The organism is Mesorhizobium sp. B3-2-1, assembly GCF_006439515.1.
In the GTDB taxonomy this organism is placed as follows: domain Bacteria; phylum Pseudomonadota; class Alphaproteobacteria; order Rhizobiales; family Rhizobiaceae; genus Mesorhizobium.
In genome coordinates this window covers 54,657-110,984 of record NZ_VFTI01000015.1, presented here as the reverse complement: position 1 = coordinate 110,984, position 56,328 = coordinate 54,657, and the positions used below count along the sequence as shown (strand labels likewise).

General features: G+C 63.4%; 56 protein-coding genes and 1 pseudogene (2 of these 57 running past the window's edge). 32 read left to right on the top strand and 25 right to left on the bottom strand.

What is annotated here, in order from left to right; translation table 11 throughout:
* Positions 1-170 carry the 3' portion of a sugar phosphate isomerase/epimerase gene (locus FJW08_RS17255; protein ID WP_140811609.1) on the top strand. 682 nt of this gene lie to the left of the window's left edge, so 170 of the gene's 852 nt are visible here — the last part of the coding sequence; its start codon lies off the left edge, out of view; it ends in the stop codon at positions 168-170.
* Between the two features lie 105 nt (positions 171-275).
* On the opposite strand, the gene phnE (FJW08_RS17250) is transcribed toward FJW08_RS17255, so the two are convergent.
* The 13 genes from phnE (FJW08_RS17250) to phnG all read right to left on the bottom strand — a co-directional run bounded on the left by phnE (FJW08_RS17250) (position 276) and on the right by phnG (position 11,183).
* Positions 276-1,643 carry a phosphonate ABC transporter, permease protein PhnE gene (phnE, locus tag FJW08_RS17250; protein ID WP_140811608.1) on the bottom strand — a complete coding sequence of 456 codons (1,368 nt, stop codon included), beginning with the start codon at positions 1,641-1,643 and terminating at the stop codon, positions 276-278.
* Between the two features lie 3 nt (positions 1,644-1,646).
* Positions 1,647-2,603 carry a phosphonate ABC transporter, permease protein PhnE gene (phnE, locus tag FJW08_RS17245; RefSeq protein WP_140811607.1) on the bottom strand — a complete coding sequence of 319 codons (957 nt, stop codon included), beginning with the start codon at positions 2,601-2,603 and terminating at the stop codon, positions 1,647-1,649.
* A 58-nt stretch (positions 2,604-2,661) separates the two neighbouring features.
* Positions 2,662-3,570, bottom strand: coding sequence for a phosphonate ABC transporter substrate-binding protein (gene phnD, locus FJW08_RS17240; protein WP_140756396.1), 909 nt, complete (start codon positions 3,568-3,570; stop codon positions 2,662-2,664).
* Between the two features lie 109 nt (positions 3,571-3,679).
* Positions 3,680-4,537: a phosphonate ABC transporter ATP-binding protein gene (phnC, locus tag FJW08_RS17235; RefSeq protein WP_140811605.1), complete on the bottom strand. Its 858-nt coding sequence runs from the start codon at positions 4,535-4,537 to the stop codon at positions 3,680-3,682.
* A gap of 130 nt (positions 4,538-4,667) precedes the next feature.
* Positions 4,668-5,378 carry a DUF1868 domain-containing protein gene (locus tag FJW08_RS17230; RefSeq protein WP_140811604.1) on the bottom strand — a complete coding sequence of 237 codons (711 nt, stop codon included), beginning with the start codon at positions 5,376-5,378 and terminating at the stop codon, positions 4,668-4,670.
* A gap of 134 nt (positions 5,379-5,512) precedes the next feature.
* The gene (locus FJW08_RS17225; RefSeq protein ID WP_140811603.1) at positions 5,513-6,130 is read right to left on the bottom strand and encodes a DapH/DapD/GlmU-related protein; all 618 of its coding nucleotides are present in this window, start codon (positions 6,128-6,130) and stop codon (positions 5,513-5,515) included.
* Positions 6,127-6,834, bottom strand: a complete 708-nt coding sequence (gene phnL / locus FJW08_RS17220) for a phosphonate C-P lyase system protein PhnL (protein WP_140811602.1) — start codon at positions 6,832-6,834, stop codon at positions 6,127-6,129. Before phnL ends, FJW08_RS17225 begins: the two co-directional genes overlap by 4 nt.
* A gap of 208 nt (positions 6,835-7,042) precedes the next feature.
* Positions 7,043-7,819, bottom strand: a complete 777-nt coding sequence (gene phnK / locus FJW08_RS17210) for a phosphonate C-P lyase system protein PhnK (RefSeq protein ID WP_015315654.1) — start codon at positions 7,817-7,819, stop codon at positions 7,043-7,045.
* Positions 7,816-8,715, bottom strand: a complete 900-nt coding sequence (locus FJW08_RS17205) for an alpha-D-ribose 1-methylphosphonate 5-phosphate C-P-lyase PhnJ (protein WP_140811600.1) — start codon at positions 8,713-8,715, stop codon at positions 7,816-7,818. Before FJW08_RS17205 ends, phnK begins: the two co-directional genes overlap by 4 nt.
* A gap of 5 nt (positions 8,716-8,720) precedes the next feature.
* Positions 8,721-8,999, bottom strand: a complete 279-nt coding sequence (locus FJW08_RS17200; RefSeq protein ID WP_181182952.1) for a hypothetical protein — start codon at positions 8,997-8,999, stop codon at positions 8,721-8,723.
* Entirely contained in the window at positions 8,996-10,108 is a 1,113-nt protein-coding gene (locus FJW08_RS17195; protein WP_140811598.1) for a carbon-phosphorus lyase complex subunit PhnI, read from the bottom strand. The genes FJW08_RS17200 and FJW08_RS17195 overlap by 4 nt, the downstream gene beginning before the upstream one ends.
* 2 nt (positions 10,109-10,110) lie before the next feature.
* Positions 10,111-10,722 (bottom strand): phosphonate C-P lyase system protein PhnH, encoded by a 612-nt coding sequence (phnH, locus tag FJW08_RS17190; RefSeq protein ID WP_140811597.1) that lies wholly within the window; start codon positions 10,720-10,722, stop codon positions 10,111-10,113.
* Entirely contained in the window at positions 10,722-11,183 is a 462-nt protein-coding gene (phnG, locus tag FJW08_RS17185) for a phosphonate C-P lyase system protein PhnG (protein ID WP_140811596.1), read from the bottom strand. The genes phnH and phnG overlap by 1 nt, the downstream gene beginning before the upstream one ends.
* Positions 11,184-11,296: 113 nt before the next feature.
* Between phnG and phnF the strand changes: the two genes are divergently transcribed.
* Entirely contained in the window at positions 11,297-12,046 is a 750-nt protein-coding gene (gene phnF, locus FJW08_RS17180; RefSeq protein WP_140811595.1) for a phosphonate metabolism transcriptional regulator PhnF, read from the top strand.
* Between the two features lie 2 nt (positions 12,047-12,048).
* On the opposite strand, the gene FJW08_RS17175 is transcribed toward phnF, so the two are convergent.
* From FJW08_RS17175 to FJW08_RS17150, 6 genes are all read right to left on the bottom strand, one after another.
* A complete protein-coding gene (locus tag FJW08_RS17175; RefSeq protein ID WP_140811594.1) occupies positions 12,049-13,065 on the bottom strand; it encodes a zinc-binding alcohol dehydrogenase family protein in 1,017 nt (338 codons plus the stop codon).
* A 71-nt stretch (positions 13,066-13,136) separates the two neighbouring features.
* Positions 13,137-14,105: an ABC transporter permease gene (locus FJW08_RS17170; protein ID WP_140811592.1), complete on the bottom strand. Its 969-nt coding sequence runs from the start codon at positions 14,103-14,105 to the stop codon at positions 13,137-13,139.
* Complete coding sequence (locus FJW08_RS17165) at positions 14,102-15,655, bottom strand: sugar ABC transporter ATP-binding protein (RefSeq protein ID WP_140811591.1); 1,554 nt, start codon at positions 15,653-15,655, stop codon at positions 14,102-14,104. Before FJW08_RS17165 ends, FJW08_RS17170 begins: the two co-directional genes overlap by 4 nt.
* A 156-nt stretch (positions 15,656-15,811) precedes the next feature.
* Positions 15,812-16,804 (bottom strand): ABC transporter substrate-binding protein, encoded by a 993-nt coding sequence (locus tag FJW08_RS17160; RefSeq protein WP_140756366.1) that lies wholly within the window; start codon positions 16,802-16,804, stop codon positions 15,812-15,814.
* Between the two features lie 342 nt (positions 16,805-17,146).
* Entirely contained in the window at positions 17,147-18,145 is a 999-nt protein-coding gene (locus FJW08_RS17155) for an aldo/keto reductase (RefSeq protein WP_140811590.1), read from the bottom strand.
* Between the two features lie 63 nt (positions 18,146-18,208).
* The gene (locus tag FJW08_RS17150) at positions 18,209-19,714 is read right to left on the bottom strand and encodes an altronate dehydratase family protein (protein WP_140811589.1); all 1,506 of its coding nucleotides are present in this window, start codon (positions 19,712-19,714) and stop codon (positions 18,209-18,211) included.
* A gap of 247 nt (positions 19,715-19,961) precedes the next feature.
* Here FJW08_RS17150 and FJW08_RS17145 point away from each other — a divergent pair, with 247 nt between their 5' ends.
* The 6 genes from FJW08_RS17145 (at position 19,962) to gndA (ending at position 25,796) form a co-directional block, all read left to right on the top strand.
* Positions 19,962-20,879, top strand: coding sequence for a GntR family transcriptional regulator (locus FJW08_RS17145; protein WP_140811588.1), 918 nt, complete (start codon positions 19,962-19,964; stop codon positions 20,877-20,879).
* Between the two features lie 95 nt (positions 20,880-20,974).
* Entirely contained in the window at positions 20,975-21,331 is a 357-nt protein-coding gene (locus FJW08_RS17140; RefSeq protein ID WP_140811648.1) for a DUF2946 family protein, read from the top strand.
* Between the two features lie 95 nt (positions 21,332-21,426).
* Positions 21,427-21,969: a copper chaperone PCu(A)C gene (locus tag FJW08_RS17135; protein WP_140811586.1), complete on the top strand. Its 543-nt coding sequence runs from the start codon at positions 21,427-21,429 to the stop codon at positions 21,967-21,969.
* A gap of 39 nt (positions 21,970-22,008) precedes the next feature.
* Positions 22,009-22,527: a YcnI family protein gene (locus tag FJW08_RS17130; protein ID WP_140811585.1), complete on the top strand. Its 519-nt coding sequence runs from the start codon at positions 22,009-22,011 to the stop codon at positions 22,525-22,527.
* A 55-nt stretch (positions 22,528-22,582) separates the two neighbouring features.
* On the top strand, positions 22,583-24,217 hold the full coding sequence (locus FJW08_RS17125; protein ID WP_140811584.1) for a copper resistance CopC/CopD family protein: 1,635 nt from the start codon (positions 22,583-22,585) through the stop codon (positions 24,215-24,217).
* Positions 24,218-24,368: 151 nt separating this feature from the next.
* Complete coding sequence (gndA, locus tag FJW08_RS17120) at positions 24,369-25,796, top strand: NADP-dependent phosphogluconate dehydrogenase (RefSeq protein ID WP_140811583.1); 1,428 nt, start codon at positions 24,369-24,371, stop codon at positions 25,794-25,796.
* On the opposite strand, the gene FJW08_RS17115 is transcribed toward gndA, so the two are convergent.
* On the bottom strand, positions 25,793-26,845 hold the full coding sequence (locus tag FJW08_RS17115) for a LacI family transcriptional regulator (protein ID WP_140811582.1): 1,053 nt from the start codon (positions 26,843-26,845) through the stop codon (positions 25,793-25,795). The genes gndA and FJW08_RS17115 overlap by 4 nt on opposite strands.
* A gap of 404 nt (positions 26,846-27,249) precedes the next feature.
* On the opposite strand from FJW08_RS17115, the gene FJW08_RS17110 reads away from it, so the two are divergent.
* The 8 genes from FJW08_RS17110 (at position 27,250) to FJW08_RS17075 (ending at position 35,317) form a co-directional block, all read left to right on the top strand.
* Entirely contained in the window at positions 27,250-28,488 is a 1,239-nt protein-coding gene (locus FJW08_RS17110) for an ABC transporter substrate-binding protein (protein WP_015315675.1), read from the top strand.
* Positions 28,489-28,586: 98 nt separating this feature from the next.
* Positions 28,587-29,480: a sugar ABC transporter permease gene (locus FJW08_RS17105; protein ID WP_140756348.1), complete on the top strand. Its 894-nt coding sequence runs from the start codon at positions 28,587-28,589 to the stop codon at positions 29,478-29,480.
* Entirely contained in the window at positions 29,473-30,405 is a 933-nt protein-coding gene (locus FJW08_RS17100; protein ID WP_140756346.1) for a carbohydrate ABC transporter permease, read from the top strand. Before FJW08_RS17105 ends, FJW08_RS17100 begins: the two co-directional genes overlap by 8 nt.
* On the top strand, positions 30,405-31,505 hold the full coding sequence (locus tag FJW08_RS17095; protein ID WP_181182951.1) for an ABC transporter ATP-binding protein: 1,101 nt from the start codon (positions 30,405-30,407) through the stop codon (positions 31,503-31,505). The genes FJW08_RS17100 and FJW08_RS17095 overlap by 1 nt, the downstream gene beginning before the upstream one ends.
* A gap of 76 nt (positions 31,506-31,581) precedes the next feature.
* The gene (locus FJW08_RS17090; RefSeq protein WP_140811580.1) at positions 31,582-32,328 is read left to right on the top strand and encodes a sugar phosphate isomerase/epimerase; all 747 of its coding nucleotides are present in this window, start codon (positions 31,582-31,584) and stop codon (positions 32,326-32,328) included.
* A 10-nt stretch (positions 32,329-32,338) separates the two neighbouring features.
* Entirely contained in the window at positions 32,339-33,496 is a 1,158-nt protein-coding gene (locus FJW08_RS17085; RefSeq protein ID WP_140811579.1) for a Gfo/Idh/MocA family oxidoreductase, read from the top strand.
* A gap of 132 nt (positions 33,497-33,628) precedes the next feature.
* Positions 33,629-34,675, top strand: a complete 1,047-nt coding sequence (gene mgrA / locus FJW08_RS17080) for an L-glyceraldehyde 3-phosphate reductase (RefSeq protein WP_140811578.1) — start codon at positions 33,629-33,631, stop codon at positions 34,673-34,675.
* Positions 34,676-34,912: 237 nt separating this feature from the next.
* Positions 34,913-35,317, top strand: a complete 405-nt coding sequence (locus tag FJW08_RS17075; protein WP_140756338.1) for a Fur family transcriptional regulator — start codon at positions 34,913-34,915, stop codon at positions 35,315-35,317.
* 15 nt (positions 35,318-35,332) lie between these two features.
* Here the strand turns inward: FJW08_RS17075 and polA are convergent, their stop codons facing one another.
* Positions 35,333-38,290, bottom strand: coding sequence for a DNA polymerase I (gene polA, locus FJW08_RS17070; protein WP_181182950.1), 2,958 nt, complete (start codon positions 38,288-38,290; stop codon positions 35,333-35,335).
* A gap of 428 nt (positions 38,291-38,718) precedes the next feature.
* On the opposite strand from polA, the gene FJW08_RS17065 reads away from it, so the two are divergent.
* From FJW08_RS17065 to FJW08_RS17040, 6 genes are all read left to right on the top strand, one after another.
* The gene (locus tag FJW08_RS17065; protein WP_181182949.1) at positions 38,719-40,110 is read left to right on the top strand and encodes a M20/M25/M40 family metallo-hydrolase; all 1,392 of its coding nucleotides are present in this window, start codon (positions 38,719-38,721) and stop codon (positions 40,108-40,110) included.
* A 148-nt stretch (positions 40,111-40,258) separates the two neighbouring features.
* Complete coding sequence (locus FJW08_RS17060; protein WP_140756332.1) at positions 40,259-40,879, top strand: ribonuclease D; 621 nt, start codon at positions 40,259-40,261, stop codon at positions 40,877-40,879.
* A gap of 41 nt (positions 40,880-40,920) precedes the next feature.
* A complete protein-coding gene (locus tag FJW08_RS17055) occupies positions 40,921-41,121 on the top strand; it encodes a hypothetical protein (protein ID WP_140756330.1) in 201 nt (66 codons plus the stop codon).
* 110 nt (positions 41,122-41,231) lie between these two features.
* On the top strand, positions 41,232-41,486 hold the full coding sequence (locus FJW08_RS17050; RefSeq protein WP_140811574.1) for a GlsB/YeaQ/YmgE family stress response membrane protein: 255 nt from the start codon (positions 41,232-41,234) through the stop codon (positions 41,484-41,486).
* 25 nt (positions 41,487-41,511) lie between these two features.
* The gene (locus tag FJW08_RS17045) at positions 41,512-41,658 is read left to right on the top strand and encodes a hypothetical protein (RefSeq protein WP_140811573.1); all 147 of its coding nucleotides are present in this window, start codon (positions 41,512-41,514) and stop codon (positions 41,656-41,658) included.
* Positions 41,659-41,824: 166 nt separating this feature from the next.
* On the top strand, positions 41,825-42,835 hold the full coding sequence (locus tag FJW08_RS17040; RefSeq protein WP_140811572.1) for a lactonase family protein: 1,011 nt from the start codon (positions 41,825-41,827) through the stop codon (positions 42,833-42,835).
* A gap of 42 nt (positions 42,836-42,877) precedes the next feature.
* Here the strand turns inward: FJW08_RS17040 and FJW08_RS17035 are convergent, their stop codons facing one another.
* Positions 42,878-43,417: an inorganic diphosphatase gene (locus FJW08_RS17035; RefSeq protein ID WP_140756320.1), complete on the bottom strand. Its 540-nt coding sequence runs from the start codon at positions 43,415-43,417 to the stop codon at positions 42,878-42,880.
* Positions 43,418-43,508: 91 nt separating this feature from the next.
* Between FJW08_RS17035 and FJW08_RS17030 the strand changes: the two genes are divergently transcribed.
* The 3 genes from FJW08_RS17030 (at position 43,509) to FJW08_RS17020 (ending at position 46,981) form a co-directional block, all read left to right on the top strand.
* Positions 43,509-43,760, top strand: coding sequence for a hypothetical protein (locus tag FJW08_RS17030; protein ID WP_140811571.1), 252 nt, complete (start codon positions 43,509-43,511; stop codon positions 43,758-43,760).
* A 116-nt stretch (positions 43,761-43,876) separates the two neighbouring features.
* Complete coding sequence (locus FJW08_RS17025; protein ID WP_140811570.1) at positions 43,877-46,150, top strand: transglycosylase domain-containing protein; 2,274 nt, start codon at positions 43,877-43,879, stop codon at positions 46,148-46,150.
* Between the two features lie 78 nt (positions 46,151-46,228).
* Positions 46,229-46,981, top strand: coding sequence for an SDR family oxidoreductase (locus FJW08_RS17020; protein WP_140756313.1), 753 nt, complete (start codon positions 46,229-46,231; stop codon positions 46,979-46,981).
* Between the two features lie 27 nt (positions 46,982-47,008).
* Here FJW08_RS17020 and FJW08_RS17015 read toward each other — a convergent pair whose 3' ends face one another.
* Entirely contained in the window at positions 47,009-47,929 is a 921-nt protein-coding gene (locus FJW08_RS17015) for a zinc-binding dehydrogenase (RefSeq protein ID WP_140811568.1), read from the bottom strand.
* A 96-nt stretch (positions 47,930-48,025) separates the two neighbouring features.
* On the opposite strand from FJW08_RS17015, the gene FJW08_RS17010 reads away from it, so the two are divergent.
* Positions 48,026-48,835: a helix-turn-helix transcriptional regulator gene (locus FJW08_RS17010; RefSeq protein WP_140811567.1), complete on the top strand. Its 810-nt coding sequence runs from the start codon at positions 48,026-48,028 to the stop codon at positions 48,833-48,835.
* 25 nt (positions 48,836-48,860) lie between these two features.
* On the opposite strand, the pseudogene FJW08_RS17005 reads toward FJW08_RS17010, so the two are convergent.
* Positions 48,861-49,592 (bottom strand): annotated as a pseudogene (locus FJW08_RS17005) (NAD-binding protein); the annotation flags it as partial.
* Positions 49,593-49,844: 252 nt separating this feature from the next.
* Positions 49,845-50,294, bottom strand: coding sequence for a host attachment protein (locus tag FJW08_RS17000; protein ID WP_140811566.1), 450 nt, complete (start codon positions 50,292-50,294; stop codon positions 49,845-49,847).
* 381 nt (positions 50,295-50,675) lie between these two features.
* On the opposite strand from FJW08_RS17000, the gene cysG reads away from it, so the two are divergent.
* From cysG to FJW08_RS16970, 6 genes are all read left to right on the top strand, one after another.
* Positions 50,676-52,124: a siroheme synthase CysG gene (gene cysG / locus FJW08_RS16995; RefSeq protein ID WP_140811565.1), complete on the top strand. Its 1,449-nt coding sequence runs from the start codon at positions 50,676-50,678 to the stop codon at positions 52,122-52,124.
* On the top strand, positions 52,121-52,414 hold the full coding sequence (locus FJW08_RS16990; RefSeq protein ID WP_140811564.1) for a DUF2849 domain-containing protein: 294 nt from the start codon (positions 52,121-52,123) through the stop codon (positions 52,412-52,414). Before cysG ends, FJW08_RS16990 begins: the two co-directional genes overlap by 4 nt.
* A gap of 35 nt (positions 52,415-52,449) precedes the next feature.
* Positions 52,450-54,120 (top strand): nitrite/sulfite reductase, encoded by a 1,671-nt coding sequence (locus tag FJW08_RS16985; RefSeq protein WP_140811563.1) that lies wholly within the window; start codon positions 52,450-52,452, stop codon positions 54,118-54,120.
* Entirely contained in the window at positions 54,095-54,859 is a 765-nt protein-coding gene (locus FJW08_RS16980) for a phosphoadenylyl-sulfate reductase (protein WP_140811561.1), read from the top strand. The genes FJW08_RS16985 and FJW08_RS16980 overlap by 26 nt, the downstream gene beginning before the upstream one ends.
* Positions 54,860-55,029: 170 nt before the next feature.
* A complete protein-coding gene (locus FJW08_RS16975) occupies positions 55,030-55,563 on the top strand; it encodes a DUF934 domain-containing protein (RefSeq protein ID WP_140756296.1) in 534 nt (177 codons plus the stop codon).
* 244 nt (positions 55,564-55,807) lie between these two features.
* Positions 55,808-56,328, top strand: partial view of a DJ-1/PfpI family protein gene (locus FJW08_RS16970; protein WP_140811560.1) — the 5' portion only. 100 nt of this gene lie beyond the right edge of the window; only the first 521 of its 621 coding nucleotides appear in the window; its start codon is at positions 55,808-55,810; its stop codon lies beyond the right edge, outside the window.

Below are 56,328 nucleotides of genomic sequence, written 5' to 3'. Positions count from 1 at the left end.
CGATCCGCGAGAGCGGCTACGACGACTGGCTGACCATCGAGGCGTTCGGGCGCTCGCTCAAGGATTTGGCCGCGGCGACCAAGGTGTGGCGCGATTTTTCCGAAACGCCGGAAGCGGTTTATCGCGAAGGGTATAGGCATATCAAGAACGGGTGGAAGAAGGCGGGATAGGCTCCTCCTTCCGTCATCCACGGGTCTGCGCCGCGTCGCTTCGCTCCTTGCCTTGCTCCGCCTGTGGATGACGAAGGTAAGAGCTGCAGACCACAAGCAGGTTGCTCAACCCTGCTTGGCCTGCAGCCTGTTGTAGTCGTGGATCGTCCGGCTCAGCCTGCGGCGCAGGAAGTTGGATATGTTGTCGAAGATGAAGACGACGAGCAGGATCAGCAGCACCATGTAGAAGACATTGGCCCAGTTGGAGTTGGTGCGCATGGCTTCCCACAGTTTCAGGCCGATGCCGCCGGCGCCGACGGCGCCGATGATCGTGGCGCCCCTGGTGTTGGATTCCCACTGGTAGAGCGTCTGGCTGATGAAGACCGGGATCACCTCAGGCATAACGCCGTAGCGCTGCACGAGGAGCCCGTTGGCGCCGGTCGAAAGCACCCCTTCGCGCGGTTTGTCGTCGATGTTCTCCAGACCTTCCGAATAGACTTTACCGAGGGTGCCGATCTCGGTGAAGAAGATCGCGGCACTTCCCGCCAGCGGGCCAGGGCCGAAGGCGCGGGTGAAGAACAGCGCCCAGATCAGCATGTCGACCGAGCGCATGAAATCGAAGAAGCGCTTGAGCACTTGGCTGAGCACGCCGCTCGGCGTGATGTTGCGCGCCGCGAAGAAGGCCAGCGGGAAGGCGACGATACCACCGAGCAGCGTGCCCAGGAAAGCCATGACGATGGTCTGCAAGAGCTTCGTCCAGACGTCGCCGTGCTGCCATTGGGCGTTGTTCCAGATGTTGTCGCCGGCCAGCGCGAGGTTCGAGGTGCCGGGCTTCAGTTCAGGCCCCGATACGATCAACGAGATCACTTCCCCCGCCGATTTGCCGAAGAAGGGCGAGCGTGTGTCGAAGACGAAGTTCGCCCAGCCGAGAAAGCGCTTGCGCACCTTGACGCGATCGACGGTGACGCGAACCTCGCCGACAAAGCCCATCTTGGCGACGATCTCATCATCATGAACCGTCATCCAGTCGGGCACCGGGCCCGAGACTACAGGCTTGCCGCTGGTCAGCGCCACCGGCACCGTCCGTCCATGGGCGACAATCGTCGCATAGGTCTTGTCGAAGGTGACGGATTTGGCCTGGCCGTCGATCCGCACGGTGAAGGAACCGTCGGCATTCCTGATCACCCAATCCGGATTTGGATTGTCGCCCAGCGCCGAGAAACGTGGGTATTTGGGCGTGATCTCCTGCTGGTCGAGACGGAACTCCGGCTGCAAATCGTAGCTGATCCACTGCGTCAGGAAGAGCGGGAGGCGCTCCCAGTGCGATTCGCGCAATACCTGCGGCAGGCTGAAGAACCACAAGGCATAGACCAGGTAGAGGAGAGTGCCAACGAACAGGAGCAGCGGACCGAAGCGCTTGTACGCCGGGCGCTGGAACACCTGCGGGTGGCGCGCCTCGATCGACAGAATCTCCTCGGCCGTCATGGTCGCCATGATCTACGCCCCCATCATAAAGGCTTGTTCGCCGACCAACTTGCGGCGAAGCCAGGCGGAAAACTGGTCGATGATGAAGATGGTCGTGAACAGCAGCAGAACCAGCGCCAGCGTCTTGGCGCCGAAGCCGCGCGAGATGGAGAGCTTCAATTCCTCGCCGATGCCACCCCCGCCGACGGCGCCAATGATGGTCGAGGCCCGCACGTTGATCTCCACCCGCAGAAGCGTATAGGACACGAAATTGGGCAACACCTGCGGCAGGTCGGCGAAGCGCACCCGCTCGAACCAGTTGGCGCCGACCGCCGTCAGGCCTTCCTCGGCACGCATGTCGATGTTCTCGTTGATCTCGTAGAACAGCTTGCCGAGCGCGCCGATCGAATGCAGGCCGATGGCGATGATGGCAGCGATCGGACCTGTCGAGACGATGGCCGCGAAGAGGCCGGCGATGACGATCTCGGGAAAGGCGCGCAGCAATTCCATGAAACGCTTGACCACCAGCCGCAGAGCCGGATGGGGCGTCAGGTTGCGCGCCGCGATGAAGGAAAAAGGCACCGCGAGGATGAAGCCGATGAAGGTCGAGACCAGCGCCACGTTCACCGTGGTCAGCATCAGCTCGAAATATTCGGGGACGTAGAAACCGCCCCACACATAGACACGGCCAAGCGGGAAGTTGAATTCCTGGGTGCCGGTATCATGCGGCGAGGCGATGTCGAACAGCGCCCGCCAGACGTCGTTCCAGTCCTTCGGGACCAGCCAACTCAGGAAATCCAGTATGTGCGGCAGCCGGTCGAAGAAATGCCCGGCATTGGCTTCGTCGGCGAACCACATGCTGGAGAGCATCGCGGCAAGCAGCAGTCCGACGCCGAGCACGGTATAGAACCGGCGCAGCGACGTCTGGCGTCGCCATGCATCGGCCGTCTGGTGGGTGGCGCCGGAGGGGGTTGTCACGGAAAGGGTCATGATCGGAGATGCAAAAAGGGGCGGTACTTCGAAGTACCGCCCCTTTGCAATTTCGCCGTTAGCCGCCGATGGCTGCCTTACGGGCTTCGACGATGACCTTGTAGAAGTCCGGCTTCACCGGAACGTAGCCGGTGAAGTCGCCGCCTTCGACGCCTTCGAAGCAAGCCTTGTCCTTCTTGGGCAGATCGGTGAAGAAGGCGGCCAGCTTGGCGGTCATGTCGTCGCCTATCGCGGTGCGCACGACGAGCGGGCCGTTCGGGATCAGGCCCGAGCGCCAGACTTCGACGAAGTCGTTGGGGTCGACGGCGCCCTTGGCGACTTCCTTGTGGAAGGTGCCGGAGGTGTAGCCGTTCTTGAAGTCGCCGATGCCCGAGGAATCGTCGACCGCGACGTCGACCTTGCCATCACGCACGGCCAGAACGTTGTTTTCGTGGCCGCCGTTGAACTGGGTCGAAGCGAAGAAGGCTTCGTTCGAGGCGCCGGTGGTCTTCGGAATCTGGGTCAGCGGGATCAGGTAGCCGGAGGTCGAATCCGGATCGGCATAGCCGAGCTTCTTGCCCTTGGCCGACTTGATGTCGGTGATCCCGGAGGTCTTCAGCGCCAGGCCGATAGAATAATAGCCGGTGGCGCCGTCGGTCTGCTTGGTGGTGAGGATCGGGGTAACCGCCTTCGGATCCTTGAGATAGACGCTGGCATAGCCGGAAGCGCCGAGTTCGGCGAAGTCGAGCGTGCCGCCGAGCAGGCCCTGGATGACGCCGTCATAGTCGGCGGCGGGGAACAGCGAAACTTTCTCGAAGCCGAACTCGGTCTTCAGATGATCGGCCAGGCACTGGTAGTTGCGCAGCCGGTCGGTTTCGTTTTCGCCACCGAGAATGCCGACGCGAAATTCCTTCATGTCGGCGGCGTGGGCCATGCTGGTGGCCATGGCGAGCACCGAAACGGCACCGAAAACCATCTTCCTGAACATTGATATCTCTCCTGTAAGTTCCGGCCCCGCGCCGGCAGCGTTCTTGATCTTGACAAGTGCCCTTGACGCGGGCGGACGATCCAGGCTGCTCGCTATGCCCGTAATGGGCTCAGTATCCCGGAAATGCGGGTTCGAGCGGTCCGGCGGATGCGGCGATCTTCTGCTTGAAGGCTACGCTGGTGGAGGTGATGACCTCCGATATCTCGCCGCCATTGCTGTCGGCGCCGTAGACAAGACGCACGGCTTCGCGGTCGAGCTCTTCGGGCGGTCCGTCGAAGACGACCTTGCCGGCGGCCATGCCGATGATGCGGTTGCAATAGGTACGGGCGGTATCGAGCGTATGCAGGTTGGTGACGACCGTGATGCCTTCGCGCAGATTGATGTCCTGCAGCGAATCCATCACCACCTTGGCGTTGAGCGGGTCGAGCGAGGCGATCGGCTCATCGGCGAGGATCACCCTGGGCTGCTGCATCATGGCGCGGGCGATGGCGACGCGCTGCTGCTGGCCGCCAGACAGTGTGCCGGCCGGCTGAAGTGCCGTGCGGGCGATGTCGAGCCGCTCGAGCGCGGCGACCGCTTCGGCGCACTCGGCGCGCGAGAACATGCCGAGAAGGTTGGACAGGGTCGAGCGGTGGTTCAGTTTGCCGAGCAGCACGTTGGTCAGCACGTCGAGGCGCGGCACCAGGTTGAACTGCTGGAAGATCATGGCGCAATCGCGCTGCCAGCGCCGCAAGGGCGAGCCGCGCAACTGGGAAACCTCCGCGCCGTCAAAAAAAATCGACCCTTGGCTGGGGTCGACAAGACGGTTGATCATGCGAAGAAGCGTCGATTTGCCGGCGCCCGAACGACCGATGACGCCAACCATCTGCCCCTGCGGGATCGAGATGTTGATGTCACTGACGGCGGTGTTCTTGCCAAATCGTCGGCTGACGCCGCGGATTTCGAGCGTGGCAGAGCTTGCTGACATGGGCTGGTTCCAGTCCGGTCCATATTGATTGTCAGGCTCTCGCCTAACGCAGCCACATGAACCTGCCGTGTCGCCGGCATGTCAGTTTTGTTACGCTCCACAGATACGACGGTCGGCGTCCTGCTGGCGATCAGCCAAGCACCAGCAATTCCTCGAAATGTTTCATGTCGCGGAATGCGCAGAAGGCGGGGGCCTTGATCTCGATCACCGGAGCCTGCCGCGCGAAAAGCGCCAGGCAATCGTCGAACAGTGCCTGCCATGCGGCAGCGCTGTCGTCGGCGAGACGCTGGATCTGGTAGGCGAAGGTGATGTGAAAGACGTAATTGTCGTGGTCGGGGTGCCGGTAGCCGAACGGCACAGTCAGAGCATCGCGCCATGCACGCATGATGCGCATGTCCTCGTCGGTCGCGCCGGCAACGGTGAGGCCGGTCGGCACGATCTCGAGCACCTTGATGTTGAACGGGCCGGCGCCCTCGAAACCCTTGAGGCGCTCCAGATAGAGCCGGGTCATGGCGTCGATGCTGGTGTCGAGCGGGACGTCCCGCGGCCAGTAAGGCAACCGGCGGCGATATTCGATGATGCCCTGGAACAGCGTCATGTGCAGGCTGGAGACCGGCGTGAAGGCGAGGCGATCGGCGTCCGGCATTGCCATCATCCGATTGCGTACAGTGAGCACCACCGCTTCGGATGGCGAGCCGCTGACCAGATGGCTGACGACGGTGTTGCCGGGCTCGAGGAGAAAGTTGCCCGACGCGTCGTAGCGCGTGCCGAGATGCGTCGGCGGCGACGGATTGGAGCCGGCAAAGAATCCGGCGAGCGAGGGCCTCACAGTTTCGAGCATGGCGATCTCCTTGGGAGATGGCGTCCTGTCCGAATCTTATGTCAGGGATATGAACAGGCTCGCTCTATGACGATGATGTGAGGGCTCTGTCTCTTTGCCTGACGCAACCGGTTCCCAGTTTTCCTGGAATTGCGCTATCCTTCGTATTTCTCCAGGAACGCCTCGGCCGACAAATCCCGAAAATCGTCGAGCGAAGCGCGTAGCCTGGCATGGTCCCAGTCCCACCAGGCCAGTGCCTGGTAGCGCTCGGCGGTGCGGCGGTCGAAGCGCTCGCGGATCGGCTTGGCCGGCACGCCGGCGACGATGGTGTAGGGCGCGACGTCCCTCGAGACGACCGCGCCAGCGCCAACCGCGGCACCATCACCGACGGTGACGCCGGGCAGGACGGTCGAGCCGTGGCCGAGCCAGGTGTCGTGGCCTATGGTGACGCGCTTGGCGCGACGCTGAGCGAAGAATTCGCTCTCATGCTCAGCGTCGTCCCAATAGTCCGACGCGCGGTAAGTGAAGTGGTGCAGCGTCGGCCGCCATGTCGGATGGTTGGTGGCGTTGAGGCGCACGGTGGCCGCGATGTTGGCGAATTTGCCGATCGTCGCACACCAGACGGCGCAGTCCTGCATCATGTAGGAATAATCGCCGAGCTCGCTTTCCGAAACCCGGCTGCGGTCGGCGATCTCGGTCCAGCGGCCGAGCGTCGAGTTGTGCACCTCCGCCGTCGGGTGGACCAGCGGCGTCTCCGACAATTTCCTGGTCATGCGGCGAGTTTTCCCGGAGCGAAGGCGGTGACGTCGATGATGCGGTCGGCCACCGCCTCGCGCACATCGTGGTCGTGGAAGATGCCGAGCAGGGCTACTCCGCTCGCTTTCTTGGCTGCGATGAGTTCGATCACCACGTCGCGGTTGGTCGCGTCGAGCGATGCGGTCGGCTCGTCGAGCAGCAGGATCGGATGTTCGGTGATGAAACCGCGCGCGATGTTGACGCGCTGCTGCTCGCCGCCGGAGAAGGTTGCCGGCGGCAGCATCCAGAGCTTTTCCGGCAGATTGAGCTGGGCCAGCAAGGCGCGTGCCTTGGCTCGGGCCGCCTCGCGCTCCTCGCCGCGTTCGACCAGCGGTTCGGCGACGACATCGAGCGCCGAGACGCGCGGCACGGTGCGCAGGAACTGACTGACATAGCCGATCGTTTGCCGGCGAACGGAAAGCACCGTGCGCGGGCTGGCATGGGCGAGATCGATCAGCCCGTCCTCGTGCATGACGATGATCTGGCCCTCGTCGACGGCGTAGTTGCCATAGAGCATCTTCAGGATCGAGCTCTTGCCGGCACCGGAGGGACCGCCGAGCACGGTGCATTCACCCGCCTTGATCGAGAAGGAGACACCGGCGACGACAGGCAATTTGATGCCGTCTCGCAGATGCATGGTGAAGCTCTTGGCGACGTCGGAGACAACGAGAGGGGTCGGCATCAGAGGGTTCTCCAATCGTCAATCGTCGGCGGGACAGCGCCCCCCTCTGCCTTGCCAGGCATCTCCCCCTCAAGGGGGGAGATCGGCTGTCGCATTCGGCGTCGCCAACCTGCTGCATTGTAGAATAGGCGGGACATGGAAACTGCCAATCTCCCCCCTTGAGGGGGAGATGTCCGGCAGGACAGAGGGGGGCGTACACGCGCCATCATCACACCTGCAAAATCGAGGAAACCAGCAATTGCGTGTAGGGCGCGCGCGGGTCGTCGAGCACGCGGTCGGTGAGGCCGCTTTCGACGACGCGGCCGTCCTTCATCACCATCATGCGCTGCGACAGAAGCCGCGCCACGGCGAGGTCGTGGGTGACGACTATGGCCGCAAGGCCAAGATCGGTGACCAGACCGCGCAAGAGATCAAGCAGGCGCGCCTGCACCGAGACATCGAGGCCGCCGGTCGGCTCGTCCATGAACACCAGCCGTGGCCCGGTGACGAGATTGCGGGCGATCTGCAGGCGCTGGCGCATGCCGCCGGAAAAGGCGCGCGGTTCGTCGTCGATGCGGTCTTCCTCGATCTCGACGCGCGACAGCCAGTCGACCGCCGTGGCGCGGATCTTGCCGTAATGGCGGTCGCCGACCGCCATCAGACGCTCGCCGACATTGGCGCCGGCCGACACGGTCATGCGCAGCCCATCGGCCGGGTTCTGATGGACAAAACCCCAGTCGGTGCGCATCAGGAAGCGGCGCTCGGCCTCGCTCATGCGGTAGAGCTCGCGGAACTGGCCGTCGCGCATGCGGTAGCTGGCGGTGCCGGAGGAGGGCAGCAGCCGCGTCGACAGGCAGTTGAGCAGCGTCGTCTTGCCGGAGCCGGATTCGCCGACGACCGCCAGAACCTCGCCCGGCCACAGGTCGAAAGAGACGTTGTCGCAGCCGACGCGCGAGCCGTAGAATTTCGACAGCGCCGAGACGCGCAACAGCGGTTCGTCGGTCATTGCGCTGGCTCCATGTTTCCTGGGGCGAGATCGGTTTCGGGGGCAAGGTGGCCGCGATGGCCCTCTTCACGCCGCTTCTCGCAATAATCGGTGTCGGAGCAGACGAACATATGGCCGCCATGGTCGTCGAGGATGACCTCGTCGAGATAGACATTCTCGGCCGCGCACAGCGCGCAGGGCTGGTCGAAAGTCTGCACTTCGAACGGATGATCCTCGAAGTCGAGGCTGACGACGTCGGTGAAGGGCGGCACAGCATAGATGCGCTTTTCGCGGCCGGCGCCGAACAGCTGCAGGGCCGGCGAGCGGTGCATCTTGGGGTTGTCGAATTTCGGCGTCGGCGAAGGGTCCATCACATAGCGGCCCTCGACCTTCACCGGATAGGCATAGGTGGTGGCGATGCGCCCATGCTTGGCGATGTCCTCATAGAGCTTCACATGCATGAGACCGTATTCCTCCAGCGCATGCATCTTGCGCGTTTCGGTCTCGCGCGGTTCGAGGAAGCGCAGCGGCTCGGGGATCGGTACCTGATAGACCAGCACCTGGCCCGCCGTCAGCGGCTGTTCAGGGATGCGGTGGCGGGTCTGGATGATGGTGGCGGTGGCGGTATCGGTGGTGACGGCAACATTGGCGACCTTCTTGAAGAAGGCGCGGATCGAAACGGCGTTGGTGGTGTCGTCGGCGCCCTGGTCAATGACCTTCAGCACATCGTCGGGGCCGATGATCGATGCCGTGACCTGGACGCCGCCGGTGCCCCAGCCATAGGGCATCGGCATTTCGCGTGAGGCGAACGGCACCTGGTAGCCGGGGATGGCGATGCCCTTGAGGATCGCGCGGCGGATCATCCGCTTGGTCTGCTCGTCGAGATAGGCGAAGTTGTAGGTGGCGATGTCGGTCATGGCGATCACATCCGCTTCGTGCTATTGAATTGACGTCCAGGACGCGGAAACAGGGGCGAATTCAGATGACCCAAACCGGTTGGATGCATCTCGGAATTCTGCTGCTGGTGTTTGTCGGCGCGGTTGCCTTTGTCCTTCGACGCATGGTTCTGCCCGCACCGAAAGAAGGCGCGCAAGGTGAGACTGTTGCCGGTAGCAAAGGGTTCAACGAGGCACATAGTGGCCACTACAGTGCTGGTCATAGTGGCGGTGCCGATAGTGGGCATGGCGGCAGCTAGGATCATTCCGCCGCCTCCCTTTTCTCTTCGACCTTCGCTGGATTTTCGCGGGCCTCATACTCGGCGCGCATGCGGCGCACGAGGTCGAGCTCGGCCTGGAAGTCGACATAGTGCGGCAGCTTCAAATGCTCGACGAAGCCGGTGGCCTGGACATTGTCGGAGTGCGAGATGACGAACTCCTCGTCCTGCGCGGCAGCAAGGATGTCCTCGCCGAGTTCGGAGGCGCGCAGCGCCCGGTCGCAGAGCGCCATGGCCATCGCCTTGCGCTCGCTCTGGCCGAAGACGAGGCCGTAGCCACGGGTGAATTGCGGCGGCGCCTTGGCCGAACCCTTGAACTGGTTGACCATCTGGCATTCGGTGACCCGCACCGTGCCGAGCGGCACGGCGAACGGCAGTTCGGGCACGTCGAGCTCCAGCTCGACCTCGCCGATGCGGATCTCGCCGACGAACGGATGGTTGCGGGCATAGCCGCGCTGCGTGGAATAGCCGAGCGCCAGCAGAAAACCTTCGTCGCCGCGCGACAGCGCCTGCAGGCGGATGTCGCGCGCCATCGGGAATTCCAGCGGCTCGCGGGTGATGTCGCCGGGAACATGGTCCTGCGGCATGTCGCCATCGGGTTCGATCAGGCCTTCGCGAGCGAGGATCGCCGAGACACGCGGCATGGGCTCGGCCTCGCCGGCGCGCTGCAACGGTTCGGCGACATCGACGCCGGCGGCCAGCTCGGGGTCGAGCAGGCGGTGGGTGTAGTCGAAAGTCGGGCCAAGCAACTGGCCGCCAGGCAGATCCTTGTAGGTCGCCGAGACGCGCCGTTCGGCCAGCATCGCGCTGGTGTCGATCGGGCTGGTGTAACCGAAGCGCGGCAGCGTGGTGCGGTAGGCGCGCACCAGGAAGATCGCCTCGATCATGTCGCCGCGCGCCTGGACGATAGCTAGCGCCGCGAGTTCACGGTCATAGAGCGAGCCTTCGCTCATCACCCTGTCGACGCCGAGCGCCAGTTGTTCGACAATCTGGTCAAGGCGCAGCGCCGGCACTGAGCGGTCGCCGCGCCGGCGGTCGGCAAGCAGGCTGTGAGCGTTGGCAATTGCGGCTTCGCCACCTTTGACCGCGACATACATCTTCAAGCCTCCATCGTCTTGATGCGCGTCGTGCGCGGCAGGCAGGCTATGCCGTCCGATGTGGCGAGGATGATGTCGACGCCACGAGGAAAGCGCTTGTTGTTTTGCTTCCACTGCTCGACGAAATGGCGCGGCATCTGGGCCGGTGCGATCGTGGCGCTGGTTTCGATGCCGGGGCCTTCCAGCAACAGCGGGGCCCCTGAAGCGAGGTCGCCGACCTGCAGGATCAGCGTCGTCGATCGGTCGGGATAGTCCTGCGTGCCCTGGGAAAAGCCATCGATCGCCATCATCTCGGCGGGCATGGCAATAAACGCGAAATGCGCGTCGGCTGATGTGTTGGCCAGCGGTGCGCCCGTGTGGAAACCAAGCCAGGAGCTGATCGCCGCGGAGGCATGCAGTGCCGGGTCGAGCCAGAGCGGCGTGTCGTTGTCGCACAGCGCCAGGGCAATGGAGCCTGATGTTGCCGAAAGCGGCGCCGGCGGGCGGGTCCGCGCCGGTAAGGGCTGGACGCTGCCCGGCCGCGCCATGGCATCCATGACAGCCCGAAACACGGCCTGTGCGTTGAAGACCGGATCGGCGAAACCGCCCTCGATCGATTGCGCAGCGATATCCATCAATCTTCTCCGCGAACCATGGTGAAGAAATCCACTTTCGTCGCCGCCGTCTCGGCGCGGCGTTTTTCGCGGGCAGCGGTCAGAGCCGACCGCAAGGGGGCAATGAGCCTGTTCTCGACCTCGGTGCGGCGGGCAGGGTTCTGCCAGAGCGCGTCGGCGATGGCTGCCAGCTTCGCCTTCTGCTTATCGCGGCCAAGCGCGTAGCAATGGCCGACCTGCCCGGATGGCAGCCGGACGGTGGCACGAGTGATGGTCGCTTCGCCGACATTGAAGGGCGCGCCGCCGCCGCCGATGCGGCCACGCAGCGTGACCAGGCCGGTCTCGGGGCCGCGCAGCAATTCGGCTTGTGAAGGCAGGCCGGCCTCGTTCCAGAGCCGCACGATGTCGTCGCCGCTCGATTGCGCCAGCGTTGCCATGGCGGCCTTGCGCTCGGCCTGGTCGCGGGCTTCCTGTCCTCGCATCGCCAACTTTCCTCTTTGCTAAATTTGTCTATTGATATAGATAACTATACAAATTATACATATTACCTAACGCGAGTCCATGACGGGTGCGTGACAGGCCGGGGGGCAAAAACATGATAGGGCAGCAAGCGGCTGATAGCATCGAGCGGCGCAGCGGTGTTTCACTGTGGCGCCAGATCGCTGACAGGATCCTGCAATCGATTGCCACCGGTGATTTTGCCGAGAATGCCGCGCTGCCGCCCGAGGTCGCGCTGGCCGAGCGCTACGGCGTCAACCGTCACACCGTACGCAGCGCCATATCGGCCCTCGTGCAGGAGGGCGTGCTACGGGCCGAACAGGGGCGCGGCACCTTCGTCTTGTCGCGTAAGCGGCTGTCCTATCCGATCGGCGCGCGGACACGCTTTTCGACTGGCCTGCAGGGTCAGACGTCGGAACGGCACATCGTGCTGCTCTCCTCATCGATCGAGCCCGCCAGCCAGCGCGTTGCCGAAGGGCTCGGTCTGGCCCGTGGCACCGAGATGATACGGCTGGAGACACGCGGCGAGGCCGACGGGCGGCCGGTGTCGCGCGCCGCCGCTTGGTTCGAGGCGAGGCGCTTTGCAGGCATCGACAAAGCGATGGCGCAGACCGGTTCGATCACCGCGTCGCTCGCCCGTTTCGGTATCGACGATTATCTCAGGCAATCGACCGTGCTGTCGGCGCGCCATGCGGACGCCGCCGATCTCGCCGATCTCGATCTGCAGCCCGGCGCCATCGTGCTGGTCACGGTGGCGGTCAACGTCACGCCAGACGGCCAGCCGATCCAGTTTTCGGAGTCGCGCTTCCCGGCTGAGCGAGTGGAGCTGAAGCTCTCGGCGCTGTAAGGCTATCCGATCTCGATCACGGCCTTGATCAGGCCCGACTTTTCGTGCGCCCAGCGTGCGAGATCCCCTGGCGTATCGGCCAGCGTGGTGCGGTGGGTGACGAGCTTGGCTAGCGGCACGGCCCCATTGCGGATCGAGGCGGCGACATGATCGAAGTCGGCGCGCAACGCATTGCGGCTGCCGACCAATGTCATTTCGCGCTTGTGGAACTCAGGGTCGGAAAAGACGATGTCGTCCTTGACGACGCTGACCAGCACCAGTGTGCCGCCATGCGCGACATGGGCGAAGGCCGATTGCACCGACAGGGTGTTGCCGGTGGCGTCGAAGACCACGTCGAAGCCTTCGCCGTCGGTCGCATCACGCACCAGATCGGACGCGGGTGCTTGCGAGCCGTCGAGAATCGAAAAGCCGAGCTCGCTCGCGGCGAAGGTCAGTCTTTCGGTGCTCATGTCGAGAAGTGTCACGTCGAGTCCGGCAATGCGTGCGAAGATGGCGGTGCCAAGCCCAATCGGGCCGGCGCCGATGACCAGCGCGCGTCCACCGGGCTCGGAACGCGCGCGGCGCACGGCATGCGCGCCGATGGCCAGGAATTCGACGGCGGCGGCGTCGGCGAGCGACAGCCCGTTTGTGGGATAAAGGTTCTGTGCCGGCACCAGTATCTGTTCGCACATGGCGCCGTCGCGATGCACGCCGAGCACTTCGATCCTGACACAGCAATTTGGCTTGCCGTGCCGACAGGCGATGCATTTGCCGCAGGAGAGATAGGGGTTGATGATCACCGGTTCGCCGACCGCAAGACCGACTCCTTCGCCGACTTCGACGACGGTGCCGGACACTTCGTGGCCCATGATGCGGGGATAGGCGAGGAACGGATGCTTGCCCTCGAAGATATGGTAGTCGGTGCCGCAGATGCCGACATGGCTGACCGCGACCAGCGCCCAGCCGGGAGGCGGCGAGCCGGGAGCAGGGCGGTCCTCCAGGATAAGCTCGCCTGGCGAGCGGCAGACGACGGCTTTCATGCTTCAATCCACTCTGTCATGAAATCGCCGGCCTGTTTCCGACAGGGCCGGCGATCGATTTTGGTCTGTCGCTACTTGCCGCCGCGGCGGCGCAGGCCATCGAAATAGACGATGACGATGATCAGCACGCCGGTGATGACACGCTGCCAGAAGGCGTTGACGTTGAGCAGGTTGGCGCCGTTGTTGATGGTGGCGAGAATGAAGGCGCCGAGCAGTGGCCCGTGCACCGAGCCGACCGCGCCGAACAGTGAGGTGCCGCCGATCACCGACGAGGCGATCGCCTGCAGTTCCCATCCTTCGGCCTGGGTCGGATTGCCGATGCCGATGCGCGAAGCCAAGAGCACACCGACGAACGCCGCGCAGAGACCCGACAGCGTGTAGGCCATGAAGATGGTGCGCTGGACATTGACGCCGGACAGGCGCGAGGCCTCGGCGTTCGACCCGACCGAGAACAGGTACCGGCCCCAGCGGCTGTGATGCAGGAAGACATAGGCGGGTATGCCGACCAGCAGCACCATCCAGAACAGATTGGGGATGCCGACGAAGGAGTTGCGCGAGAATTCCTGGAAAGCATCGTTGTTGATCGAAATCGAATTGCCGTTGGTCATCAAAAGGCCAATGCCGCGCAGCGAGGTCAGGGTCGCCAGCGTGATGATGAAGGGCGGCAGGCCCATCTTGACGATGCCAAACCCATGGAAAAGGCCGATGGCGACGCCGACCAGCAGGGTGAGCAGGATGGCGAGGAAGACCGGGAGGCCGGCATTGATCAGCATCGCGGCGATGACTGTTGCGAAGCCGACCACGGCACCGACGGACAGATCGATGCCGCCGGTGATGATGACGAAGGTCTGGCCGACAGCCAAAATGGCGATCATCGAACCCTGACGCAGCAGATTCGAGATGTTGTTGGCCGACGCGAAGCTCGACGTGGAGAACGACAGAATGACCCACAGCAGCACCAGCAGCGCCAGCAGCGTCAGTCCAAACAGTGCGTTGTAATTGCGCTTCGGTTTTTCGGCAGGAATCGCCTCGGTGCTCATGTCTTTCCTCCCAGCTTTTCTTGTTTCTCGGCGAGCGCCTGTGTGAGAATGTCTTCGTGATCGGCGGTGTGGAACCCGTGCGTGGCCACCAGCTTGCCGCGGCGGAACACATGCAGCGTGTCGGCCAGTTCATAGACTTCCGGCAAATAGGACGAGATCAGGATGATGCCCGCGCCCTTCGACAAGAGCGCGCTGAACAGGCGGTAGATCTCCGCCTTGGTGCCGACGTCGACGCCGACCGTCGGCTCGTCGAAGATGAACAGCTTGGCGCCGTGCGCCAGCCATTTGCCGATGACGATCTTCTGCTGATTGCCGCCCGACAGGCTGGAAGCCAACGCATGGCGCGTCGGCGTCTTGATCCTGAGGCCTGCGATCTGGCGGTCGGCCTCGGCCTTCTCTTTCGCGTTCGAGATCAACAGATTGCTGGAGATGCGCTTGTAGATCGGCAGGTTGAGGTTGAGGCCGACCGGCAGGTTGAGACAAAGGCCCTGGTCGCGGCGGCTTTCCGGCGCCAGCGCCATGCCGAGCTTGATGGCGTCATGCTCGGAGTTGATCTGGACATCCTTGCCTTCCCACAGGACCTGACCGGCCGACTTCTTGTGCCGGCCGTAGAGCGTGGTGACGAATTCGCTGCGTCCAGCGCCGATCAGGCCGTAGAGCCCGACGATCTCGCCGGCACGGACTGTCATCGACACATTTTCGAAGCCCTTGCCCGAGAGGCTTCTGGCCTCGACGATCGCGGCACCCGGAGTGAAATGCTCCTTGTGGTAGATTTGTTCGATCGAACGGTTGATCATCAGCTTGACGAGTTCGGCGTCATTGGTCTCGCTGATGTTCCTGGTGCCGACCAGCGTGCCGTCGCGCAGCACCGAAACACGATCGGCGAGTTCGAACACTTCCTCCATGCGGTGACTGATATAGATGATCGTCACGCCCTCGGACTTCAGGCGACGGATCAGAGTGAAGAGCTGGTCGGCCTCCTTGCGGGTCAGGTAAGCGGTCGGCTCGTCGAAGATCAGGAATTTGGTGCCGCGCACGGTGGCGCGGGCGGCGGCGATCAGCTGCTGCTGGCCGATGGTCAGATCGCCCAATGTGACATGCGCCGGCAGGTCGAAGCCGAGATCGTCGATGATCTTCTGCGCCTCCCTGACCATGGCGCGCTGCTGCAGGATGCCGAAGCGCGAATTCTCCTCGCCGAGGAACATGTTGGCGGCGACGGTCAGATGACGACAGAGCACGACCTCCTGGTGGACGGCGTTGATGCCGAGCGCCATCGCCTCATGCGGGGTCGCCAGTGCAGCCGGTTGGCCCTCCCAGATCACTTCTCCGGAGGTGCGCGGCATGACGCCGGTCAAAAGCTTGATGAGCGTGGATTTGCCGGCGCCGTTCTCGCCGACGATGGCGTGGATCTCGCCTGCCTTGAAGGCAAGGTCCACCGGCTTCAAGGCGTGAGTGCCGGGATAGCGCTTTTCCAGCCCGCGCAATTCGAGGATGGTCCCTCCGGGCTCCAGCGCGGGAGCCGGATGCAGTTCGTGCGCCGTCGGCGTCATGGCGATCCTCCCAGATTGGCCTCGCGGCTGGCACCCGGCGAGGCTGTGATCGTCTTTTCAAACAGCCTAGCCAAAGCCGGCCGATTGCCAAGCCGCTCGTGGCGGCGGATGTTTCCGGGGCGCGACGCCCCGGAAACGGTTTTGAACACCGGCTGCTTAGAGCTTCGGATTGAGCAGCGCGTCGATCTTGGGGTCCTTCATATTGGCCTTGGTCACCAGATTGGCGCCAGTGTCGACATTTGCCTCCACCTTCTCGCCCTTCGAGGCGGCGAGCGCCGTCTTGATGCCGTCATAGCCCATCCGGTACGGATCCTGCACGACGAGGCCGGAAATGACGCCGTCATTGAGGAACTTGATCAGCTTCTCGTCGCTGTCGAAGCCGATCAACCCGACCTTGCCGGCAAGTTTGTTCTCGGCGATCGCCTGACCGACGCCTTGCGCCATGATCAGGTTTGACGCGAAGATGCCCTTCAGGTCCGGATTGGCGGTGATCAGGTCGGTCGCGATGTTGAGGCCGGTGGTGGCCTGGCCGTCGGCGTATTTGTCGGCGATCAGTTCGAGGCCGGGATACTTGGCCTTGAGCTGTTCCTTGAAGCCTTGCGCGCGCTGTTCGAGCGAGCCGGCGCCGGGGAGCGCGGTGATAAGCGCAACCTTGCCCTCGACCTTGCCGCCGTTGGCGGCGCCGATCGCGGCGGCGAGACCGTCAGCGGCGACGCGGCCGCCCTGCACGTTGTCGGTGGTCAGGAACGATGTGAAGGCCTTGGAGTCGGCGCCCGAGTCGATGCCGATGACCTTGACCTTGGTCGCGGCTTCGTCGATCGGCTTGCCGAGCGCCTTGGCTTCGGTCGGCGCGATGACGACGGCGGCCGGGTTGCCGGCGACGGCGTTTTCGAGGATGGAGATCTGGCCGTTGACGTCGGTCTCAGCCTGGGCGCCGAGTTCCGGCACGTTGACGCCGAGGTCCTTGCCGGCCTTGCGGGCGCCGGCCAGAACGATCTGCCAGTAGAAGGACGTGGTATCCTTGACGATGATCGGAATGGTCACGTCCGCCGCCGAGACCGGTGCGGTATGCATGACGCCGGCGAGCATCGAGGCTGCCGCCAGGGCCATGACGGCGCGGCGGTTGAGAATGCTGGTCACGAATTTCATGGGATCCTCCCTAAGTCGCCTGGTGAACGTTACGGAAGCTCGGTTCGGATAGGCGTGGCCCAAACAGAACTTTATCAATAAAAAACAGTTGCACTGTTTTGATAGTGCATCGTTCCGGCCGATGCAAGCGGTGTTTCCAGTCAGTCCTCCCAAAGGCCTGACAACGATTCACCTACCGGCGCGGCTCCTCTCCAGTCTTAGTCAGGCGCTCCCGTTTCCGTTCTACGGAAGCATGGAATATTAATTCCATACAGCAGTCAACATGGAATGTTCATTCTTTTCTGAGGTCGCAACATTGTGAAGCCGACCCGCGACCCTGTGCACATTGCGACGGTGCGCGCTTCAAGACAGTTTCTGCACCACCGTGTAGGGACGATACTTGGCATATTCCGTCTCCGGCACGTCGATATCGAGCAGCTCGAGGTTGCGTGTCAGGTTCGCCAATCTTGCGGTACCGGTCAGCACGGTGGCAACTGCAGGTTCGTGCAAAGGAAACTGGAACGCGGCCGCCGCCAGCGGATAACCGCCTTCACCGGCGATCTTCTCCATGGCGTCGACACGGTCGAGAACGTCGCGGCTGGCGGGTTGGTAGTCGAAATGCGCGCCCTGCACCGGCCCGGTCGCCAATATGCCCGAGTTGAAAACGCCGCCGATGACCAGCGACGTCTGTTGCGCACGGCACAGCGGCAGCAGTTCGGCTTCCGCGCTGCGGTCGAGCAAGGAATAACGGCTGGCGAGCAGGATGCAGTCGAGCGGCGCCCGGCGCATCACGTCGAGGCAGATCTGGACTTCGTTGACGCCGAGCCCGTAGGCCGAAATCGTGCCGGCCCGCTTCAGCTCCTCGAGCGCCTTGAGCCCGCCGTCCATCAACTGGCGAAAGTGCAGTTTGGTCTTCTCGACACCATGCGTGTAAACGCCGATGTCGTGCACATACAGGATGTCTATCCTGTTTAGCCCAAGCCGCGCATAGCTGAAGTCGACCGACCGCATGATGCCGTCATAGGAATAGTCGTAGTCGAGCGCGAAGGGTAGCGGATCGACATAGGAATGGTCCGGCACCTGGTCTTCCGGCACCGGGCGGAACAGGCGGCCGACCTTGGTCGACAGCACGTAGGAATCACGTGGTTTGTAGCGCAGGAAATCGCCGAAGCGACGCTCCGACAGGCCGAAACCGTAGAAGGGCGCGGTGTCGAAATAGCGCAGGCCGGCTTCCCATGCGCCTTGCAGCGTTTCCATCGCCGCTTCGCGCGAACAGGCCCGGTAGAGGCCGCCGATCGCAGCGCCGCCGAAGCTGATCTCGGTGACCTCCAGTGCCGTCTGGCCGATGCGGCGTCTTTTCATGCATAACCTCCCCGTGGCCGACCGTTGTGCGGGTCGGCAAGTTTACCAGACATGCGTCGAAAACTAGAGCGTCGCGCCGAGATGCCAGGGCACGAACTCGTTGTCGCCGTAGCCAAAATCCTCGCTCTTGGTCTTGCGGCCCGAAGCCGTCTCGACGATCAGTTCGAAGATCTCGCGGCCCATGCCGGCAATGGTCTTTTCGCCGGAGGCGATGACGCCGCAATTGACGTCCATGTCCTCTTCCATCTGGTGATACATGGTCGAGTTGGTGGCGACCTTGATCGAGGGTGTCGGCCGGCAGCCGAAGCAGGAACCGCGGCCGGTGGTGAAGACGATGACATTGGCGCCGCCCGCCACCTGACCGGTGGCCGAGACCGGGTCGTAACCGGGCGTGTCCATGAACACCAGCCCGTTGCCGGTGACCTTCTCGGCATAGCCGAACACGCCGTTGAGCGGCGTCTGGCCGCCCTTGGCGACCGCACCGAGCGACTTTTCCAGGATGGTGGTGAGGCCGCCGCGCTTGTTGCCGGGCGACGGGTTGTTGTCGATCGAGGCGCCATGCTTGGCGACGTGATCTTCCCACCATTTCACATAGCCATCGAGTTTCTTGGCGATCTCGGGGCTTGCGGCGCGATAGGCGAGCAGGTGCTCGGCGCCGTAGATTTCTGTCGTCTCGGAAAGGATGCCGATGCCGCCGACGCCGGCCAGGATGTCGACGGCCGCGCCCAGCGCCGGATTGGCCGTGATGCCCGACATGCCGTCGGAGCCGCCGCATTGCAGGCCGACGACGATCTCGCTGACCGGAATCGGCTCGCGCTTCAACTGGCCGACTTCCTCGGCGATCTCGGCCAGCACGCCCATCGCTTTTTCCACCGATTTGCGCGACCCACCGGCATCCTGGATGTTGAAGTGGCGCTTGCCGGCGGCGGCACCCTTCTGGCCGTAGAGGGTAAGCTGGTTGACCTCGCAGCCGAGGCCGACCATCAGCACGCCGCCGAAATTCGGGTGGCGGGCATAGCCGGCCAAGGTCCGGTGCAGCACCATCATGCCGTCGCCTGTGGCGCTCATGCCGCAACCCTGGCCATGGACGATCGGCACGAAGCCATCGATGCCGGGATATTTCGGCAGCAAGGTCCGGTTGGCGGTGTCGGCGATCGAATGGCAGACGGTGGCCGAGCAATTGACGCTGGCGATGATGCCGATGAAGTTGCGCGTGCCGGCGCGGCCATCGGCGCGGCGATAGCCCATGAAGGTGCGGGCGCGGTCGGCCTCCGTCGCATGCTCGGCCTCGCTCGGCGGCACCACCGGCAGCCGGCCGGCCTCGAAGACCAGATTGTGCGAATGGACATGCTCGCCCGGCGCGATGTCCTGTGTGGCGCGGCCGATCGCCTGGGCGTATTTGACCACGGCTTCACCCGTGGCAATCGGCTTGATCGCCACCTTGTGGCCAGGCTCGATGACGGCGGCAGCGAGGGCGCCGCCCGGCAGCGCGGTGCCGATCTCGATACGGCCATTGGCGACGGCGACGTTGTCGGCGGGAGACAGAAGGATGGTGTTCGAGACGTTCACGGGCGTTTCCTGGGTGATCCTGGGATGCGCGGATTGACACGCGCCTGTTAAGAGTTAATGTCTTTTATCGTGAAAAAACAGTTTTGCGTCAATTGTTTTTTCGCTGCGGTTCCGCCCTGGGCAAGTGGTGGCGCTGGAAACAATGAGCCGGACCCGGAGAAAGAGATTCCTGCTTTTCAGGGTTCTGGGAACGTCATATTGCGCTTCAAGCCGGCCGCTGCAAGCGCCGGCATGAATGGGTCAGGGGATGTCGAAGAGCAACAACGTCTACAAGGACGCCTACAACCGCTGCCTCAGGCTGCTCGACGAGACGCGCAGCCTGCCGTCGGAACCTGAGCTGGGTGTGCTGCTCGGCGTCAGCCGCACGACCGTGCGCAGCATCCTGGCGCGCATGGAGGAAACCGGGCTGATCGCCTGGAACAAGCGCGCCAAGACGGTGCTGCGCGACCCGCGTCCCGATGACTTCTTTCCCGAGGAAGAGACCGACACACTGGCTGAGATCATCGAGCGGTCGTTCATGCGCAGGCTGCTGGCCGGCGGCGCCGAGGCCGGCATGCAGATCAACGAGCTCGAACTGGCGCGCGAGATCGGCGTCGGCACCACCAGCGTGCGCGAGTTTCTGATCCGCTTCTCCCGTTTCGGCCTGATCGAAAAACGCCGCAACAGCCATTGGGTGCTGAAGGGTTTTACGCGGGCCTTCGCGCTGGAACTGACCGAGATCCGCGAAATGTTCGAATTGCGTTCGGCCGCCGCCTTCACCGCGCTGCCGCAGGACAGTCCGGTCTGGGATGATCTCGACCGGCTGGAGGAGGAACACCGCGTTCTGGCACGCGAGATCGCGACGCGCTTCAATGAGTTCTCGGAACTGGACGAGCGCCTCCACCGGCTCATCCATCGCGCCTCGCGCAACCGCTTCATCGTCGATTTCTACGACGTCATCGCCATGATCTTCCATTACCATTACCAGTGGAACAAGGCGCAGGAGCGCGAGCGCAACGAAGTCGCGATCGGCGAGCATCTCGCCTATATCGAGGCACTCAAGTCGCGCGACCTCGGCAAGGTCGATGCAGCCTGCCGCAAGCACCTGAAGTCGGCACGCCAGACATTGCTGACCTCGATCCCGGAAAGCCGGCCGTCCTTGAGTGCCGCGTTGCCGCAGCATTGAATTGCCGATTTTCGACCTGCCGCTCCCGTGATAGGTATCCTTTCAGGATTGCTTTAGAGGCAGATGGTTTGAACAGCCCGGGGAGACCGTGGAGCATACCGGTCGCGCTTGTCGCGGCGTATCTGCTGTTGCTCCAGTCTACACTTGGTGCGTTCGCTTTCGGCACCGGGCAGAGTGCCGCGCAACTGGATGCCTTCGGCAACGTCATCTGTACCCACGACGGTGCCACCCAGCTTCCCGGCGGCGACCAGCATCCATCCCATCTGCCGGCCTGCTGCACACTCGGCTGCAGCATGTTTTCTCCAACCTATGCGCCGCCGCCCGATGCCGGGCTTGCGCTTGCGTCCCTGTCCTTCGAGATCGTCGCCTTCGTCTTCCCGGCGACCACGCATCTCGACTTCGCCCGTGAACGGTCCCCGTCGAACCCGCGCGCGCCGCCACTGGCGGCTTGAGCCTGCTTGCTTGCGGAACCTTTCGCGAGCGTACTCATCCAAGATCAAACCATTCGTGACCGGCGACGGCGCGATCATCACGTCATGGAGCAATCATGTCCCATTCTTTCCGTATGTCGGCGGGCACTGTGTTCGGCCGCGCCCTGTCTCGCTTCAAAGCCGATCTCGGCATTGCGGCGTTAGCCCTAGCGCTTGTGTTCCTTGGCGCCCAGGCAGTCCTGGCGCATGAATTCAAGGTCGGCGATCTCGAAATCGAACATCCCTGGTCGCGCGCCACGCCGGCCGGCGCCAAGGTGGCCGGCGGCTATTTCACCATCCTTAACAAGGGCAGCGCCGCGGACCGGCTGCTCTCGATTACCTCCGACGTCTCCGAAAAGGCCGAGCTGCATCAAATGGGCGTCAAGGACGGCGTCATGACCATGCGGCCAGTTGACGGTGGCCTGGAAATCCCGGCAGGCGGCAAAGTTGCCCTGGCGCCCGGCGGCTATCATCTGATGTTCATCGGCCTGAAGCGGCAACCCAAACAGGGTGAAAAATTCGCCGCCACGCTGACCTTCGAGAAGGCCGGTACGGTCAGCGTCGAGTTCGCCGTCGAGGGCATGGGCGAAATGGGCGGCATGGACGACCACGCCAATTGATCGCGCCGATCCACGAATTTTGAGATCAGAGGGACCATCATGAACAAGTATCTTTTGGCGGCCGGCGCGTTTCTCGTGCTGGGGACAAATGCCGCCTTGGCGCATATCACGCTCGAAACCCAGGAGGCGGCCGTCGGCTCGACCTACAAGGCCGTCTTGCGCGTGCCGCATGGCTGCGACGGCAAGGCGACGACCGCCGTGCGCGTGCAGATCCCGGAAGGGGTGATCGCGGTGAAGCCGATGCCGAAGCCCGGCTGGACGCTGCAGACCAAGAAGGGCAAATACGAAAAATCCTACCAGCTTTATGGTCAGGCGGTGGCCGATGGGGTGAAGGAAGTCGACTGGAGCGGCGGCAATCTCCCGGATGAATTCTACGACGAGTTCGTCTTCCGGGCGACGCTGACGGCGGATCTGCTCGTCGGCCAGAAGCTCTACTTCCCGGTGGTGCAGGAATGCGGCGATGCCGCCGCCCGCTGGATCGAGATTCCTGCCGCCGGACAGGATGAGGACGCGCTGGAGACCCCGGCGCCCGGCATCAAGCTCACGCCGAAGAAATGATTTTCTGGCGGCGCACCCGGTCCGCAAGCTGCGCCGCCAACTCCATGGCGAAAGCATGAACGCGACATCCCCACTTCAAGGGCCTGCAAGGACCGGCAAGCGATTCGGCTGGGCTAGTGGGCTTTTCGCGGTGGTCATGGCGCTCATCGTCATGGCCTCGACAAGCCAGGCTTTTGCCCATGCGGCGCTGATCAAGACCGACCCGGCCGACGGCGCCGTGCTGGCGCAGGCGCCGGCTCAGTTCTCGCTGACTTTCGGCGAGCCGGTCTCGCCGCTGGTGCTGACGCTGGTGACGCCCGACGGCACGCCGGTTCCGCTGACTTCCTTCCGCCTGAGCGACCAGACCGTCGAGATCGACAATCCGCAGGCGCTCAAAACCGGCACGCATGTGCTGAGCTGGCGTGTCATTTCCGCCGATGGCCATCCGGTCGGCGGCTCGTTCCTGTTTTCCATCGGCGCGCCAAGCGAGCCGCCGGCCGTCTCCGAGGCGGTCGACTGGCCGTTGCGGTCGGCGATATGGATCGGCAAGGTTCTTCTCTATACGGGCCTTTTCCTAGGCATTGGCGGCGCTTTCGCCCTTGCCTGGCTGGCCCGGGATGGCCGTGCCGGTCAGCGCTTTGTCACGGCCGCGATCCTGTGCGGGCTGGTGGCGGCACCCCTGTCGCTCGGCTTGCAAGGTCTCGATGCGCTAGGGACGCCGCTCTCCCATCTGGCGCAGCCGGTAGCCTGGCGCACCGGGCTAAGCACCAGCTTCGGCTGGACGGTGCTGATCGCCCTGATCGCGTTGGGGCTTGGCCTGCTGTCGCTGGCCGGACCGCGCGCGACCGCCAGGCCATTTTCTCTTGCGGCCCTCGCCGGAGTCGGCGTCGCGCTTGCCGCCAGTGGCCATGCCAGTGCGGCCGAACCGCAATGGCTGACACGGCCACTGGTCTTCGTCCATGGCGTCGGCATCGCCTTCTGGGCCGGCGCTTTGGTTCCGCTCGGCCTCGCGCTGAAGCGTCAGGCGGCCGGCGCCGTTGAATTCCTGCGCCGCTTCTCATGGGCAATCCTGCCTGTGGTCGCCTTGCTTGCCGCGGCAGGCATCGTGTTGGCCGTGATCCAGGTGCAGACGCCGTCGGCGCTTGTCGACACAGCCTATGGCCGGCTGCTGCTGCTGAAACTCGCGCTGCTGGTCTTTCTGTTCACGCTTGCCGGCGTCAATCGCTGGAAGCTCACTGCCTCGGCCGAGGCGGGAGCAACCGAGGTGCAACGCAGGCTCACCCGCTCGGTCGGCGTCGAAGTGCTGATCGTGCTGGCGATTTTCGGGGTCGCCGCCGGCTGGCGCTTCACGCCGCCACCACGGGCGCTGGCGATCGCGGCGGCGCAGCCGGTTTCGGTCCACATTCACGCGTTGCAGGCGATGGCCGATCTCAGCATCACGCCTGGCCACGCCGGGCCGGTCGCCGCCTCGATGATCATCATGACCGGCGATTTCGGGCCACTGGACGCCAAGGAAGTGACGCTGGTGCTGTCGAAACCCGATTCCGGCATCGAGCCGCTGAAGCGCGCGGCAACCAAGCCCGGCGACGGCAGCTGGCGTGTCGACAACCTCATCATCCCGCTTCCCGGCCGCTGGATGGCGCGCATAGACATCCTGGTCTCGGACTTCGACATGGTGAAGATCGAGGCGCCGATCGACTTCAGGCCGTAACTCACGGATGTGATACCGTTGCAGAACGGGAAACGTCAGCTTGCGACTATAACACAATTCGGCGAGGCGGTTGACGCGGCCCGAAACGCTCGTCAATCATCGCCCACAAAACACGGCCTCAACAAAGCGATCCGGAAACAGGGAAGAAACGATGGAAAAAGCCGAAATCGGCCTGATCGGCCTTGGCACGATGGGTTCCAACCTGGCGCTGAACATCGCCGAGCACGGGCACCGCATCGCCGTCTTCAACCGCACCAAGGCTCGCACGGATGCCTTCGTCGAGAATGCCGGTGCGCTCAGGGACATGGTCGTCCCTTGCTACAGCCTGGAGGAACTCGCGGCCGCGATCCGGCCGCCGCGCCCCATCATCATCATGGTGCTGGCCGGCAAGCCGGTGGACGAGCAGATCGAAGCGTTGCGCGGCGTGCTGTCCGACAACGACATCGTCATCGATGCCGGCAATGCCAATTTCCGCGATACGATGCGGCGCTTCTCCGAACTGTCCGGCTCGGGCTTGACCTTCATCGGCATGGGTGTCTCCGGCGGCGAGGAGGGCGCTCGCCACGGACCGTCGATCATGGTCGGCGGCACGGAGGATTCGTGGAAGCGTGTCGAGAAGGTGCTGACCGCCATCTCCGCCAAGTTCAAGGACGAGCCCTGTGCCGCCTGGCTCGGCACCGATGGTGCCGGCCATTTCGTCAAGACCATCCACAACGGCATCGAATATGCCGACATGCAGATGATCGCCGAGATCTACGGCATCCTGCGTGATGGAATGGGCATGGGGCCGAAGGACATCGGTACGGTGTTTTCCAACTGGAACAAGGGCCGGCTCAACTCGTACCTGATCGAGATCACCGCCAAGGTGCTCGCAGCCGACGATCCGAAGACCGGCAAGCCGGTGGTCGATATCATCCTCGATCGCGCCGGCCAGAAGGGCACCGGCAAATGGTCCGTCATCGAGGCACAGCAGCTCGGCATTCCGGCGACCGCGATCGAGGCGGCGGTGGCGGCGCGCGTGCTGTCGTCGATCAAGGACGAGCGGCAGGCAGCCGAAAAAGCCTATGGCAATATCGGTGTGACGAAAATTTCCGGCGACAAGGACGCGGTGCTGAAAGACCTCGAACTGGCGCTGTTCGCCGGCAAGATATCAGCTTATGCGCAGGGCTTTGCCGTGATGGCCGGCGCCTCGAAGGAGTTCAACTGGAACCTGCCGATGCCGACCATCGCCAAGATCTGGCGCGCCGGCTGCATCATCCGCTCGCAGATGCTCGACACGATGGCCGAGGCGTTCGGCAGCGGCGGCGCTTCGACCAACTTGCTGATGGCGCCGGCTTTCATCAGCTTGATGAAGGAGGCGCATCCGTCGCTGCGGCGCATCGTGGCGAGGGCTTCCGAAGCCGGCGCGCCGGTGCCGGCGCTGTCTTCGGCGCTTGCCTATTTCGACAGCTATCGCCAGGGCCGCGGCACCTCGAACCTGATCCAGGCGCAGCGCGACTTCTTCGGTGCGCATGGTTTCGAGCGCATCGGCGAGCAGGGTGCGTTCCACGGGCCGTGGGGCAGCGGCGCGGCTGGCTAATCGCCCGAGGGCCGATAGGCCACGACGCCCTTCGGCTCGCTCAGGCTCTGCAGCGTGCCGGGCGCGGCACCGCCGATCCAGCCGAGCACCGAGCGGGCGAGTTCGGAGCCGGCCAGCCGGAAGTCTTCGTTGACGACCAGCAATTCATGCCTGAACAGGTGCAGCAGTTCCGACGACTGCTTCGACACCACGTCGACGTCGCGGCCGAGCTTCAGGCCGGCATCCTCGATGCCGGCGACGATGGCGAGCGTCGCCGCCGCGGCGCTGCTGATGATACCGTCCGGCCTGATGTCGCGCCGCATCAGCTGCGCGGTCCTCATCCTGATCTGTTCGATCGAATGGTCGATCGAAACGGTGTTGAACGGCACCTCGCTGGCGCCGACTTCGCTCAGAGCGTCGGCAAAGCCGTCAACCGTATGGCGGTAGTAGCTCAAACCGACCGGCGGCGTCACCAAGGCGAGCCGGCGGCGGCCCATGCCGGCGAGATGGCGCACCGCCTCGGCCGCGAAGGCGTAGTTATCGAAATCATGATAGGGATGAACCAGCCCCATCTCGGTGCGGCCATGCGTGGCGAAGGGAATGCCGCGCTCCAGCATGTAGCGGGCTCTCGGATCGTTCGGCTGCGTGCGCGAGATGATGACGCCGTCGGCCGAGCCGGTCTCCACGAGATAGCGCACCGGATCCAGTGGATCCTGCGAGCGCGAATAGGGTGTGACGATCAGGTGGTAGGGCGTGTCGGCGATGACTTCCGTCACGCCGTAGATGATGTCGGAGACAAAGCTCATGAGTTCGTGCTCGGTGTTGAGCACGAGGCTGATGACATTGGTCTTGCCGGTCCGCAAACGCACGCCGGCACGGTTCGGCCGATAGCCGATCTGCTTGGCCACGAGCTGGACACGACGCCTGGTCTCGGCGCCGATCTCGGGCGCGTCCTTCAAGGCGCGCGAGACGGTGGTGACGCCGAGCCCGGTCATGAAGGCAAGCGTCTTCAGCGTCGGCCGTTCCTGTGCCGTCGCCTCGTCATCCTTGTCCGTGCGTTGTCTGTCCATCCGTCCCGCCCATCAGGCGCATAGCAGCCGCCGGGCAGCCCGGCAATGTTTGCGGCCGCTCCCCAGGGCGCGTCACCTGCACCGGAACCAATATACTGAAACGTTACAGCTTGTCACGATCGGTGTAGAAACGGGTGCTGGCGGTCGCGGAGAGATGTCGTCAACCGCGTGGCGAAAAATCATTGGGATTCAGTGGGAAGCATGCTGCCAGCAAGTTTTTTTGCGGCCTTTGCCGTTGTTTCGGTGCAGTTTTGCATATTGCGTCGCACAATGACACCGCAGCGAAAGGATTTTGTTCGCGGCTCGAAAAATATCAAAGCGAGCTTGCCGGAAGGGGTTGCGCATGGTCCTCAATTGCCGTATCGAAAATCTGTAACGTTTCAGATTTCTGGGAGGAAGCCGAAATGCGATACAAATTCCTGACCGCTGCGTTTGCAGCGACGGTTGCGCTCAACTTCGCCGGCCCGGCGGCCGCGACCGATCTGGAAGTCACCCATTGGTGGACTTCCGGCGGCGAGGCGGCAGCGGTCGCCGAACTCGCCAAGGCATTCGACGCCACCGGCAACCACTGGGTCGACGGCGCCATCGCCGGGTCCGGCGGCACGGCACGGCCGATCATGATCAGCCGCATCACCGGCGGCGATCCGATGGGGGCCACCCAATTCAATCATGGAAGGCAAGCGGAAGAGCTGGTGCAGGCCGGCCTGATGCGCGACCTCACCGACGTCGCCACCAAGGGCAAGTGGACGGAGGTGGTACGGCCCAAGAGCCTGCTCGACTCGTGCACGATCGACGGCAAGATCTATTGCGTGCCGGTCAACATCCATTCCTGGCAGTGGCTGTGGCTGTCGAACGCGGCCTTCGAGAAGGCCGGCGTTCCGGTGCCGAAGAACTGGAATGAGTATGTGGCCGCGGCCCCGGCACTGGAGAAGGCAGGCATCGTGCCGCTCGCGGTCGGTGGGCAGGCCTGGCAGGCATCGGGCGCCTTCGACGTGCTGCTTGCCGCGGTCGGAGGAACCGACACCTTCCTCAAGGTCTACAAGGACAAGGACGCCAAGTTCGCCGCCGGTCCCGAAGTCGCCAAGGTCTTCAAGGCAGCCGACGACGCCCGCAAGATGGCCAAGAACACAAATGTGCAGGACTGGAACCAGGCCACCAACATGGTCATCACCGGCAAGGCCGGCGGCCAGATCATGGGTGACTGGGCGCAAGGCGAGTTCCAGGTCGCCGGCAAGACCGCCGGCAAGGACTATACCTGCCTTCCCGGCCTTGGCCTGAACGAGGTCATTGCCACGGGCGGCGACGCCTTCTACTTCCCACTGCTCAAGGATGCCGACAAGGCCAAGGCGCAGGAAGTGCTGGCCGAAACACTGCTCGATCCCAAGACCCAGGTTGCCTTCAACCTCAAGAAGGGTTCGCTGCCGGTGCGCGGCGACGTCGACCTCAACGCGGCCAACGACTGCATGAAGAAGGGCCTTGCCATCCTAGCCAAGGGCGCGGTCATCCCATGGACGGACCAGCTGCTCTCGCAGGACAGCCAGAAGCAAAAGGAGGATCTTTTCTCCGAATTCTTCGCCAAGCCCGACATGAGCCTCGAAGAGGCGCAGAAGCGCTTCGCCGACATCATCGCTTCGGCTGACTGACGACTGACGAGCCGCTTCGCTCCCGACCTTGCCAGGCAGGGCCGGGAGCCCAGGCGTGCTGACTTTCCGCCCTTATCCGATCCAGCACGGCTGTACCGATGAGCAAGAGCGAACGCCCGAGCCAACTCTTCCGCAATCTCAATGCGAAGGTCGCTTCGATCCCGATGGTGCTCACCGCAATGGTGGTCTTCGTCGGCGGCACCGCGTGGACGGTTCTCTATTCCTTCACCAATTCGAAGCTCCTGCCGCGGCTGAACTTCGTCGGGCTCGACCAGTACTACCGGCTGTGGGCGACGCCGCGCTGGCTGATCTCGATCGAGAATCTTTTGATCTACGGCGTGATCTCACTGGTATTCTCGCTGGTGATCGGTTTTCTGCTCGCGGCTCTGCTCGACCAGAAAATCCGTTTCGAGGATACGTTCCGCACCATCTTCCTCTATCCCTTCGCGCTGTCCTTCATCGTCACCGGCCTTGTCTGGCAATGGCTGCTCAATCCGGATTTCGGCGTCCAGGGCGTGGTGCGAAGCCTCGGCTGGACCAGCTTCGATTTCAATCCGCTCTACAACTCCAGCATCGTCATCTACGGCATATCGATCGCGGCGCTTTGGCAAGGCACGGGGCTGATCATGTGCCTGATGCTGGCGGGTCTGCGCGGCATCGACGAGGATATCTGGAAGGCTGCACGGGTGGACGGGATACCCATGTGGAAGACCTATCTGTTCATCATCATCCCGATGATGCGGCCGGTTTTCATCACCACGCTGGTGATCATCGCGTCCGGCATCGTCAAGGTTTATGACCTCGTCGTCGCGCAGACCAGCGGCGGGCCGGGCATCGCCTCCGAAGTGCCGGCCAAGTATGTCTACGACTACATGTTCTTCGCCCAGAACCTCGGCCAGGGCTTTGCCGCCTCGACCATGATGCTGCTGTCGGTGATGATCGTCATCGTGCCGTGGGCCTATCTCGAATTCGGAGGCCGCAAGCGTGTCTGACCATGCCGTCTCCTTGTCCGCCACGTCAAACCTGCGGGATGATGCCTCCGGACCGAGCGGGCCAAAGCCGCGGCACATGTTTTCGCGCCGCAACATTTTCCTCTACGGCACGCTTGTCGTGGTCGCGCTCTACTACCTCCTGCCGCTCTATGTGATGGTCGTCACCTCGCTCAAGGGCATGCCGGAGATCCGCCTCGGCAACATCTTCTCGCCGCCGCTCGAGATCACCTTCGAGCCCTGGGTCAAGGCATGGTCGCAGGCCTGCACCGGCCTCAATTGCGACGGACTTTCGCGTGGTTTCTGGAATTCGGTGCGCATCACCGTTCCCTCGGTAATCCTGTCGATCGCCATCGCTTCGGTGAACGGCTACGCGCTGGCCAACTGGCGCTTCAAAGGCGCCGATACGTTCTTCGTCATCCTGATCGTCGGCGCCTTCATTCCCTACCAGGTGATGATCTATCCGATCGTCATCATCCTGCGCGAGATCGGCCTCTATGGCAGCCTTACCGGTCTGGTGATCGTGCACTCCATTTTCGGCATGCCGATCCTGACGCTTCTGTTCCGCAATTATTTCACCTCCATGCCGGAAGAGCTGTTCCGGGCGGCACGCGTCGACGGCGCCGGCTTCTGGGGCATCTACCTGCGCATCATGCTGCCGATGTCGCTGCCGATCTTCGTCGTCGCCATCATCCTGCAGGTCACCGGCATCTGGAACGACTTCCTATTCGGCGTCGTCTACACCCGGCCCGACACCTACCCGATGACGGTGCAGCTCAACAACATCGTCAATTCGGTGCAAGGCGTGAAGGAATACAACGTCAACATGGCCGCCACCATCCTGACCGGGCTGGTGCCGCTGGTCGTCTACTTCATTTCCGGCAAATTGTTCGTGCGCGGCATCGCCGCCGGCGCGGTGAAAGGGTGATGGCGATGGCGGCGAACGGCACCAGTGTTTCGATCCAGGATCTGTCGCTGAACTTCGGCGCGGTCTCGGTGCTGCAGACGCTCAACCTCGATGTCGCCGAAGGCGAATTCATCGTGCTGCTCGGGCCTTCCGGCTGCGGCAAGTCGACCTTGCTCAACTGCATCGCCGGCCTGCTCGATATTTCCGAAGGCCGCATCTTCATCAAGGGCAAGAACGTCACCTGGGAAGAGCCCAAGGACCGCGGCATCGGGATGGTCTTCCAGTCCTATGCGCTCTATCCGCAGATGACGGTGGAGAAAAACCTGTCTTTCGGCCTGCGTGTCGCCGGCATCGCCAAGGACGAGATCGCCAAGCGCATCGCGAGGGCAGCCGAGGTCCTGCAGATCGAGCCGCTTTTGCAGCGCAAGCCCGCCGCACTCTCCGGCGGCCAGCGCCAGCGCGTGGCGATCGGGCGGGCGCTGGTGCGCGATGTCGATGTCTTCCTGTTCGACGAACCGCTGTCCAATCTCGATGCCAAGCTGCGCTCGGAGCTGCGCGTCGAGATCAAGCTTCTGCACCGCAAGCTGCAGAACACGATGATCTACGTCACCCACGACCAGATCGAGGCGATGACGCTGGCCGATCGCATAGCGGTGATGAAGGGTGGCGTCATCCAGCAGCTCGACGCGCCGCAGACCATCTACAACCGTCCGGTCAACCGGTTCGTTGCAGGGTTCCTCGGCTCGCCGGCGATGAATTTCATCGAGGGCCGGCTGGAGAAGGACGGCGGTGACTGGCACTTCGCCGTCGAGGATGCCCGCGTCCCGCTTTCGACCTATGCTTTCGACAAGGAGCCGGTGCCTGGGCCAGCCGTATTTGGCATCCGGCCGGAACATGTCGCCTTGAACAGCGGCACCGGCTGGCCGTTTACAGCGACGGCGAATGTCGAGGTCGTCGAGCCGATGGGCTCGGACACGCTGGTCTGGCTGAAGCTCGGCAAACAGAATTTCACCGTGCGGGTAACGGCCGAACGCACGCCGGGCAATGGCGATACCGTGAGCATCGGCTTCGATCCGATGCGGGCTTCGCTGTTCGAGTTGGCGAGCGGCAACCGCATGTAGCTTACCAGACCCTCCCCGAACCATTCTCCCCAAACCATCCTCCCAAGGACAATCCCAAGCAGAACGGACAGAGACGATGAACTGGTCATTCCAACTTTACAGCGCCCGCAATTTCTTGCCCTGGACCGATGTGCTCGAAATGCTCGGCAAGCTCGGCTACGCCGAGGTCGAAGGCTTCGGCGGCGTCTATGACGATCCCAAGGCCTTCCGCGCCGAACTCGACAAGAACGGCCTTTCGATGCCGAGCGGGCATTTTTCCATCGACGCGCTGGAGAAGGATTTCGACGGTGTGCGCCGGATCGCCGAAACGCTCGGCGTCAAGCTCTTGATCTGCCCTTACCTGATGGCCGAGGACAGGCCGTCCGACGCCGCCGGCTGGCGCGGCTTCGGAGAGCGCCTGGCCAAGGTCGGCGAGGTGGCCTCGAAAGCCGGCTATGGCTTCGCCTGGCACAACCATGATTTCGAATTCAAGACACTCACCGACGGCTCGGTGCCGCAGGATCATATCCTGTCGTCCGCCCCCAATATTGGCTGGGAAATGGACGTTGCCTGGGTGGTGCGCGGCGGCGCCGACCCGCTGCCCTGGATCGAAAGGCACGGCCAGCGCATCGTCGCCGTCCATGTCAAGGACATGGCGAAGCCAGGCGAGGGGCTGGATGAGGATGGCTGGTCGGATGTCGGGCACGGCACGATCGACTGGGCCAGCCTGATCAAGGTGCTGCGAGACAAGAGCGCGGCAAAATACTTTGTCATGGAACAGGACAATCCCAACGACATCGAGCGTTTCGCCCGCCGCTCGATCGCAACCGTCAAGAGCTACTAGGAACAACCACATGGCAAAGAATCTGAGTAATGGGAAACTGGGTATTGGCGTCATCGGCTGCGGCAACATCTCGAAGGCGTATTTCTCGCTGGCGCCGCTGTTTCGCGGCATCGAGATGCGCGCATGCGCCGACATCAACATGGATGTGGCCAGGGCGCGGGCGAAGGAATTCAAGCTCCGTGCCGAGACCGTCGAGGATCTGCTGAAGGCCGACGATATCGACATCATCGTCAACCTGACCATTCCGGCCGTGCATTACGAGGTGTCGAAGCAGGTGCTCGACGCCGGCAAGCATGTCTATTCGGAAAAGCCGTTCGTGCTGTCGCTCAAGGAGGGCCAGGACCTCAAGGCGCGGGCCGAGAAGAAGGGGTTGCGTATCGGCTCGGCGCCGGACACGTTCCTGGGCGGCGCGCACCAGCTGGTGCGTGACCTGATCGACGAGGGGAAACTCGGCAGGATCACCAGCGGCACTTGCCACGTCATGGGTCACGGCATGGAACACTGGCACCCCAATCCGGATTTCTTCTTCCAGCCGGGCGCCGGACCGGTGCTCGACATCGGACCGTACTACATCACCAATCTGATCCAGCTGATCGGGCCGGTAAAGCAGGTGGCGGCTTTCGCAACGACTCCGGCCAAGGAGCGGACAATCAGCTCAAAGCCTCGCGCGGGGGAAAAAATCCCGGTCAACACGCCGACCACCATTCACGGCCTGCTGGAATTCGAGAACGGCGCCGTGGTGACGCTGAACACCAGCTGGGACGTCTGGGCCCACGGCCACGCGCCGATGGAACTCTATGGCGAGGCCGGCACGGTGTTCGTGCCGGATCCGAACTTCTTCGGCGGCGACGTGCGCTTCACCGAAGAAGGCAAGCCGGTCAAGAAGCTGCCGAAATGGAAGCATCCGCTTGGCATCCCCAATGAGATGCACGGCCAAGGCATGATGGCCAACTACCGCACGGCGGGCCTCGCCGACATGGCGCTGGCGATCGCCGAAGGGCGGCCGCACCGCTGCTCGATGGAACTCGCGCTGCATGCCGTCGATGTGATGACCGGCCTCCTGAGCTCAGGCGAAACCGGCAAGTTCGTCGCCATGCAGACCACTTGCGAGCGCCCGGCCGCGCTTGGCGTCAAGCAAGCCAAGGATCTTCTGGCCAAGAAGAAATAGGTCGCGAGGATTATCGATAATTTTGCCCGCCCCTCTCCCCGTTCCTCCGGGGAGGGGGTAAAGGATGGGTACGGGCATGCTCATCGCCTCTGCGATGACGGTGCCCCATCCGTTCAGATTCGAGGATTTTCCATGCCCTATATCGCCGCTGAAAACCGCTACGAGAAAATGATCTACAGCCGCTGCGGGCGGTCCGGCCTCAAGCTGCCGGCGATCTCGCTCGGGCTGTGGCACAATTTCGGCGATGACACGCCGCATCGGACCAAGCAGGCGATTGTGCGCAAGGCCTTCGACCTCGGCATCACCCATTTCGACCTGGCCAACAATTATGGGCCGCCGCCCGGGTCGGCCGAGACGGCGTTCGGCGAGATCCTGCGCACCGATTTTTCCGCCTATCGCGACGAACTGATCATCTCGACCAAGGCCGGCTACGAGATGTGGGGAGGCCCCTACGGCGAATGGGGCGGGCGCAAATACGTGCTGGCCAGCCTCGACCAGAGCTTGAAGCGGATGGGCCTCGACTATGTCGACATCTTCTATTCGCACCGCTTCGATCCCGACACGCCGCTCGAAGAAACCATGGGCGCGCTCGACCATGCGGTGCGTTCGGGCAAGGCGCTCTATGCCGGCATCTCGTCCTACAATTCGCAGCGCACCCGCGAGGCCGCCGACCTATTGAGGCAACTCGGCACGCCCTGCGTCATCCACCAGCCGAGCTATTCGATGCTGAACCGCTGGGTCGAGGAAGACGGGCTGCTCGACACGCTCGAAGGGCTCGGCGTCGGCTCCATCGTGTTCTCGCCATTGGCGCAAGGCATGCTGACCGACAAATATCTTGGCGGCATTCCCGACGGCAGCCGGGCGTCCCAGGGCAAGTCGCTGAAGACTGCTTTCATCAATGACCGCACCATCGCCAACATCAAGGCGCTCAACGCGATCGCCGACAAGCGTGGCCAGACGCTGGCGCAGATGGCGCTGGCCTGGGTGCTGCGCAGGGGCAAGGTGACGTCGGCGCTGATCGGCGCCAGCCGGCCGGAGCAGGTCGAGGACTGCGTCGGCGCGCTCAAGGTGCTCGACTTCAGCGATGCCGAGCTGGCCGAAATCGACACTTACGCGCGCGAGTCCGACATCAATCTGTGGGCTGCCTCCGCCGAGCGCAAAGGCCCGCCGAGGAAATAGTCCGCCTCGCAAGGCGGCAAAGCAAAACGGCGGGACCTGTCCCGCCGTTTTGCATGGAAGCGGAACGTCGCTCCGCTATCAATCCTGCCGCCACCATTGTGCCGGCATGTCATCGACCGGCTCGGGATAGCAACAGAAGAGTAGCAAAGAAGGCGGTTCGTCGCTATCTGAATGGGATCAGGCCGTTTGCGTGAGCAAACAGCCCATGGATGGCGCAGGACAGGTTGGAACAGAGCCATGGCGGCAAGGGATGTGCTGACGAAAAACCAGCTGTGCGTGCTCGAGAAACTCGAGACCGCCAGCGGGCCGCTCAGCGCCTACACCTTGCTCGACCAGCTGCGCGAGCGCGGTTTTCGCGCGCCATTGCAAGTCTATCGCGCGCTCGACACGCTGGTGAAGTCAGGCTTCGTGCATCGGCTGGAAAGCATCAACTCCTTCGTCGCCTGCGCCGAGCCGCACGACCACAGTCACTCGATGACTGCCTTCGCCATTTGCGACAGCTGCGGGCAAGTAACCGAAATGTCCGATCACGACGTCGACCACCGGTTGAACGAATGGGTTAACTCGACCGGCTTCGCCGCCAGGAAGGCGGTGATCGAATTTCGCGGGACGTGCGCGAAGTGTTCGGCGCAAGCAGCCTGAAGGCCTTCGCTACCGTCAGTGCGCCTCGTCCCAGTTGTTGGCGGCCCGTGCGTCGACATGCAGCGGCACCGACATCGACACCGCCGGCATCGCCGCGTTTTCCATGACGTGGCGCACGACGGGGATCGTCGCCTCGACTTCCGCCTCGACCGTCTCGAAGATCAGTTCATCATGCACCTGCAAGAGCATGCGGGCGGACAGCTTGGCCTTGTCCAAGGCTTCCTCCATGCGGATCATGGCGCGGCGGATGATGTCGGCGGCGGTGCCTTGCAGGCGGGCGTTGATCGAGGCGCGTTCGTTGAACGCGCGGATCGAGGGGTTGGAGGACCTTATATCGGGATAGTGGATGCGGCGGCCGAAGATCGTCTCGACAAAGCCGTGCTCGCGGGCATAGGCCTTGGTCTCCTCGATATAGTCGCGGATGCCGGGGAAGCGCTCGAAATACTTCTTGATGTAGGCGCTCGCCTCCTCGCGCGGGATCGACAGCTGGTTGGCAAGGCCGAAAGCCGAAATGCCATAGATGATGCCGAAATTGATCGCCTTGGCGCGGCGGCGCACTTCCGACGGCATGCCCTGCACCGGCACGTTGAACATTTCAGACGCTGTGATGGCGTGGATGTCGGCGCCATCCGCAAAGGCCTGCCGCAATTGCGGGATTTCGGCGACATGGGCGAGCACGCGCAGTTCGATCTGGCTGTAGTCGGCCGACACCAGTCGGTGGCTCTTGTCGGTGATGAAGGCAGTCCTGATCTTGCGGCCTTCAGCCGTGCGCACGGGGATGTTCTGGAGGTTCGGGTCGGAAGACGACAGACGGCCGGTCGTCGTCGCGGCCAGCGCGTAGGAGGTGTGGACGCGCTTGGTTTCGGGGTTGACGAAGCCCGGCAGTGCGTCGGTGTAGGTCGATTTCAGCTTGGTCAACTGGCGCCAGTCGACGATCTTGCGCGGCAGTTCGTGGCCTTCGGCCGCAAGGTCTTCGAGCAGTTGCGCCGAGGTCGACCACTGGCCGGTCTTGGTCTTGGAGCCGCCGGGCAGGCCCATGCGGCCGAACAGGATATCACCGAGCTGCTTGGGCGAGCCGATATTGATGCGCTCGCCGATGAGCAGGTAGATTTCCTCTTCGAGCCGGGCTGCACCTTGCGCTAGCTCGCCCGAAAGCCGCGACAGGATTTGCCGGTCGACCGAAATGCCGCGCTGTTCCATGCGCGCCAGCACCGGCACTAGCGGCCGCTCGAGGCGTTCATAGACCGAGACCAGGCCCTTGGCGGCAAGCCGCGGCTTCAGCACCAGCCACAGCCGCAGCGTCACGTCGGCATCCTCGGCGGCGTGAGCGGTCGCCTTGTCGATGTCGACCTGGTCGAAACCGACGGAGCTCTTGCCGGAACCGGTCACGTCCTTGAGCTGAAGAGGCGTATGGCCAAGCCATTTGTCGGCCAGGGCATCCATGCCGTGGCCGTGCGGAGTGCCGGCGTCGAGCACGTAGGAGATCAGCATGGTGTCGTCGAAGGGCGCGACATCGATGCCGTAGCGGCTCATGATGACCAGATCATATTTCAGGTTCTGCGCGATCTTGAGGACCGACCTGTCCTCAAGCAGCGGTTTCAGCACCGCCAGCGCCTCGCGAAGCGGTATCTGGTTTTCGAGCGTGCCGCCGCCGAGCAGGTCACCGTTGCCGCTCTTGTGGGTGAAGGGAATGTAGCCGGCGCGGCCGGGTGCCGTGGCCATTGCCATGCCGATCAGTTCGGCCTGCATCGGATCGGTGGAGGTGGCTCGGACGTCGAAGGCAGCGATACCGGCCTCGCGCGCCTCGGCGACCCAGGCTTTCAGCGTCGCGATATCGCGGATGCACTGATAGGCCGAGATATCGATCTTGCGTGTCGCCGCGCTCTCCAGCCGCAATGCAGCGAGCAGCGAAGGGGTGTCACCCTGTTTTGGCTTTTCCGCCGTCTCGGCTTCAGCAGTCTGGCCAGGCTCGGAGCCCGCCCCGTTTCGGACAACGGGCGGCGTTCCGGCGCCGACATCGGGGCCATGCGCGTTATCGGCGCGTTCGACGGCCACGGCGACGGCCTGGACGTCGCCGGCCTCGGTGCCGGTCGCTTCCGCGACGCGGCGGGTCAGCGAGGTGAATTCCATGGTCTTGAGGAAACCGATCAGCCTCGGCCCGTCGGGCGCATGCAGCACGAAATCGTCCAGCCCCTCGGCCACCGGCACATCGTTCTTCAGCGTCACCAGCTGGCGCGAGATGCGCGCCTTGTCGGCGTTGGCGATGATCGATTCCCGCCTTTTCTCCTGTTTGATCTCGCTGGCGCGGGCGAGCAATCCGTCGAGATCGCCGAACTGCTCGAGCAGTTGCGCCGCGGTCTTTGGCCCGATGCCGGGCACTCCAGGCACATTGTCGACGGAGTCGCCGGTCAGCGCCTGGAGGTCGATCATCTTTTCCGGCGGCACGCCCCATTTCTCGACGACTTCGGGGATGCCGATCTGGCGATCCTTCATCGGGTCGTACATGCCGACCGTGTCGCCAACCAGCTGCATCAGGTCCTTGTCGGATGAGATGATGGTGGTGTCGCCACCGGCCTCGCAGGCCAGCCGGCAGTAAGTGGCGATGAGATCGTCGGCCTCGAAGCCTTCCATCTCGAGACAAGGGAGGTTGAAGGCCCTGGTTGCCTGGCGGATCAGGCCGAATTGCGGGATCAGGTCCTCGGGCGGCGCCGAACGGTTCGCCTTGTATTCGGGATAGAGGTCGTTGCGGAAGGTTTTCGAGGAATAATCGAAAATGACGGCGAAATGCGTCGGCACAATGCCCACATCGGTGTTGCGGGCATCCTGCATCAGCTTCCACAGCATGTTGCAGAAGCCGGAAACGGCGCCGACCGGCAGGCCGTCGGACTTGCGGGTCAGCGGCGGCAGTGCGTGATAGGCCCGGAAGATGTAGCCAGAGCCGTCAATGAGGAAGAGATGATCGCCTTTTTTCATGCCGGCAGGGATAGCGCGGCGCGATGGCTTGGTCCATGCCAAAGACATCGCCAGATACAGGTTCCGTCAACACCCTGACAGATCGGGACCCTGACAGATCGGCCTATACAAGCCCGCTCACGGGCACGTTACAAAAGTGTAACGTTCGTGCCCTTGAATCGCCATGTTCAGAGACCCAAATACGGCTCATCGGCAATTTTCGCCGAAGTCCGGAGCAAGGCCCGTCCCCCGCCTATACCGGACACCTGCGGCAGCCTATCCCCCCTCTCCGGGCTGCCGCATCGTTTCGAGTAAAAGGCCGCCGTGGTTCCCCCTCCACCACGGCGGCTTTTTTTGTCTGCGGCGACCGTCCTGGGCCGTGGTCCAATCGTCCCGGCTTTTCGTTTCGCCGCTCTGCCTTTACGGTTCCGGCACTGAATCGAAAGGCTATGCAAATGTCCGCAGTTTCCCCCGTCCTCGACCGTCTCGACCAGAACCTCGACCAGAGCCTCGAACGGCTCTTCGGCCTGCTCGGGATCAAGTCGATCTCCACCGATCCAGCCTATGTCGCCGATTGCCGCAAAGCGGCGGAATGGCTGATGGCGGAACTCAAGCTGATCGGCTTCGACGCCAGCGTGCGCGACACGCCTGGACACCCGATGGTGGTTGCGCATCACGACGGGCCGGCCGGCGCGCCGCATGTGCTGTTCTACGGCCACTATGACGTTCAGCCGGTCGATCCGATTGAACTGTGGGAAAACGACCCCTTCGCCCCCGCGATCAAGGAGGTCGAAGCTGGTCGCAGGATCATCACCGGGCGCGGCTCGGCCGACGACAAGGGTCAGCTAATGACCTTCGTCGAGGCATGCCGTGCCTGGAAACAGGTGCATGGCGGTCTGCCATGCCGGGTCACCATCCTGTTCGAAGGCGAGGAGGAATCCGGCTCGCCCTCGCTGAAGCCGTTCCTCGAGGCCAATGCCGAGGAGCTCAAGGCCGACTTCGCGCTGGTCTGCGATACCAGCATGTGGGACCGCGACACGCCGTCGATCTGCGTCGGGCTGCGCGGCCTGGTCGGCGCGGAGATCACGGTGAAGGCCGCCGATCGCGACCTGCATTCGGGCCTCTATGGCGGCGCTGCCGCCAACCCGATCCGCATCCTGGCCAAGGTGCTTGCCGACATTCACGACAAGGACGGTCATATCACCATCCCGGGCTTCTATGACGGTGTCGAGGAAACGCCATCGCAGGTGCTGAAATCATGGGAGACGCTGGGCGAGACGGCCGAAACCTTCCTCGGACCTGTCGGCCTGTCGATCCCATCGGGCGAAAAAGGCCGCTCGGTGCTGGAATTGACCTGGGCGCGGCCGACCGCCGAATTCAACGGCATCATCGGCGGCTACACCGGCAAGGGTTTCAAGACGGTGATCGCGGCGGAAGCCTCGGCAAAGGTGTCTTTCCGCCTCGTCCACAAGCAGGATCCGAAGAAGATCCGCGCAGCTTTCCAGAAATTCGTCAAGGAGCGCATCCCGGCCGATTGCTCGGTCGAATTCCATGCTCATGGCGGTTCACCGGCAATCCAGCTTTCCTACGACTCGCCGTTCCTGGCCAAGGCCAAGACCGCGCTTTCGGACGAATGGCCAAAGCCCGCGGTGACGACCGGCAGCGGCGGCTCCATTCCGGTGGTGGGCGACTTCCAGACCTATCTCGGCATGGAATCGCTGCTGGTCGGCTTCGGCCTCGACGACGACCGCATCCACTCGCCCAACGAGAAATACGAGCTCAGCTCTTTCCACAAGGGCCAGCGCTCCTGGGTGCGCATTCTGGACGCGCTGACACGGTAAGGCGGACAACCCTGGACGGCGGAAAACAACTTTCTGTTGATTTTTCCGCCGATCACGGCGAGGACGGGTCGACAGCGCAATGTGTCGGAGCGCGTGTGCGCTTCTTCGATGGATGCGCGACGCCGAAGGCCGCGACCCGGAGAAGACGATGAGCGATATCCGCTTCCATAAAAACGATCTGCCTGACCTCTCCCGCTACGATGTCGCGGCGGTGGCCATCGATACGGAAACGCTCGGCCTCAACCCACACCGTGACCGGCTCTGCGTGGTGCAGATTTCGCCTGGCGACGGCAGCGCCGATGTCATCCAGATCGCGCCGGGCCAGAAGAAGGCGCCGAACCTTGTCAGCCTGTTGAGGAACCGCACCATCACCAAGCTGTTCCACTACGGTCGCTTCGATCTCGCCGTGCTCTACAACGCGTTTGGCGTAATGTCCGAGCCGGTGTTCTGCACCAAGATCGCCTCACGGCTGACGCGCACCTACACTGACCGGCATGGGCTGAAGGACATCTGCTTCGAGCTTCTCGGCGTCGGCCTGTCCAAGGCGCAGCAATCGTCGGATTGGGCGGCCGAAACGCTGTCGCCCGAGCAGCTCGAATATGCGGCCTCGGACGTGCTCTATCTGCATCGGTTGCGCGACGTGCTGGCCGGGCGGCTGGCGCGCGAGGGGCGCACCAAGGAGGCGGACGCCTGTTTCCGCTTCCTGCCGACACGGGCCAAGCTTGACCTGATGGGCTGGGACGAAGAGGATATCTTCGCTCACAGCTGATGGCCCTCGTGGCGATCAACCGGCTGGAAGAAGGGGATGAGATGGCGGACAGAAAGCCGATATCGACCGCGCCGACCGACGGCTCCAAGGTCACCGTCACCTGGAAGGACAGTGATGGCGTCCTCAATGAATCCATAGCGCAATACCGCGACGGCGGCTGGTGGGTCTACACCGACAGCCACACGCAAAAGAAGGTCGAGCCGACCAGCTGGCGGCCCACCGCCGGCGACGACGACCAGTGAGCGCGCCCGCTGGCGAGGCTGGGGGCTTTCGCATAGGCTGAAGCCGTTGATATCGGGGCCGATTCGGAGCCTTCCGCTCCGTGCTCGTCCTCTTGCTCGGGGGAACCGCTATGGGTGCCGAAAGCCTTCTCGTCTTCATCATCATTGGTGCCATCGCCGGCTGGCTCGCCGGTGTTATCGTTTCGGGTTTCGGCTTCGGGCTGATCGGCAACATTATCGTCGGCATCGTCGGCGCGTTCATCGCCGGCTGGCTGTTCCTGCGGATCGGCTTCTCCATCGGCGGCGGCATCATCGCCTCCATCATCCACGCAACGATCGGCGCCATCATCCTTTTGGTGCTGGTCAAGGTCCTGAAACGAGCCTGAGGCTCGGCACGGCAAAAGGCGCGCCATGAAGCAGAACACGCTCTATCTCATCATTGGCGGGCTCATCGTCGTGGTCATCGCGCTGGGCGCCTACGTCTATCGCGAGCAGACCAGGCCGAAAGGCGTCGAACTCAAAATCGACGACAAGGGCATTTCGATCCAGCAGAACTGAGCCTACGCTCGACTGGCATGTCGTTTGATTCTCCGGATGGCGGGCAGCCTTTGATCGACAAGCGCGAGGGCAAGGTCGGCCCGAAATCCAGGGGCTGTGCGGGGGTTCGTCCGTGGTCGGGGTCTGCAAGACGGATCTTCCAATGCCCGAGCTCGGTGGGGGTTGCATGACGATACCTCCCGTCGCATTCAGGGCCAGCCAAGCCGTTCGGGCAGCGCTTTCGGCCATAAGACGCACCGAGGATCTGCGCTTTTCGCCCGGCAACCGGCTGCTGGCGATCGCCGCCTTCGCGCGCAAACGCTGCCTGCTCCTGCGTATCGATGTCGAGATGCGGCCTGATGGTCCTGACGTCACCATCCATGATTTCATGGAACTGAGGTCGGACGGCATAGGCGAGGTCCATGGCCTCGATTTCATCGATGACAAGACCCTGGTGGTTGCCAACCGCGATGGGCAGCTTGCGATATTTGCCCTGCCCATGGAAAGCATGGCGGGCCAGCACCGGGAGATCACCGCGCTTCGGCGGATCGACGGCAAGCCTTTCTGCAAACTCAGGACACCGGGCTCGGTCGTCGTCCGGCGCGAGTCCGGCGGCCGCGTCAGCCTGCTGGTCTGCAACAACTACACGCATCTGGTCACCCGGCACGTGGCCCTCCGCTGGCTTGGCCATCGGACAGTCAGGAACCAGCCATTGCTCAGCAACGGCCTCGACATACCCGACGGGATCGCAATCAGCCATGACGGCGAATGGATTGCCGTCAGCAGCCATGGCACGAGGGACGTGAAGCTTTACCGGATGTCCTCATCTCTTGGGCCGAAGAGCGAGCCTGTCGGCATCCTGCAAGATGCCGGCTTTCCACATGGCCTGCGCTTCACCAGGGATGACCGGCAAATCCTCGTGGCCGATGCCGGCAGCCCGGCGGTGCATGTCTATGAACGCGGCGACGGCTGGACCGGGCGACGCGGCCCTGTGCGTTCGGTCGGCGTGCTCGACGAGGAGACCTTTCTGCGGGGCAGGGCCAGTGTCGAGGAAGGCGGTCCAAAGGGTCTCGACATCGACCGTTCGAACAGTGTCGTTGCGGTCACCTGCGAGGAGCAGGCGCTGGCCTTCTATCCGCTGGCGTCGATTGTCGGAAAGACAATGTCGGGGATCGAGCCAGGCGTGGCGCATCCTTAAGCGCCTGATCGAGCGGAACAAGGCACCAGAAAGTGGCCATGCCTACTTCCGCGACCTGGCAGCAAAGGCCTTCATCCCCTTCTTGATTGCCCTGTGCGCCTCATCGGCATCCTGCCAGCCTTTGAACTTGATGGTTTTGCCGGTCCCAAGCACCGACGACAGAAAGAACTGTTCGATCTCGCGCCTGAGACGCTCGGGCACATGGTCCGCAGCCACCGGCTCGTCCGCAGCGTCTTCCCGGTGAGGACAGAAGACGTAACGGTCGTTGCGCAGGGCCTCGCCGCCCTGATCCTTCTGCTTGACCCGCAGCGCACCCAAAAGGTCGCATTTGATGACGGTGCCGGAACCCGTGGCGGCCTGATGGATGACAAGTCCATCCAGGGGATCGCCATCGTCCCCCAATGTGGAGGGAATAAACCCCCAATCGTAGGGGTACGTCATTCCGACCGGCAAAGGGCGGACATAGCCGAATACCTGGGTAGCCGGCTCATAGGCTACCTTGGCCGCTGCACCGCGCGGGGTTTCGATGACGACTCTGACAAGGCCCTTCGTCGTCGTCGGCAGCTTGAGATAGTCGGGCATGAGGTGCCTCTGTCGCGTTCCGGCTGGTCCGGGATTGGAACTCCAAGGCGCAATGAATGTTCCGAGGAACAGGCCGAGGAGGTTCCAGGAGATGACAAAGGCTTCTTTGCACTTGCTCAAGGGCGTGGGTTATTTGATTTCAACTCTGAGCGTTGTGCTGCTGGCCATCGTCAGTTGGTCAAGCGCTTCCAAAAGCCCGCTGCTGACCACCTGTCTGCTTGTCGGCGCGACGACGTCGATTGCCGGCATGTTCTGCCGATGGCTGACCTATGAGATCGAAAAACGCAGGGAAGACAATAAGGGCGCTCGTTGGGATCACCAGGTGACGGGAGAAGAGGATTAACAAATTCCTAACGGATTTCAACGGCTTGGCCGGAGGCCTGCTTAACCCGCCCTTAAATCGCCGCATCTACTCTTCAACCCGAGCGCCATTGGCACCGGGGACATCAAGCGCAGCGCATGGCGAACCGCAGAGACAGTCGCATCGAGCCCAGCTTCGAAGGGCCGCCACGAGCGAGATCCCAGACGGGTCTTTCGGTGAGCGAGGAGGACCGCGTCGTGCCGAGCAATCGCAAAGCCTCCGCCAAACGCAAATCATCGAAGGGGAAATCGTCGCGGGGAAGGCGCAGCGGAAGCGGGCGCGGCCTGTTCGGCGTGCTCGGCCGACTGGTCTACTGGTGTTTCGTGCTCGCCATATGGGGCGGCATCGCGGTGGCGGGCGTCGTCATCTATTACGGCGCCAAGATGCCCGCGGCCACGACCTGGTCGATCCCCGACCGTGCGCCCAACATCAAGATCGTCTCGGCCGACGGGCAGTTGCTCGCCAACAGGGGCATGAGCGGTGGTGAAGCGGTCGGCCTGCACGAAATGTCGCCTTATATTCCCGAGGCGGTGATCGCCATCGAGGACCGCCGTTTCTATTCGCATTTCGGGGTCGATCCGATCGGCCTGTCGCGTGCCATGGTGACCAACCTCATCGGTGGGCACTTCTCGCAAGGTGGTTCGACGTTGACGCAGCAGCTGGCGAAAAACCTGTTCCTGAAGCCTGACCGCACGCTGGAGCGCAAGGTGCAGGAGGTGCTGCTGGCGCTGTGGCTGGAGCACAAGCACACCAAGGACCAGATCCTCGAAATGTACCTCAACCGGGTCTATTTCGGCTCTGGCGCCTATGGTGTCGAGGCGGCCTCGCGGCGATATTTCGGCAAGAGCGCGCGCGACGTCACTCTGTCGGAAGCCGCACTCCTGGCTGGCCTGCTGAAGGCGCCCTCGCGGCTGTCGCCGGCGCGCGATCCCAAGGCCGCCGAAGAGCGCTCGCAACTGGTGCTCGCCGCCATGCGCCAGGAGGGCAAGATCAGCGAGAAGGAACTGAAGACGGCGCTGAGCGCGCCGGCGACGCGCTCGCCGTCCTACTGGACCGGCTCGGAAAACTATGTCGCCGACACCATCATGGAAGAACTGCCCGACCTGATCGGCGACGTGCGCGGCGATATCGTCATCGACTCCACCGTCGACCTGAACCTGCAGAAACTCGCCGAACAGTCGATCCGCCGGCTGATCGACGACAGCGGCAAGAAGCTTAACGTCACCCAGGGCGCGCTGGTGTCGATAGACGATTCCGGCGCGGTGCGCGCCATGGTCGGCGGCTACGATTATTCGACCAGCCAGTTCGACCGTGCCTCGGAGGCGCGCCGGCAGCCAGGCTCCGCGTTTAAGCCGTTCGTCTATATGGCTGCGCTCGAGGCCGGCCGTACGCCCGATAGTATCCGCAACGATGCGCCGATCAAGATCGGCAACTGGACGCCGGACAATTACGGCGGCAAGTACTTTGGCAAGGTCACCCTGGCGACGGCGCTGGCCAAATCGCTGAACTCGGTTGCGGCGCAATTGACCATGGAGGTCGGGCCGAACGCGGTCGTCGAAGCCGCGCACCGCATGGGCATCCAGTCCGATTTGCAGGCCAATACCTCGATCGCGCTCGGCACGTCGGAAGTGACGCCGCTGGAACTGACCTCGGCCTATGTGCCTTTCGCCAATGGCGGTTACAAACCCGACATCCATTTCATCCGCCGCATCACGACCGCCGAGGGTAAGGTGCTTTACGACGCCGCCGGCGGCGCCGCGCCACGTGTCGTAAAACCCGAGATCGTCGGCATGATGAACTCGATGATGACCGGCACGGTCGAGATCGGCACCGCCAAGAAGGCGGCCTTCGCCTGGCCGTCGGCCGGCAAGACCGGCACCAGCCAGAATTCGCGCGACGCCTGGTTCGTCGGCTACACCGCCAATCTCACCACCGGCGTGTGGTTCGGCAATGACGACGGCACGGCGATGAAGAAGGTCACCGGCGGCGCGTTGCCGGCACAGGCCTGGCATGAATTCATGGTCGCCGCGCATGAGGGCGTGCCGGTGCGGCCGCTGCCCGGCACCTGGAAGTCGACGCCGGCGGACACGATAGTACCCGACGACATTCCCTCGGCAGACAACAACCAGCCGGCACCGGTTCCGTCGGCTTCGGTTGGACAGCAAGCGCCGGCCGCGCAAGCGGCGGCACCGGCGACGCCAGCGCCGGTCCGTGCGGCGCGGCCTGCCCAGACCGTCGATGCCGATGGCTTCAACATGCCGGCGGATGGCGGCACCACGGCTTCGGTCGGACATCCGGTGCCGCCAGGCAGCGTCGGCGGTCCGCTCAAGAAGCGGCAGACCTCGATCCTGGATATTCTTGGCGGCGGCTGAGCAACCGGCTAGCGGCGTCAATCCGCCTCTCGCCACCCCGGCTGCGTTCGGCTACATGTCCAGCCCGGAGACCGCGACATGACCGAAACCGACACCAGAAAGACCATCGTGCTGACGGGCGCCAGCCGCGGTATCGGCCATGCCACGGTCAAGCGCTTTTCGCGCGAGGGCTGGCGCGTCATCACCTGTTCGCGCCAGGCCTTCGCCGAGGATTGCCCGTGGCCTGCCGGTCCGGAGGACCACATCAAGGTCGATCTCGCCGATCAGGAAGATGTCGGTATTGCGGTCTCCGAGATCCGTCATCGGCTCGAAGCGCATGGCGGGCAGTTGCACGCGCTGGTCAACAATGCCGGCATTTCGCCCAAGCTCGGGGATGGCAACAGCCGCATGGACTCGATCGACACGCCGATGCATGTCTGGCGCGACGTGTTCCAGGTCAATTTCTTCGCGCCGATCATGCTGGCGCGCGGCCTGTTCAAGGAATTGGCGGCGGCTAAGGGCTCGATCGTCAACGTGACGTCGATCGCCGGCACCCGCGTGCATCCCTTCGCCGGCACTGCCTATGCGACGTCGAAGGCGGCGCTCGGCTCGCTGACACGCGAGATGGCGCATGACTTCGGCCCGCACGGCATCCGCGTCAACGCCATCGCGCCGGGCGAGATCGATACCGCGATCCTATCGCCGGGCACGGAAAAGATCGTCGAGACCATCCCACTGCGGCGCCTGGGCACCACGGCGGAGGTCGCCGACATCATCTTTTTCCTCTGCTCAGGTCAGGCGTCCTACGTCACGGGCTCGGAAATCCACATCAATGGCGGCCAGCACGTTTGAACTGGTCGACTTCAGGCTGGGGCCGGCTCAACTGCCGATGGTGAGAACGGCCTTGCCGCTGATGCCGCGCTGGCGCAGTGCGTCCAGGGCCTGTCCGATTTCCGTCCATGGCACGGTCAAGGCGATGCGGGTATCCAGCCGGCCAGCGACGACCAGGGTGAGCAGCGCGGCGATATCAGCGCCGATGGCCGAACCGGACGTGTAGTAGGCGAACGTCTGAAGCCTCGCCCCTTCGTGACCCGGAACGAACTGACGGAACCCAACCGGCGTGAGTTCACCACTGCTCGAACCGAACATGACGATTGTGCCGCCAGGGGCGACGCGTTCGATGGCGTGTGCGAGGCTCTTGCCGCCGACCGACTCGGTGATCAGCGAAAACGGTCCCTCGGCGAACTCGATCGACTCGACGATCCGATCGGCGCCCAGTCCACGCAGATCCTCGTGGTGCCGGGCGGCGGCGATGGCCGTCACCGACGCGCCTTGCTCGCGGGCGATCTGGATCTGGAAGCGACCGACGGCACCGCTTGCACCGGTGATCAGGATCTTTAGGCCGGCCAGGTCACCGCCATGGCGCAAGGTCCTGAGCGCCGTCGTGCCCGCCACCGGAAGCGTAGCTGCCGAGACGAAGCTGACCTCATCCGGCAGGACGGCGAGACGGTCGGTTGAAACGGCGACCCGTTCGGCCCAGCCTGCCTGGTCGACCAGAGCCGCGACCCGGGTGCCAGCGGCCGGCCCGGACCCATCGGCGGCCGCGCGTTCGACAATCCCAACGATATCCTGGCCGGGTATCCAGCCGTTCGAGCGGATGGTCAGCAGGCGCAGTTCCCCCCGATTCAACGAGCTTGCGTGCACCGAGACGAGCGCCTCGTCCTCAAGGGGCCGAGGTTCTTCGACCTCGGCGAGCCTCAATCCGGTGGCGCTGTCGGAAGATATGACTAAGGCGAGCATGGTTACGGACCTTCTTGCTGGAGGCCGGAACTTTATCGGCCTCCCCGCTTGAAGAATTTGGCTATCCTGGCATTTAATCGCTAAAAGCAGTCAATCATGAGACAGCCTCTTCGCTACCCATGGCCCAATTTCGATGTCGATGACGTGCTGGCGCCGGCCATCGCCGTGCGTGTCGACGTCACCGAGACCAGAGCGGAGGTACCCGCCCATTGGCACCGCAAAGGCCAGCTCGTCTTTGCGCTCGGAGGCGGCGTCACATGCCGCGTTCCGAGCGGCTTGTGGATGGTGCCGCCGCATTGCGGGGTATGGATCCCCGGCGCCATGGAGCACAGCAACATCGCGACGGCCAATGCCCGGATATTCTTCGTCTACATCGAGCCGGGAGCCGCCGAATTGCCGGACCGGTGCTGCACGCTTTCGATCTCGCCGCTGCTGCGCGAACTGATCGTCGAGCTGTCCGACAGCGTGCAGGACGATCAGGCAAGGGATGATCTCTTGACCAGGACCCTGCTTGCAGAACTGCCGCGCATGCCTGTCCAGCAGCTGCATCTGCCGATTTCATCCGAGCCGCGCTTGAGGCGGATCGCCGAGGCGCTGGCGCAAGACCCTGCCGATCGCAGTACGTTGGCACAATGGGCCAACCGCGTCGCGCTCAGCGAAAGCAGTCTGGCGCGTCTCGTCGTCAAGGAGACTGGCTTGAGCTTCGGGCGCTGGCGCCAGCAATTGCACCTGATCGTCGCCATTCGGGAGCTGGCGTCCGGTGCCAGCGTGCAGCAAGTCTCGGGCGATCTCGGCTATGGCTCGGTTACTGCCTTCATCACCATGTTCAAGAAGGCGCTTGGCAAGCCCCCGGCAAAATACCTCGGCGATGTCGCGCAAAATGGCGGTTCGGCATTCGTGGCATGATTGAACGGCCTGTGGGCACGTCGGCTCAGGCAGCGGACGGTTCCCCGACCCGCGGCTTGTGGCCAAGCACCTCTTCGACAATGCCGCGCGCGATCTCGCGTTCGCCCATGATCACGGTATCGGCGCCGAGCCCCTTCAGATGCTCGACCTCGGCGTCGGAATGGGCGCGGGCGATGACATTGATGTTGGGATTGGCGGTGCGTGCCCGCAGCACGATCTGGCCGGCCTCGAAGGCATTGGGGATGGCAAGGATCAGCCGCTTGGCGCCTTCAGGGTTGGCTGCGGCGAAGACTTCCGCATTGGCGGCATTGCCGGCGATGGTTTCGATGCCATCTGCTTTCAGCTTCGCCAGCGTCTTGTCGGCGTCCTCGATGACGAGGAAAGGCTGTGCCGCTTCCTTCAGCGCGGCACCGACCAGGCCACCGACCCGGCCATAGCCGATGAGGATGGCATGGCCGGCAAGGGTCGTCCTCGGCGGAGGACCGTCTTCCTTGCTGGAGGTTGCGGCGACGGAGGCCACCTGGCCCGGTTCCGTCGCCGGGCCGACCGGCTTGGTGTCCGCCGGCGGCGCCGTCCTGATGGCACGGGCCTCGAGCCACGGCTTCATCCAGTCTATGACCAGGAACATCAACGGGTTGAGCACGATCGACAGGATGGCGCCGGCCAGGATCAGGTCGCGGCCTTGCTCGGGCAGGAGTTTCAGCCCGACGCCGAGTTCGGCCAGAATGAAGGAGAATTCGCCGATCTGCGCAAGGCTGATGGTGGCGATAAGGGGCGTGTCATGCGGCATTGTCTATGGAGCGCCTTTCAAGCCAGCGATGTCGGATATGCGCGGCCCTAAGCCGCCGCCTGTTTCGCAACATGGTGGAAGGCGTAACTGTGATGCAACCCGCAAAGGGTGCGAAAAGCGATGGCGCGGCGACAAAATGCTGGACCGGGGACCGAGACGCCGCCGATCTGCTTGAGCCGGCTATGATATTCGCCTTGACGACCAATCCGTTGCTGGCGATCAGGCTGCCTGCAACAGCGCCTCGATCTCGGGGATGCCGTGGTTGGTCATGGTCTTCGGGATTTCGGCCGTCACCTTGTCAGCTACCTCCTTATGCAGCTTCTTGCGCATGGCGCCGAGTACCACTGGTGGGGCAACAAGCACAAGGCTGTCGAACTTGCCGTCATGGGCGAGTTTGTAGAGCCGGGCGGCAATCTCCTCGGCGAAGCGTTCCTTGCCTATGCGATGCCAGTCGGTATCCTCGACCGCGCTGCGGTGCATGGATGGGCCATCATTGTATCGGCCGGGGCTGTCGCTTCCCTGTTCGCGTGTGGGCGGGTTTTCCTGTTCAATCACCTGCACGACTTCAAGATTGGGAAACTTGGTGTCGCCGCCGTTCTTGAGCAGGAGCGCCTTTTCACCGTCGGCCACCAGAACCCAAATGCCATGCTTCAGTTTGATCGTGTTCATGAGGACGCTCCTTGTTGCGTGGTGGCTATACCGGGAACGCGTTTCCGCCCGTCAACGTTCCAACCCCCGCCACGGACCGAATAACCGTGCAGACCGGGCGCCGAACATGAAATCGTCACCAGACGACTTTAATCTACTAAAATGGTAGAAATTGGAAAAAACTGTTTTCCGGACAGGTCGCAGGCAGCTAGAAGCGCCTGAAATCAAGGTCGATTTCGGCGACCTGGCCTGGCCAAAGGCATGGGCGTGGAATATTTTTCTCTTGCCCTTCGCGGTTGCGAAAAAGCGATTGCCTGCCATCACCGGATGCGCGAGTGCTTTGCTTCTGCTTTTTTACGCCTGGGCGTAAAACTGCGAAACTGTTCCCGGATTGCTATTATCATGCCGCAAGCCACCACCAAGCTCAACGCCTTTCCCGTCTTCATGCGGGTCGAGGGCGAAGCCGTGGCCATTGTCGGCGGCGGCGAGGAGGCTCTGGCCAAGGCGCGGCTGATCGCCCAGTCGAGTGCCGTTCTGCACATCATCGCCAGCGATGCCGAGCCGGAGCTGTTGACCTTCATCGCCGAAACCGGCGCGAACCATGTGGCCCGCGCGTATGTTGCCTCGCAACTCGAAGGCGCCGTGATGGTGTTCGCCGCCAGCGGCGACGAGGCGCTCGATCGGCGCGTAGCCGCCGACGCGCGCCGGCTGGGCATTCCTGTCAATGCCGTCGACCGGCCGGACCTCTGCGATTTCTTCACCCCGGCGCTGGTCAACCGCGCACCGGTCGCCATTGCCATCGGCACCGAAGGTGCGGGTCCGGTGCTGGCGCAGATGCTGCGCGGCCGCATCGACCGCATGCTGTCGCCGTCGCTTGGGGCGCTGGCCGCGCTTGCCGCGTCGTTCCGCAATGCCGCCGCGAGATTGCCCAGGGGCAATGTGCGCCGCCGTTTCTGGAGTGACTTCTTCGGCGGAGCGCCAGCGCGCGCCATCGAGGCCGGCGATTTTTCGCAGGCGCACGAAGCCGCCGCCGATCTGCTGTTGTCCGACGCGCCGGTTCGCGGCCACATCGCCCTGGTGGGCGCCGGTCCCGGCGCCGAGGACCTTCTCACGCTGCGGGCGCATCGTCTGCTGATGGAGGCCGACGTCATCGTCCATGACGCGCTGGTGCCGGAGGCGGTCGTCGCCATGGGGCGCCGCGATGCCGAGCGCTTGCCGGTGGGAAAGCGCAAGGGCTGCCATACCAAGAGCCAGGCCGAAATCAACGCGCTGCTGGTGGAGCTTGGCCTTGAGGGCAAGCGCGTCGTGCGGCTGAAGTCGGGCGATCCGCTGGTGTTCGGCCGCGCCGGCGAGGAGATGGCGGCGCTTCGCGATGCCGGCATCGCCTATGAGGTGGTTCCGGGCGTCACCGCAGCCTTCGCCGCTGCCGCAGATTTCGAACTACCGCTGACGCTGCGCGGTGTGTCCTCCTCGATGGTGTTCACCACCGGCCACGATCTCAAGGGCAATTCGTTGCCAGACTGGGCCAAGCTCGCCATTTCCGGCGCTACCGTCGCCGTCTACATGGGCCGCTCGGTCGCGGCCGAAGTCGCCGGTCGGCTGATCGAGGCCGGCCTGTCGCCGGACACGGCGGTCGCCGTGGTCGAGAATGCCAGCCTGACCAATCGCCGACGCTTCCACGGCACGCTTGCCGACCTGCCGTCGCTGGAAGCGCGCGCCGATCTGTCCGGCCCGGTCATGACCATCATCGGCGACGCCGTCGCCGGTGCCAATTTCGAGCGGTCCGAGCCGCTCGCGGCACACAGGCATGAGAGTGCGCCCGTAGCGGCCGCCGAGGGAGTTCAGCCATGAAGATACTGACCGCCAATCGCCTCGGCGACGGCATTGCCGTCTGGTACGCCGACGGCGGCTGGGCCGAGACGGTGGACCATGCTGACCTTGCCCACGACAAGGCGGCCGAGGATCGGCTGGAGGCCATCGGCGCCAAGGCCCACGCCGACAATGAAGTGGTCGACGTCAATCTGATCGATGCGGAAGTCGTCGGCGGCGTCGTCGAGCCGGTGCGGCTGCGCGAGAAGATCCGCGCCGCCGGTCCCACCATCCGCAACGATCTCGGCAAGCAGGCTGCGCAGGCAGCCTAACCAGACACGGGCGGACGCGCCCTGAAAGACTAAGCATGTACCGTTACGATGAGTTCGACCACGATTTTGTCCAGGCCCGCGTCGCCGAGTTCAGCGACCAGGTCGAGCGCCGGCTGTCCGGCGAGATCACCGAGGACCAGTTCCGGCCGCTCAGGCTGATGAATGGCGTCTATCTGCAGCTGCACGCCTATATGCTGCGCATCGCCGTGCCCTATGGCACGCTGAACGGCAAGCAGCTGCGCATGCTTGGCCACATCGCCCGCAAATACGACAAGGGCTACGGCCATTTCACCACGCGCCAGAACATCCAGTTCAACTGGCCGGCGCTGTCGGATATTCCAGCGATCCTGGCGGACCTGGCCAGCGTGGAGATGCACGCCATCCAGACCAGCGGCAATTGCATCCGCAATGTCACCGCCGACCATTTTGCCGGGGCGGCCGCCGACGAGGTCGCCGATCCGCGTCCCTATGCGGAAATCCTGCGGCAATGGTCCTCGGTGCATCCGGAATTCTCTTTCCTGCCGCGCAAATTCAAGATCGCGGTGACGGGAGCCGAGCGCGACCGCGCCGCCATACAGACGCACGACATCGGCCTGCACCTGAAAAAGAACGCCGCCGGCGAGCTCGGCTTCGCCGTCTATGTCGGTGGCGGCCAGGGCCGCACGCCGATGGTGGCGCGCAAGATCCGCGACTTCCTGCCGGAGGCCGACCTTCTGTCCTACTGCACGGCGATCCTGCGCGTTTACAATCTCTATGGCCGCCGCGACAACAAGTACAAGGCGCGCATCAAGATCCTGGTCCACGAGACCGGCGCCGAGGAAATCACCCGCCAGGTCGAGGCCGAGTGGCAGGAGTTGAAGGACGCGGAGCTGAAGTTGCCGGAGGCGGACATCCGCGCCATCGAGGCCTATTTCGCCCCGCCGGCGCTGGCCGGGCGGCCGGACGGCGATGCGGCCGTCAAGCTGGCGCGGCTGGATTCCAAGGGCTTCTCGGACTGGCTCGACCAGAACGTGGTGACGCACCGCCACCCCGACTACGCGGCGGTGACGATCTCACTCAAGGGTATCGGCGAGGTGCCGGGCGATGCGACCGACAGCCAGATGGAAGCGGTCGCCGACATTGCCGAGAAGTATGCCTTCGACGAGCTTCGCGTCAGCCACGAGCAGAACCTCATCCTGCCGCATGTGGCGCGCGCCGACCTCAAGACGGTCTATGACGCGCTGGTCGACATCGGGCTGGCGACGGCCAATTCCAACCTGATCTCGGACATCATCTCGTGCCCGGGCCTCGATTATTGCGCGCTGGCGACCGCGCGCTCGATCCCGATCGCACAGGAAATTTCGCGTCGCTTCGCCTCGCTGGAGCGGCAGCGCGAGATCGGCGAGCTGAAGTTGAAAATCTCGGGCTGCATCAATGCCTGCGGCCACCACCATGTCGGCCATATCGGCATCCTCGGTGTCGAGAAGAAGGGCTCCGAACTCTATCAGGTGACACTGGGCGGTTCGGCCGACGAGAACACTTCGGTCGGCGAGATCATCGGCCGCGGCTTCTCTTCGGAGGAAATCACCGACGCCATCGAGCAGATCGTCGACACCTATCTCGGCCTTCGGCTCAATCCGCAGGAAAAATTCATCGACGCCTACCGCCGTGTCGGTCCCGCGCCGTTCAAGGAGGCGCTCTATGCTGGCGAAGCCAAGGCCGCTTGACCATATCGTCGACGTCGATGACGGCATCGCCGCCAAGGCGGCGGGGTTAGACGCACTCTACGGTCATCTCAGCCCGATCGAGGTCATCGAACGATCGGCCAAGGAACTGTTTCACGACGAGATCGCCGCCGTGTCTTCGTTCGGCGCGGATTCGGCGGTGCTGCTGCACATGATCGCCAAGATCGACCGCACGCTGCCGGTCATCTTCCTCGATACCGGCAAGCATTTCGAGGAGACGCTCGGCTATCGCGACGCGTTGGTCGCCGATTTCGGGCTGACCAACATCCGGGTGATCAAGCCCGACGAAGCGGCGCTCGAACGGATCGACCCGACCGGCAATCTGCACCAGAACAACACCGACGCCTGCTGCGACGTGCGCAAGGTCGAGCCGCTGGCACGTGGCATCGCACCCTTCCGCGCCTGGTTCACAGGCCGCAAGCGCTTCCAGGCCTCGACACGGGCGGCACTCCCTGTGTTCGAGGCGGTCGGCCCGCGCATCCGCATCAATCCGCTGGCGCACTGGACGACATCGGACCAGGCCGACTACATGCGCGCGCATGCGCTGCGCGAAAATCCACTGGTCGCCTACGGCTATCTGTCGATCGGCTGCTTTCCCTGCACGCAGCCGGTGCAGCCGGGCGAGGACGCGCGCAGCGGCCGCTGGGCCGGGCACGCCAAGACCGAGTGCGGCATTCACCTGTCGGGACTGGAAGTGTCGCTGACCGACGCATCACTGTAGGGTATGTTGCAATTCAGGTGAGGCCGGCCCTGCAAACGGCGGTTTCCTGCGCTTCCGTTGCTCGCGTGCTTCAAGTACGCTCCGCTCCGGTTCTCGGAAGCAGCCGTTTTCGACGCGGCCTGACCTGAATTTCAACACACCCTCGAGCTCTTCGAATTTTAGGAATTTTGATGACTGAACCGACGACACCGGAGACCCGGCTCTGGACCCCAGAGGGTTTTCGCGAAGACGAGTGGACCCATGCCGAGAGCGCCGATGCGCTTTCCGGCAACGGCCGCTTCATCCTGCCGTTGCAGGCGTTCCTCGATCTCGACCCGGAGGTGCGCCACTCGGCGAAGGAGCGGCTCGGCGTCCTGCTGCAGCCCGGCGATCAGCTGGAGAAGATCGTCGACCTGCTCGACCAGTTGTCGCTAGTGGCGCTGGCCTTTCCGGCCTTCGGCGACGGCCGCTCTTTCTCCAAGGGCGAATTGCTGCGCGGCCGCTATCATTTCACGGGCGCGCTGCGTGCCACCGGGCAGGTTCTGGTCGATCCGTTGCCGCACATGCTGCGGCTTGGCTTCGACGAGTTCGAGATCTCGAATCCAGTGCTCTTGAAGCGCCTGGAAGAGGGCCGTACCGGCGGGTTGGGGCTTTACTACCAGCCGGCCGCCATAGCGGAGCCCAAAGGCCCGAAATATTCCTGGCGCCGGGTTCGCGGCAACTGACTCAGTTCTGCACGCCTATACCGTAATCGATATGATGAGGGCTGACGCCTGATTGCGCTGCTGGTCGAACCAGTGGGACTATTTTCGTTTTTCTATGAAGGGCCCCAAGGCCCCTTCAATCGGGGACGGCGTAAACTGGTCGTACCAATTGTGCGATTTGCGCTTTTCCCCACGTGATCCCGCCTTTAGGATAATGCTGTTATTTCGCGGCCGGAAATAAATTGCCAAAAGGGAGGAACCGGAAATGGCTGGCAAGAAGATACTGATGCTCGTTGGCGAGTTCAGCGAGGAATATGAGATTTTCGTCTTCGAACAGGCCATGCATGCCGTCGGCCACACCGTGCATGTCGTCTGCCCGGACAAGAAGGCTGGCGATGTGCTGAAGACATCGCTGCACGATTTCGAAGGCCACCAGACCTACACCGAAAAGCCCGGCCACGATTACATCCTCAACAAGACGTTTTCCGAGGTGGATCCGGCCCAGTACGATGCCGTCTACGCGGCGGGCGGGCGCGGCCCCGAATACATCCGCATCGACAAGCGCGTGCAGGCGCTGGTGCGGCACTTCCATGAGACAGGTAAGCCGATCTTCACCATCTGCCATGGCGTACAAATCCTGATCGCGGTCGACGGCGTGGTGCAGGGCAGGGAGGTGGCGGCGCTTCACTATTGCGAGCCGGAAGTCACGCTGGCCGGCGGCATCTATATCGACGTCGCGCCGAACGGGGCTCATGTCGACGGCAATCTCGTTTCGGCTAAGGGCTG

Coding starts and splice junctions, on each gene's coding strand:
- phnC (WP_140811605.1), bottom strand. CDS start 4,537: ATGTCAGCAAGCTCTGCCACGCTCGAAATCCGCGGCGTCAGCCGACGA.
- FJW08_RS17085 (WP_140811579.1), top strand. CDS start 32,339: ATGGCAAAGAATCTGAGTAATGGGAAACTGGGTATTGGCGTCATCGGC.
- FJW08_RS16980 (WP_140811561.1), top strand. CDS start 54,095: ATGCTGGCGAAGCCAAGGCCGCTTGACCATATCGTCGACGTCGATGAC.
- FJW08_RS17060 (WP_140756332.1), top strand. CDS start 40,259: ATGAGCGATATCCGCTTCCATAAAAACGATCTGCCTGACCTCTCCCGC.
- polA (WP_181182950.1), bottom strand. CDS start 38,290: ATGAAAAAAGGCGATCATCTCTTCCTCATTGACGGCTCTGGCTACATC.
- FJW08_RS17130 (WP_140811585.1), top strand. CDS start 22,009: ATGAACAAGTATCTTTTGGCGGCCGGCGCGTTTCTCGTGCTGGGGACA.
- FJW08_RS17030 (WP_140811571.1), top strand. CDS start 43,509: ATGACAAAGGCTTCTTTGCACTTGCTCAAGGGCGTGGGTTATTTGATT.
- FJW08_RS16975 (WP_140756296.1), top strand. CDS start 55,030: ATGACTGAACCGACGACACCGGAGACCCGGCTCTGGACCCCAGAGGGT.
- FJW08_RS17145 (WP_140811588.1), top strand. CDS start 19,962: ATGTCGAAGAGCAACAACGTCTACAAGGACGCCTACAACCGCTGCCTC.
- FJW08_RS17170 (WP_140811592.1), bottom strand. CDS start 14,105: ATGAGCACCGAGGCGATTCCTGCCGAAAAACCGAAGCGCAATTACAAC.
- mgrA (WP_140811578.1), top strand. CDS start 33,629: ATGCCCTATATCGCCGCTGAAAACCGCTACGAGAAAATGATCTACAGC.
- FJW08_RS17160 (WP_140756366.1), bottom strand. CDS start 16,804: ATGAAATTCGTGACCAGCATTCTCAACCGCCGCGCCGTCATGGCCCTG.
- FJW08_RS17155 (WP_140811590.1), bottom strand. CDS start 18,145: ATGAAAAGACGCCGCATCGGCCAGACGGCACTGGAGGTCACCGAGATC.
- FJW08_RS17105 (WP_140756348.1), top strand. CDS start 28,587: ATGAGCAAGAGCGAACGCCCGAGCCAACTCTTCCGCAATCTCAATGCG.
- FJW08_RS17135 (WP_140811586.1), top strand. CDS start 21,427: ATGTCCCATTCTTTCCGTATGTCGGCGGGCACTGTGTTCGGCCGCGCC.
- FJW08_RS17175 (WP_140811594.1), bottom strand. CDS start 13,065: ATGAAAGCCGTCGTCTGCCGCTCGCCAGGCGAGCTTATCCTGGAGGAC.
- phnK (WP_015315654.1), bottom strand. CDS start 7,819: ATGACCGACGAACCGCTGTTGCGCGTCTCGGCGCTGTCGAAATTCTAC.
- FJW08_RS17115 (WP_140811582.1), bottom strand. CDS start 26,845: ATGGACAGACAACGCACGGACAAGGATGACGAGGCGACGGCACAGGAA.
- phnG (WP_140811596.1), bottom strand. CDS start 11,183: ATGCGAGGACAGGAAGCCCGCGACCAGGCCGAGCGCAAGGCCGCCATG.
- phnD (WP_140756396.1), bottom strand. CDS start 3,570: ATGTTCAGGAAGATGGTTTTCGGTGCCGTTTCGGTGCTCGCCATGGCC.
- FJW08_RS17055 (WP_140756330.1), top strand. CDS start 40,921: ATGGCGGACAGAAAGCCGATATCGACCGCGCCGACCGACGGCTCCAAG.
- FJW08_RS16990 (WP_140811564.1), top strand. CDS start 52,121: ATGAAGATACTGACCGCCAATCGCCTCGGCGACGGCATTGCCGTCTGG.
- phnH (WP_140811597.1), bottom strand. CDS start 10,722: ATGGATATCGCTGCGCAATCGATCGAGGGCGGTTTCGCCGATCCGGTC.
- FJW08_RS17195 (WP_140811598.1), bottom strand. CDS start 10,108: ATGTATGTCGCGGTCAAAGGTGGCGAAGCCGCAATTGCCAACGCTCAC.
- phnL (WP_140811602.1), bottom strand. CDS start 6,834: ATGCCGACCCCTCTCGTTGTCTCCGACGTCGCCAAGAGCTTCACCATG.
- FJW08_RS17015 (WP_140811568.1), bottom strand. CDS start 47,929: ATGCTCGCCTTAGTCATATCTTCCGACAGCGCCACCGGATTGAGGCTC.
- FJW08_RS17050 (WP_140811574.1), top strand. CDS start 41,232: ATGGGTGCCGAAAGCCTTCTCGTCTTCATCATCATTGGTGCCATCGCC.
- phnF (WP_140811595.1), top strand. CDS start 11,297: ATGATAGGGCAGCAAGCGGCTGATAGCATCGAGCGGCGCAGCGGTGTT.
- FJW08_RS17035 (WP_140756320.1), bottom strand. CDS start 43,417: ATGCCCGACTATCTCAAGCTGCCGACGACGACGAAGGGCCTTGTCAGA.
- FJW08_RS17020 (WP_140756313.1), top strand. CDS start 46,229: ATGACCGAAACCGACACCAGAAAGACCATCGTGCTGACGGGCGCCAGC.
- FJW08_RS17040 (WP_140811572.1), top strand. CDS start 41,825: ATGACGATACCTCCCGTCGCATTCAGGGCCAGCCAAGCCGTTCGGGCA.
- FJW08_RS17125 (WP_140811584.1), top strand. CDS start 22,583: ATGAACGCGACATCCCCACTTCAAGGGCCTGCAAGGACCGGCAAGCGA.
- FJW08_RS17045 (WP_140811573.1), top strand. CDS start 41,512: ATGAAGCAGAACACGCTCTATCTCATCATTGGCGGGCTCATCGTCGTG.
- FJW08_RS17075 (WP_140756338.1), top strand. CDS start 34,913: ATGGCGGCAAGGGATGTGCTGACGAAAAACCAGCTGTGCGTGCTCGAG.
- FJW08_RS17205 (WP_140811600.1), bottom strand. CDS start 8,715: ATGACCGACATCGCCACCTACAACTTCGCCTATCTCGACGAGCAGACC.
- phnE (WP_140811608.1), bottom strand. CDS start 1,643: ATGGCGACCATGACGGCCGAGGAGATTCTGTCGATCGAGGCGCGCCAC.
- gndA (WP_140811583.1), top strand. CDS start 24,369: ATGGAAAAAGCCGAAATCGGCCTGATCGGCCTTGGCACGATGGGTTCC.
- FJW08_RS17010 (WP_140811567.1), top strand. CDS start 48,026: ATGAGACAGCCTCTTCGCTACCCATGGCCCAATTTCGATGTCGATGAC.
- FJW08_RS17225 (WP_140811603.1), bottom strand. CDS start 6,130: ATGACCAGGAAATTGTCGGAGACGCCGCTGGTCCACCCGACGGCGGAG.
- FJW08_RS16985 (WP_140811563.1), top strand. CDS start 52,450: ATGTACCGTTACGATGAGTTCGACCACGATTTTGTCCAGGCCCGCGTC.
- FJW08_RS17110 (WP_015315675.1), top strand. CDS start 27,250: ATGCGATACAAATTCCTGACCGCTGCGTTTGCAGCGACGGTTGCGCTC.
- phnE (WP_140811607.1), bottom strand. CDS start 2,603: ATGACCCTTTCCGTGACAACCCCCTCCGGCGCCACCCACCAGACGGCC.
- cysG (WP_140811565.1), top strand. CDS start 50,676: ATGCCGCAAGCCACCACCAAGCTCAACGCCTTTCCCGTCTTCATGCGG.
- FJW08_RS17090 (WP_140811580.1), top strand. CDS start 31,582: ATGAACTGGTCATTCCAACTTTACAGCGCCCGCAATTTCTTGCCCTGG.
- FJW08_RS17025 (WP_140811570.1), top strand. CDS start 43,877: ATGGCGAACCGCAGAGACAGTCGCATCGAGCCCAGCTTCGAAGGGCCG.
- FJW08_RS17230 (WP_140811604.1), bottom strand. CDS start 5,378: ATGCTCGAAACTGTGAGGCCCTCGCTCGCCGGATTCTTTGCCGGCTCC.
- FJW08_RS17065 (WP_181182949.1), top strand. CDS start 38,719: ATGCAAATGTCCGCAGTTTCCCCCGTCCTCGACCGTCTCGACCAGAAC.
- FJW08_RS17000 (WP_140811566.1), bottom strand. CDS start 50,294: ATGAACACGATCAAACTGAAGCATGGCATTTGGGTTCTGGTGGCCGAC.
- FJW08_RS17200 (WP_181182952.1), bottom strand. CDS start 8,999: ATGATCCTAGCTGCCGCCATGCCCACTATCGGCACCGCCACTATGACC.
- FJW08_RS17095 (WP_181182951.1), top strand. CDS start 30,405: ATGGCGATGGCGGCGAACGGCACCAGTGTTTCGATCCAGGATCTGTCG.
- FJW08_RS17165 (WP_140811591.1), bottom strand. CDS start 15,655: ATGACGCCGACGGCGCACGAACTGCATCCGGCTCCCGCGCTGGAGCCC.